The organism is Roseomonas sp. 18066 (assembly GCF_902706185.1).
In the GTDB taxonomy this organism is placed as follows: domain Bacteria; phylum Pseudomonadota; class Alphaproteobacteria; order Acetobacterales; family Acetobacteraceae; genus Pseudoroseomonas.
The window spans coordinates 1-49,175 of sequence record NZ_CACSJM010000025.1 but is presented as its reverse complement, the minus strand read 5'-3'; the positions used below and the strand labels follow the sequence as shown (position 1 = coordinate 49,175).

At 71.5% G+C, this 49,175-nt stretch carries 43 protein-coding genes, 2 other RNA genes and 1 pseudogene; 23 read left to right on the top strand and 23 right to left on the bottom strand.

Translation table 11 applies throughout. The features are described from left to right. The 4 genes from mrdA to GVN67_RS07645 all read right to left on the bottom strand — a co-directional run. The coding region (gene mrdA, locus GVN67_RS07660) for a penicillin-binding protein 2 (RefSeq protein ID WP_235035098.1) at positions 1-1,992 on the bottom strand (1,992 nt) is incomplete at its 3' end. Positions 1,993-2,113: 121 nt separating this feature from the next. Then, the gene (locus GVN67_RS07655; RefSeq protein ID WP_235035092.1) at positions 2,114-2,665 is read right to left on the bottom strand and encodes a rod shape-determining protein MreD; all 552 of its coding nucleotides are present in this window, start codon (positions 2,663-2,665) and stop codon (positions 2,114-2,116) included. Positions 2,666-2,675: 10 nt separating this feature from the next. Then, positions 2,676-3,539, bottom strand: coding sequence for a rod shape-determining protein MreC (gene mreC, locus GVN67_RS07650; protein WP_159994437.1), 864 nt, complete (start codon positions 3,537-3,539; stop codon positions 2,676-2,678). A 39-nt stretch (positions 3,540-3,578) separates the two neighbouring features. Beyond that, positions 3,579-4,622: a rod shape-determining protein gene (locus GVN67_RS07645; RefSeq protein ID WP_159994435.1), complete on the bottom strand. Its 1,044-nt coding sequence runs from the start codon at positions 4,620-4,622 to the stop codon at positions 3,579-3,581. Positions 4,623-4,922: 300 nt separating this feature from the next. Between GVN67_RS07645 and GVN67_RS07640 the strand changes: the two genes are divergently transcribed. Continuing rightward, a complete protein-coding gene (locus GVN67_RS07640; RefSeq protein ID WP_159994433.1) occupies positions 4,923-5,162 on the top strand; it encodes a YMGG-like glycine zipper-containing protein in 240 nt (79 codons plus the stop codon). A 100-nt stretch (positions 5,163-5,262) separates the two neighbouring features. Here GVN67_RS07640 and GVN67_RS07635 read toward each other — a convergent pair whose 3' ends face one another. Beyond that, complete coding sequence (locus GVN67_RS07635; protein WP_159994431.1) at positions 5,263-6,837, bottom strand: ABC transporter substrate-binding protein; 1,575 nt, start codon at positions 6,835-6,837, stop codon at positions 5,263-5,265. 368 nt (positions 6,838-7,205) lie between these two features. Next, positions 7,206-7,988, bottom strand: coding sequence for an enoyl-CoA hydratase-related protein (locus GVN67_RS07630; RefSeq protein WP_159994429.1), 783 nt, complete (start codon positions 7,986-7,988; stop codon positions 7,206-7,208). A gap of 87 nt (positions 7,989-8,075) precedes the next feature. On the opposite strand from GVN67_RS07630, the gene GVN67_RS07625 reads away from it, so the two are divergent. After that, complete coding sequence (locus tag GVN67_RS07625) at positions 8,076-8,507, top strand: Lrp/AsnC family transcriptional regulator (RefSeq protein WP_159994427.1); 432 nt, start codon at positions 8,076-8,078, stop codon at positions 8,505-8,507. A gap of 174 nt (positions 8,508-8,681) precedes the next feature. Beyond that, entirely contained in the window at positions 8,682-9,590 is a 909-nt protein-coding gene (locus tag GVN67_RS07620) for an arginase (RefSeq protein ID WP_159994425.1), read from the top strand. 53 nt (positions 9,591-9,643) lie between these two features. Here GVN67_RS07620 and GVN67_RS07615 read toward each other — a convergent pair whose 3' ends face one another. From GVN67_RS07615 to miaA, 7 genes are all read right to left on the bottom strand, one after another. Continuing rightward, positions 9,644-11,224, bottom strand: coding sequence for a 2-isopropylmalate synthase (locus GVN67_RS07615; protein WP_159994423.1), 1,581 nt, complete (start codon positions 11,222-11,224; stop codon positions 9,644-9,646). A gap of 496 nt (positions 11,225-11,720) precedes the next feature. Continuing rightward, positions 11,721-12,650: an allantoinase PuuE gene (gene puuE, locus GVN67_RS07610; RefSeq protein WP_159994421.1), complete on the bottom strand. Its 930-nt coding sequence runs from the start codon at positions 12,648-12,650 to the stop codon at positions 11,721-11,723. Positions 12,651-12,683: 33 nt separating this feature from the next. Next, positions 12,684-13,865 (bottom strand): putative zinc-binding metallopeptidase, encoded by a 1,182-nt coding sequence (locus tag GVN67_RS07605; protein ID WP_159994419.1) that lies wholly within the window; start codon positions 13,863-13,865, stop codon positions 12,684-12,686. Positions 13,866-14,024: 159 nt separating this feature from the next. After that, entirely contained in the window at positions 14,025-15,041 is a 1,017-nt protein-coding gene (gene ilvC / locus GVN67_RS07600; RefSeq protein ID WP_159994417.1) for a ketol-acid reductoisomerase, read from the bottom strand. A gap of 64 nt (positions 15,042-15,105) precedes the next feature. Continuing rightward, positions 15,106-15,630: an acetolactate synthase small subunit gene (ilvN, locus tag GVN67_RS07595; protein WP_159994415.1), complete on the bottom strand. Its 525-nt coding sequence runs from the start codon at positions 15,628-15,630 to the stop codon at positions 15,106-15,108. 59 nt (positions 15,631-15,689) lie between these two features. Then, positions 15,690-17,486: an acetolactate synthase 3 large subunit gene (locus GVN67_RS07590; RefSeq protein ID WP_159994413.1), complete on the bottom strand. Its 1,797-nt coding sequence runs from the start codon at positions 17,484-17,486 to the stop codon at positions 15,690-15,692. 93 nt (positions 17,487-17,579) lie between these two features. Next, positions 17,580-18,575 carry a tRNA (adenosine(37)-N6)-dimethylallyltransferase MiaA gene (gene miaA / locus GVN67_RS07585; protein ID WP_159994411.1) on the bottom strand — a complete coding sequence of 332 codons (996 nt, stop codon included), beginning with the start codon at positions 18,573-18,575 and terminating at the stop codon, positions 17,580-17,582. 26 nt (positions 18,576-18,601) lie between these two features. Between miaA and serB the strand changes: the two genes are divergently transcribed. Next, the gene (serB, locus tag GVN67_RS07580) at positions 18,602-19,492 is read left to right on the top strand and encodes a phosphoserine phosphatase SerB (protein ID WP_159994409.1); all 891 of its coding nucleotides are present in this window, start codon (positions 18,602-18,604) and stop codon (positions 19,490-19,492) included. Between the two features lie 61 nt (positions 19,493-19,553). Here the strand turns inward: serB and GVN67_RS07575 are convergent, their stop codons facing one another. The 4 genes from GVN67_RS07575 to hflK all read right to left on the bottom strand — a co-directional run bounded on the left by GVN67_RS07575 (position 19,554) and on the right by hflK (position 23,798). Next, on the bottom strand, positions 19,554-21,149 hold the full coding sequence (locus GVN67_RS07575; protein ID WP_159994407.1) for a DegQ family serine endoprotease: 1,596 nt from the start codon (positions 21,147-21,149) through the stop codon (positions 19,554-19,556). Positions 21,150-21,407: 258 nt separating this feature from the next. Then, positions 21,408-21,599 carry a DUF2065 domain-containing protein gene (locus GVN67_RS07570; protein WP_159994405.1) on the bottom strand — a complete coding sequence of 64 codons (192 nt, stop codon included), beginning with the start codon at positions 21,597-21,599 and terminating at the stop codon, positions 21,408-21,410. Positions 21,600-21,645: 46 nt separating this feature from the next. Then, positions 21,646-22,590, bottom strand: coding sequence for a protease modulator HflC (gene hflC / locus GVN67_RS07565; RefSeq protein ID WP_159994403.1), 945 nt, complete (start codon positions 22,588-22,590; stop codon positions 21,646-21,648). Then, entirely contained in the window at positions 22,587-23,798 is a 1,212-nt protein-coding gene (gene hflK / locus GVN67_RS07560; RefSeq protein ID WP_159994401.1) for an FtsH protease activity modulator HflK, read from the bottom strand. Before hflK ends, hflC begins: the two co-directional genes overlap by 4 nt. Before the next feature lie 179 nt (positions 23,799-23,977). Here hflK and GVN67_RS07555 point away from each other — a divergent pair, with 179 nt between their 5' ends. The 4 genes from GVN67_RS07555 to GVN67_RS07540 all read left to right on the top strand — a co-directional run bounded on the left by GVN67_RS07555 (position 23,978) and on the right by GVN67_RS07540 (position 28,214). Then, on the top strand, positions 23,978-25,129 hold the full coding sequence (locus tag GVN67_RS07555; RefSeq protein WP_159994399.1) for an Mrp/NBP35 family ATP-binding protein: 1,152 nt from the start codon (positions 23,978-23,980) through the stop codon (positions 25,127-25,129). 97 nt (positions 25,130-25,226) lie between these two features. Continuing rightward, positions 25,227-25,826: a hypothetical protein gene (locus tag GVN67_RS07550; RefSeq protein WP_159994397.1), complete on the top strand. Its 600-nt coding sequence runs from the start codon at positions 25,227-25,229 to the stop codon at positions 25,824-25,826. An 85-nt stretch (positions 25,827-25,911) separates the two neighbouring features. Further along, complete coding sequence (locus GVN67_RS07545; RefSeq protein WP_235035090.1) at positions 25,912-27,306, top strand: cytochrome P450; 1,395 nt, start codon at positions 25,912-25,914, stop codon at positions 27,304-27,306. Continuing rightward, positions 27,303-28,214 (top strand): lysophospholipid acyltransferase family protein, encoded by a 912-nt coding sequence (locus tag GVN67_RS07540; RefSeq protein WP_159994395.1) that lies wholly within the window; start codon positions 27,303-27,305, stop codon positions 28,212-28,214. Before GVN67_RS07545 ends, GVN67_RS07540 begins: the two co-directional genes overlap by 4 nt. A 7-nt stretch (positions 28,215-28,221) precedes the next feature. On the opposite strand, the gene GVN67_RS07535 is transcribed toward GVN67_RS07540, so the two are convergent. The 3 genes from GVN67_RS07535 to thyX are packed head-to-tail and all read right to left on the bottom strand — an operon-like array spanning position 28,222 to position 29,736. Beyond that, positions 28,222-28,467, bottom strand: a complete 246-nt coding sequence (locus GVN67_RS07535; RefSeq protein ID WP_159994393.1) for a hypothetical protein — start codon at positions 28,465-28,467, stop codon at positions 28,222-28,224. A 3-nt stretch (positions 28,468-28,470) separates the two neighbouring features. After that, a complete protein-coding gene (locus GVN67_RS07530; protein WP_159994391.1) occupies positions 28,471-28,776 on the bottom strand; it encodes a hypothetical protein in 306 nt (101 codons plus the stop codon). A 21-nt stretch (positions 28,777-28,797) separates the two neighbouring features. Next, positions 28,798-29,736 carry an FAD-dependent thymidylate synthase gene (thyX, locus tag GVN67_RS07525; RefSeq protein ID WP_159994389.1) on the bottom strand — a complete coding sequence of 313 codons (939 nt, stop codon included), beginning with the start codon at positions 29,734-29,736 and terminating at the stop codon, positions 28,798-28,800. Between the two features lie 273 nt (positions 29,737-30,009). Here thyX and GVN67_RS07520 point away from each other — a divergent pair, with 273 nt between their 5' ends. The 8 genes from GVN67_RS07520 (at position 30,010) to GVN67_RS07485 (ending at position 35,846) form a co-directional block, all read left to right on the top strand. Further along, positions 30,010-31,089: a glycerol dehydrogenase gene (locus tag GVN67_RS07520; RefSeq protein ID WP_159994387.1), complete on the top strand. Its 1,080-nt coding sequence runs from the start codon at positions 30,010-30,012 to the stop codon at positions 31,087-31,089. Positions 31,090-31,092: 3 nt separating this feature from the next. Beyond that, positions 31,093-31,425: a transfer-messenger RNA gene (gene ssrA, locus GVN67_RS07515) on the top strand. Between the two features lie 166 nt (positions 31,426-31,591). Next, complete coding sequence (locus GVN67_RS07510; RefSeq protein WP_159994385.1) at positions 31,592-32,122, top strand: SspB family protein; 531 nt, start codon at positions 31,592-31,594, stop codon at positions 32,120-32,122. Between the two features lie 284 nt (positions 32,123-32,406). Next, positions 32,407-34,050 carry a fumarate hydratase gene (locus tag GVN67_RS07505; RefSeq protein WP_159994443.1) on the top strand — a complete coding sequence of 548 codons (1,644 nt, stop codon included), beginning with the start codon at positions 32,407-32,409 and terminating at the stop codon, positions 34,048-34,050. 5 nt (positions 34,051-34,055) lie between these two features. Next, positions 34,056-34,466, top strand: coding sequence for a RidA family protein (locus GVN67_RS07500; RefSeq protein WP_159994383.1), 411 nt, complete (start codon positions 34,056-34,058; stop codon positions 34,464-34,466). Then, complete coding sequence (locus tag GVN67_RS07495) at positions 34,466-34,870, top strand: VOC family protein (RefSeq protein ID WP_159994381.1); 405 nt, start codon at positions 34,466-34,468, stop codon at positions 34,868-34,870. Before GVN67_RS07500 ends, GVN67_RS07495 begins: the two co-directional genes overlap by 1 nt. Before the next feature lie 177 nt (positions 34,871-35,047). Continuing rightward, on the top strand, positions 35,048-35,407 hold the full coding sequence (locus tag GVN67_RS07490; RefSeq protein WP_159994379.1) for a hypothetical protein: 360 nt from the start codon (positions 35,048-35,050) through the stop codon (positions 35,405-35,407). Between the two features lie 217 nt (positions 35,408-35,624). Continuing rightward, positions 35,625-35,846, top strand: a complete 222-nt coding sequence (locus GVN67_RS07485) for a ribbon-helix-helix domain-containing protein (protein ID WP_159994377.1) — start codon at positions 35,625-35,627, stop codon at positions 35,844-35,846. 17 nt (positions 35,847-35,863) lie between these two features. Here the strand turns inward: GVN67_RS07485 and GVN67_RS07480 are convergent, their stop codons facing one another. Together GVN67_RS07480 and GVN67_RS07475 are read right to left on the bottom strand one after the other, a co-directional pair. Further along, positions 35,864-38,854, bottom strand: coding sequence for an AsmA family protein (locus GVN67_RS07480; RefSeq protein ID WP_159994375.1), 2,991 nt, complete (start codon positions 38,852-38,854; stop codon positions 35,864-35,866). Between the two features lie 23 nt (positions 38,855-38,877). Next, positions 38,878-42,510, bottom strand: a complete 3,633-nt coding sequence (locus GVN67_RS07475; RefSeq protein WP_159994373.1) for a hydantoinase B/oxoprolinase family protein — start codon at positions 42,508-42,510, stop codon at positions 38,878-38,880. A 72-nt stretch (positions 42,511-42,582) separates the two neighbouring features. Between GVN67_RS07475 and GVN67_RS07470 the strand changes: the two genes are divergently transcribed. Then, positions 42,583-43,086: a winged helix DNA-binding protein gene (locus GVN67_RS07470; protein WP_159994371.1), complete on the top strand. Its 504-nt coding sequence runs from the start codon at positions 42,583-42,585 to the stop codon at positions 43,084-43,086. Here GVN67_RS07470 and GVN67_RS07465 read toward each other — a convergent pair. Then, positions 43,083-44,231, bottom strand: coding sequence for a hypothetical protein (locus GVN67_RS07465; protein WP_159994369.1), 1,149 nt, complete (start codon positions 44,229-44,231; stop codon positions 43,083-43,085). The two genes, GVN67_RS07470 and GVN67_RS07465, sit on opposite strands and share 4 nt — an antisense overlap. A 244-nt stretch (positions 44,232-44,475) precedes the next feature. On the opposite strand from GVN67_RS07465, the gene GVN67_RS07460 reads away from it, so the two are divergent. The 6 genes and pseudogenes from GVN67_RS07460 to GVN67_RS07435 form a co-directional block, all read left to right on the top strand. Continuing rightward, positions 44,476-45,237, top strand: a complete 762-nt coding sequence (locus GVN67_RS07460; RefSeq protein ID WP_159994367.1) for a TerB family tellurite resistance protein — start codon at positions 44,476-44,478, stop codon at positions 45,235-45,237. Further along, the gene (locus tag GVN67_RS07455) at positions 45,234-45,989 is read left to right on the top strand and encodes an N-acetylmuramoyl-L-alanine amidase (RefSeq protein WP_235035083.1); all 756 of its coding nucleotides are present in this window, start codon (positions 45,234-45,236) and stop codon (positions 45,987-45,989) included. The genes GVN67_RS07460 and GVN67_RS07455 overlap by 4 nt, the downstream gene beginning before the upstream one ends. A 316-nt stretch (positions 45,990-46,305) precedes the next feature. Beyond that, positions 46,306-46,719, top strand: an RNA gene (rnpB, locus tag GVN67_RS07450) — RNase P RNA component class A. 287 nt (positions 46,720-47,006) lie between these two features. After that, positions 47,007-47,477 (top strand): division/cell wall cluster transcriptional repressor MraZ, encoded by a 471-nt coding sequence (mraZ, locus tag GVN67_RS07445; RefSeq protein ID WP_159994365.1) that lies wholly within the window; start codon positions 47,007-47,009, stop codon positions 47,475-47,477. Further along, positions 47,474-48,454, top strand: a complete 981-nt coding sequence (gene rsmH, locus GVN67_RS07440; protein WP_235035082.1) for a 16S rRNA (cytosine(1402)-N(4))-methyltransferase RsmH — start codon at positions 47,474-47,476, stop codon at positions 48,452-48,454. Before mraZ ends, rsmH begins: the two co-directional genes overlap by 4 nt. Next, positions 48,454-49,175 (top strand): annotated as a pseudogene (locus GVN67_RS07435) (hypothetical protein); the annotation flags it as partial. The gene rsmH and the pseudogene GVN67_RS07435, both read left to right, overlap by 1 nt.

Here is a 49,175-nt window from a genome sequence, read left to right as displayed (position 1 = left end):
GCTGGGCGGGCGTGGCGGGGCGCCGGCGCCCTCGGCCAGCTGCTGCGGGCTGCGTGGCGCCTCGGCGGCGCGGGCGGGCCCTGGCGCCGCCGCCGGGGGCGCCCCGGGCGGCACCCCCGAAGGCACGCCCGCCTGGGGCGAGGCCGGCGCCGGGGCGGCCGGCGGCACCGGCTGCGGCCGCAGCCGGTTCATCACCTCAACCATGATGTCGCGCGCCAGCGGCGCCGCGGCGCCGGAGCCGCTGGTGCCGTGCTCGACCACCACCGAGATGGCGTATTGCGGGTTGTCATAGGGCGCGAAGGCCACGAACAGCGCATGCGGGCGCCATTCGCGCGGCTGGTTCTCCACCCGGAAACCGCGCTCGCGCTGCTCGCGGCTGACGCGGCGCACCTGCACCGAGCCGGTCTTGCCCGCCAGCACGCCCAGATTGCCCGGCAGCTTGGCGACCTTGCCGGTGCCGCCCTCCTCGTTGACCACGGCCCACATGCCTTCGCGCACCAGCCGCAGGTCACGCTCGGGGATGCCGAGGCTCGGCCAGTCCTCGGCGCGGATGCCGCGCTGCGCCTTGCCGTCCAGGCTGCGGGTCAGATGTGGCTGCACCGCACGCCCGGTGGCCAGCCGCGCGGTCATGGTGGCCAGCGACAGCGGGGTCAGCTGATAAAAACCCTGGCCGATGCCGTGGACCACGGTGTCGCCCAGGTTCCAGGGCTTGCCCTGGTCGATGCGCCATTGCCTTGTGGGGACGAAGCCGCGGCGGGTGCCGGGCAGTTCGATCTCCAGGTCGACGCCCATGCCGAAGCGGCGCGCCATGGCGGAGATGCGGTCGATGCCGGTGCGCTTGGCGATCTCGTAGAAATAGACGTCGCAGGAATGCTTCAGCGCGCCGCGCAGGTCCTGGCTGCCATGGCCATAGCGGCTCCAGCAATGGAAGCGGCTGTCGCCCAGGTCGTAATGGCCGGGGCAGAAGACGCGCTCGCCGGGGGTGACGGTCTTCGCCTCCAGCGCGGCCAGGCCGACGATCATCTTGAAGGTCGAGCCGGGCGCGTAGAGCCCGTTGGTGGTCTTGTTGATCAGCGGCGTCGCGCGGTTGCGGGTCCATTCGCGCCACTGCGCGTTGGAAATGCCGGAGCTGAACAGGTTGGGGTCGAAGCCCGGCTGGCTGGCCATGACCAGCACCTCGCCGTTGCGCGCATCCATGATGACGACGCTGGTGCCTTCCTCGATCTTCTCCCGCACCACCTTCTGCAGCTCGGCATCGATCGAGATCTGCAGGTCCTGGCCGCGGATGCCCTCGCGCCGGTCGAGCTCGCGGATGACGCGGCCGACGGCATTGACCTCCATCTGCACGGTGCCGGCGCGGCCGCGCAGCAGCTTGTCGTGGTGGCGCTCGATGCCGGCGCGGCCGACGCGGATGCCGGGCAGCGCCAGCAGCGGGTCGCCGTCGATGTCGCGCTCGGCCGGCGGCGCGACATAGCCGACCACATGCGCCAGGTGCTCGACATAGGGGTAGAAGCGGGTGGTGCCGACATCGACGCTGATGCCCGGCAGGTCGGGGGCGTTGACCTCGATCTTCGCCATCTCCTCCCAGGAGAGGAATTCCCGCACCACGATGGGGACGAAGCGGCGGCGGCGGCGGATGTCGCGCTCGATGCGGGCGCGCTCGGCCTCCGACAGCGGCAGCACGCGGCCCAGCGTCTCCAGCGTGGCGGAGACATCCTGGGTCTGCTCGGCGGTCAGCAGCACGCGCCAGTTCAGGTCGTTGGCGGCGATGACGCGGCCGGCCCGGTCCAGCACCCGGCCGCGCGGCGGCGCCAGCAGCCGGGTGGAGACGCGGTTCTCCTCGGCGAGCGTCGCGTAGCGCTCGCCCTCCTCCAGCTGCAGCTTCTGCAGCCGGAAGCCCAGGAAGCCGAACATCCCGAGCTGTGCCGCGCCCAGCAGCAGGGCGCGCCGCGTGAAGATGGTCGAGCGCCGCTCCTCGTCCCGCTTGCTCACCCCTGCCCCCTGCTGGCCATCGGCCCGGTCCACCGCAATGGTCTTGTCCGCCCAGATCGGGGCAAACACCTAAAAAACAAGCTGTTATCTGAAACGAGCGGCTTCTGCCGGCGGAAAAGAGCTAGGCGAGATCCTCGGCCCGCCGCATCGCCCGGTGCAGCCGGGTCAGCAGCGCGGCGATCGCCGGATAGAAGCCGGCGCTGAGCGCGAATTGCGCCATCGCCGGGGCGAAGGAAGGCAGCCGCAGGTTGAGCAGCGCATAGAGCAGGAAGCCCAGCGCCGCGGTGCCGGCGGCGAAGCCCGAGAAGATCAGCCAGACCACCAGGAAGGACTGGCGGACCAGGAAGCGGCGGAAGCGCAGCGCCAGGCCATGCACCAGCAGCAGCGTCAGGATACCGGTGCCGAGCGGCGCGAAGCCCAGCAGATCCTGCAACAGCCCCATGCCGAAGCAGATGGGCGGCGACATGGCGGCGGGGCGGAACACCGACCAGAAGAAGACGCAGCCCAGCGCCACCGCCGGCAGCGCCGAGGGCAGGCCGACCGGCGTCGAGGTCAGCACCATCAGCAGCGCCGTGGTCACCGCCGGGAAGGCGGCCCGCGCGATGGCGTCCAGCCGCCGCAGCAGCCCCATCGGCGGTTGCGGCCGCCCCTTCATCGCGCGCTGGTCCTGCATGGCGGCGGCTTCAGCGGCGCGGCCGCGGCTCCGGCCGGGCCACCGCCTCGGGCGGCAGGATGCCGGTCAGGCCGAAATCGAAGATGCGCAGCAGGTCGAGCCGGTCGAGCCGGGCATAGAGCTCCACCTCCGGCGCGCCGCCCTCGCTCCAGCGCACCACGCCCACCGGCAGGCCGGCCGGGAAGACGCCGGCCTCGGCGCTGGTGACGACGCGCTCGCCATTCTGCGGCGGCTGGCCCTCCGGCCAGTGCTGCAGCCGCGGCCGCTGGCCGTTGGTGCCGGCCAGCATGGCGCGCGACCGGCTGCCCTCCAGCACCACGGGGATGCGGCTGTTCATGTCGGTGACCAGCAGCACGCGGGCGGAGCGGTTGCCGACCTCGGTGACGCGGCCGGCCAGGCCCCGCTCGTCCAGCGCCACCTGGCCCTTGCGCAGGGTGACGCCCGGATTGACCGAGAGCAGCACGGCGCGGGCATAGGTGCCGCCGGCATCGGCCACGACGCGGGCGGTGTGGAAGCTGGCCTGGGCCTCGGGCATGTAGTGCAGCTGGCGGCGCAGCAGGCCGTTCTCGGCCTCCATCGCCAGGGCCGCGGCCTGCCAGCGGTGCAGCCGCTCGTTCTCGTCGCGCAGCCGCTCGTTCTCGGCCCGCATCGCGGCGAGGTAGCGCAGGTCCTGCACGGCGTCGCGCAGCGCGCCCATCGGCTCGGAGACCACGGCGTAGATCGGCGCCAGGGTATCGGCCAGCACCATGCGGCCGCGCTCGACCAGCACCGTGTCGGCCTTGCCCAGCAGCATGGTGCCGAAGGCCGCGGCGATGAGCACGGGCATGGTCAGACGCGACAGCGCCTGCCGCAAGGGGATGCTGAGACGGATCACGCAGCCTCCATCCGCCCGGACTGGTCCGGGCGAGGGCCCTTAATACATCGACGAGAGGACGTGGCGAAGCCGCTTCATCTCGTCCAGGGCGCGCCCGGTGCCGAGCGCCACGCAGGCGAGCGCGTCCTCTGCCACGGAAACAGGCAGGCCTGTCGCTTCGCGCAGCACCTGGTCGAGGCGCTGCAGCAGGGCGCCGCCGCCGGTCAGCACGATGCCCTTGTCGACGATGTCGGCGGCGAGCTCCGGCGGGGTGTTTTCCAGCGCCACCTTCACCGCCTCGACGATCTGGATCACCGGCTCGGCCAGCGACTCGGCGATCTGGCGCTGGCTGACGACGACCTCGCGCGGCACGCCGTTCATCAGGTCGCGGCCCTTGACCTCGGTCAGCGGGCCTTCCTCGCCGTAGTCCGGCATGGCGGCGGCGCCGATCTCCATCTTGATGCGCTCGGCCGTGCTCTCGCCGATCAGCAGGTTAAACTGCCGGCGGATGTAGCTGATGATCGCCTCGTCCAACTTGTCGCCGCCGACGCGCACCGAGCGCGCATAGACGATGCCGCCGAGCGAGATGACCGCCACTTCCGTGGTGCCGCCGCCGATATCGACGATCATGCTGCCCGAGGGCTCGGTCACCGGCAGGCCGGCGCCGATGGCGGCCGCCATCGGCTCCTCGATCAGCAGCACCTTGCGGGCGCCGGCCGATTCGGCCGATTCCTGGATGGCGCGCCGCTCCACCGCCGTCGAGCCCGAGGGCACGCAGACGATGATCATCGGCGAGGCGAAGCTGCGCCGGTTGTGCACCTTGCGGATGAAATGCTTGATCATTTCCTCCGCCACCTCGAAATCGGCGATGACGCCGTCGCGCAGCGGACGGATGGCGGCGATGTTCCCGGGCGTGCGGCCCAGCATCAGCTTGGCCTCCTCGCCCACCGCCAGCACCTGCTTGCGGCCGCGGATATCCGCGATGGCGACGACCGAAGGCTCGTTCAGCACGATGCCACGACCCTTGACATAGACCAGCGTGTTGGCCGTGCCGAGGTCGATGGCCATGTCGGCGGAGAGGAAGCCGAACAGGCGAGAGAACATGCAGCGAACCTTCCAGAGGTCATCAGCCAATGACGCAATCGATCAGCGAGACAGTCAGCCATAGCGGCAATCGACCGTAGAGGCACGCCGCCCTGGGGCGCCCGGCCCCGCGGAACGGAACCTGGCCACAGAGGCACCACCGCGCGCCCATGGCCAGGGCGAAGCGAAGGCGCCGTGGATTACCTTCCCCGGCCCTCCCGCTCAAGCGCCAATCAGGCACAGGGTGCGGGCGGCGACGCAACCTTCACGCCGCGGCCGCGTTGCAGGTCCACGAAGCTTTCGAACCCGAGGACATCACCCATGCGCAAGACCTCTCTTGCCCTTCTGGCCCTGGCGAGCATCGGCCTGGGCGCCTGCGGCTACTCCACCGGCGACCGTGCGGCCTCCGGCGGCCTGCTCGGCGCGGGCGCCGGCGCGGCCGTGGGCTCCTTCTCCGGCAATGCCGGCGCGGGCGCGCTGATCGGTGGCGCGGCCGGCGCGCTCGGCGGCGCCGTCACCAGCCCGAATTCCGTGAACCTGGGCCGCCCCGCCTGGCGCTGAGCGCCAGGCCCGGCTCTACGGGGAGACAACGCGGCCGGCAGGACATCGTCCTGCCGGGCGCAAAAGAAAGCCGGGACGCGAGTCCCGGCTTTTTTCGTGGTCAGGCCGGCTTCACGTTCCAGAAGGTGGAGAAGCCCGGCAGCACGCCGGTCACGCTGGCGCGATAGGCCGTCGGCTGGATGTAGTTGCCCAGCGGGTAGTAGGGCACCTCCTCCATGCTCAGCTTCTGGATGTCGCGGCAGATCGCCTGCTGCGCCGCCAGGTCGGGGGCCTCGAACCACTGCTGGCGCAGCGCCTCGGTGCGCGGGCTGACCGACCAACCGGGATAGGAGGTGCCGTTGCCGCGCAGCGACAGGTGAACCGCCGGGTTCAGCCAGTCCGCCCCGGTCCAGGAACTGACGAAGGCGCTCCAGCCGCCGGCCTCCGGCGCGTCGCGGCGGTTGCGGCGGGCCAGCAGCGTGCCCCAGTCGGTCGCCAGGTAGTCCACGTTCAGCCCGGCCCGCGTCATCATGTCGGCCGCGACATCGCCCTGGGCCTTCAGCCCGACCGAATCGGCCGGCACCAGCAGCACCACCTTTTCGCCCTTGTAGCCGGCGGCGAGGATTTCCTTCTTGACCTTGTCGTAGTCGCGCGGGCCCTGCAGCGGGCCCAGCCCCTCGGTCGTCGCCATGGGCGTGCCGGGGGCGAAGAAGCCCAGCGGCGTGCGGTACATCGAGGTGTCGTTGCCGACGACCGCCTCCATGAAGCTGCGCTGGTCGACGGCGCCGAACAGCGCGCGGCGGATGGCCGGATTGTCGAAGGGCGGCTGCAGGTGGTTGACGCGCAGCATCGTGACGAAGCCGGTCGGGTCCTCGACCGTGACGCGGATCTGCCGGTTGCGCTTCAGCAGCGGCAGCACGTCATGATAGGCGTATTCCATCCAGTCCTGCTCGCCGGTCAGCAGCGCATTCGCCGCGGTGCCGGCATCGGGCTGGGTGGTCCAGACCAGGCGGTCGTAATGGGCGACCTTCGGCCCCGCGGTCCAGCCCAGCGGGCCGTCGGCGCGCGGCTGGTAACGGTCGAACTTGGCGTAGGAATTGCGCGCGCCTGGCACCCGCTCGTCGGCCAGGTAGCGGAAGGGGCCGGAGCCCACCATCTCGGTGACCTGCTTGAAGGGGTCGGTCTCGGCCAGGCGCTGCGGCATCATGGCCGGCATCGGCGAGCCCGGCTTGCCCAGCGCCAGCGGCAGCAACGGGAAAGGCTTCTTCAGGCGGAACTGGATGGTGCGGTCGTCGGGGGCCGAGAGCTCCTCGGTCGCCGCCATCAGCGCCTCGCCGAAGCTGTCGCGCTTGGCGAAGCGGCGGATCGAGGCGACGCAATCGCGCGCCAGGACGCGCTCGCCGTCATGGAAGGTCAGCCCGTCGCGCAGCGTCAGCTTCCACAACAGGCCGTCATTCTCGATGACATGGCCAGCGACCATCTGCGGATGGGCGTTGAACCCGCCATCGACGCCATAAAGCGTGTCGAAGACCAGGTAGCCGTGGTTGCGGCTGACATAGGCGGTGGAAAAGACCGGGTCGAGATAGGCCAGGTCCAGCTGGGGAATGAAGCGCAGCGTGGTGGCCGACTGGGCCCGAACCACCGCCGGCGCCAGGGCAGCGGCACCGATGCCCTGCAAAAGGCTGCGTCGCAGCATGGGAATGCTCCTTCTGATAGCAGGGACCGGCTTTTTTCTCCCAGGCGCGTCTATGCCTGCGTCACGGGGGCGTGACAAGGATTTGGTTTGGGCAGGCAGAATATCGCAGTGCGATAAGCAAAGTAATTTACTGAAGACCAGGGGAATGAATTCCCCTGGACCCCTTCTTTTTTCTTTCAGACTGCCGTGTCCACGTGAAGACAGTACCCAAAACGGCCAATCCTCAGCACGACCTGCGAAGTCGCGCCGTTATCATGACGGCGTCCCGCCTCGATGCCCTGGTGTCGCCCGTGTCGAAGCGCAGGTCACGTCAAGGCCAATGAACAGAAAAAAGATGGGGGTTCGGGGGAATTCATTCCCCCGACCTTTCAAATAACCCAGCTTGCCTTCCTCTTCTCCAGGAAGGCTCCAATCCCTTCCCTACCCTCTTCCGAGGCGCGGCGCTCGGCGATGCGCCGGCTGGTCTCCGCGGAGAGCGCCGCGTCGACGGGTCGGCCTTCGGCGAGGAAGACCAGGTCCTTGGCGGCCGCGATGGCGCCGGGGGCGTTGCGCAGCAGGCTGGCGACGACGGCCTCGCCGGTCGCGGCCAGCTCGGGCTCGGGGACCACCTGGTGCAGAAGGCCGATGTTCTGGGCGGTCTCGGCGGAGAAGACCTCGGCGGTCAGGAACAGCCGGCGGGCCTGGCGGGGGCCGATGGCGGCGATGACGTAGGGGCTGATGGTGGCCGGCGTCAGGCCGAGCTTCACCTCGCTCAGGCAGAAGCGCGCGGCCGGGGTGCCGATGGCGATGTCGCAGCAGGCCACCAGCCCGACGCCGCCGCCATAGGCATTGCCCTGGACCAGCGCGACAGTCGGCTTGGGCAGGCGGTCGAGCGCGTGCATCAGCTTCGCCATCTGCGCGGCATCGGCCTCGTTCGCGGCCTGGCTTTGCGTCGCCATGCGCTTCATCCAGCCGAGATCGGCGCCGGCGGAGAAGCTGCCGCCGGTGCTGGCCAGCACCACGACGCGCACCTTGGGGTCCACGGCCAGGCGGGCCAGGGTCGCGTTGAGCTCGGCGATCAGCGCGTCGTCGAAGGCGTTGTGCCGATCCGGGCGGTTCAGCGTCAGGGTGGCGACGCCGCGGGCATCGATCGCCTCGAGCAGCAGGGTCATTTTTCTTCGGTCTCCCTCGGTCGGGGCGGAGCCTATGGCGGGGCCGGGCTTCCGCCAAGCTGGGGGCGGCCGCTATCCTGGCGCGGCATGACCGTCCTCGACGAGACCGACCGCGCCCTGCTCTCCCTGCTGCGGGCCGATGCCCGGCAACCGCTGACCAGCCTGGCCGCGGCGCTGGACCTGTCGCGCGCGACGGTGAAGGCGCGCATCGACAAGCTGCTGGAGCGCGGGGTGATCCAGGGCTTCACCGTGGTGCTGCGGCCGGAGGCGGAGATCGCGCCGATCCGCGCCATCACCATGGTGGAGATCGACGGCAATGCCACCGACCGCATCACCCGGCGGCTGCAGGGCCTGCCCTCGGTGACGGCGATCCATGCCACCAACGGCCGCTGGGACCTGGTGCTGGAGCTGGAGGTGGCCAGCCTCGAGGCCTTCGACGCCGCGCTGCGCGAGATCCGCCAGATCGAGGGCGTGGCGAACAGCGAGAGCAACCTGCTGCTGGCCCGCCGCAAGGGTTGACGATTCGCACATTGTGACACTGCGCTTTGCGCGGTCGACCGCCCGCATTGCGCAAAATACCGTCTGCCAATTGAACACCCCGTCCATCATATTCCCGCTCCCCCGGGATCGGGCTGGATGGAGGACGAAATGCTGCAGATTGTTCGGACCCCTGGCTCTCAGGCTTCGCTGCCGATGACCTATGGCGCGACGATGGATCTCGGCGCCAGCCGCCGGGGTGCCGCCGGCGGGCCGCTGGCGCTGCGCGGCGCCGGCATCCTGGGCGCGCTGGGCGCGGGCGCCGCCGACCGCGGCGACGTCATGCCGGCCGAGAGCCTGGCGGTGGCCGGCGCCGATGCCGGGCATGCCGCGCATGCGCTGCCGCGGATCGCCGGCTGGGTGCAGGCGGTGCGCGCCCAGGCGGCGGCGATCCTGGCCGAGGGCGGGCTGCCGGTGCTGCTGGGCGGCGACCACAGCCTGCCGATGGGCTCGGTCGCGGCCAGCGCCGACCATGCCGCGCTGCTGGGCCGGCCGCTCTTCGTGCTGTGGATGGACGCGCATGGCGACTTCAACACGCCGGCGACCAGCGGCACCGGCAATGTGCACGGGATGAGCCTGGCCGCCCTTTGCGGCGAGACGGGCCTCGGCGCCGTCTGGGGCGAGGATGCGCCGGCGGTGGTCGACCCGACCCGCGTCATGGTGCTGGGCGCGCGCGACCTGGATGCCGGCGAGGCGGCGCTGATGGCGGCGCGCGGCGTGCAGGCGGTGTCGGTGGCGGCGCTGCGGCGCGACGGGATGGCGGCGCTGGCCGGCTTCCTGGACCGCCTGGCGGCCGAGGACGGGCTGCTGCATGTCAGCTTCGACATCGACGTGGTCGACCCGGCCCATGCGCCGGGGACGGGCACGCCGGTGGCCGGCGGGCTGGAGCCCGCCGAGGCGGCCGAGGCGCTGTCGATGCTGGGGGGCAGCGGGCGGCTGGTCGGCCTCGACATCGTCGAGGTCAATCCGGCGCTGGACCAGCAGCACCGCACGGCGCGGCTGGCGGTCGGGCTGATGCGCTACCTGTTCGGCACCAGCATGGACTGGCTGCGCCAGGCGGCCTGACGCAGCGTTCCGGCCGGGGCCGCCCCATCGAGGGCGGCCCCAACCGGAAAAAATCAGGCGCGCATGATTTCCGGGGGCGCGGTGCGGGCGCGCTTGGCCAGCAGCTTGTTCAGCGCATGCACATAGGCGCGCGCCGAGGCGATGATGGTGTCGGTGTCGGCGCCCTGCCCGTCCACCAGCTTGCCATTCTCCTCCAGCCGCACGGTGACGCGGGCCTGGGCATCGGTGCCGCCGGTGACCGACTGCACCGCGTAGAGCTTCAGCACCGCGCTGTGCGGCACCACCTGCTGCAGCGCGTTGAAGGTGGCGTCCACGGCGCCGTCGCCGCCGGCCACCGCCTCGACCTTCTCGCCGTCGATCTCGACCGCCAGCGACGCGGTCGGGCGAGTGCCCATGCCGGTGGCGACGGTCAAGGCCAGCAGCTTCATGCGGTCCTGGGCGCGGACCACCTCGTCATCGACCAGCGCGACGATGTCCTCGTCGAAGACGGTCTTCTTGCGGTCGGCCAGGTCCTTGAAGCGGCGGAAGGCGTCGTTCAGCTGGTTGTCGCCCAGGCTGTAGCCCAGCGTCGACAGCTTGTCGCGGAAGGCGGCGCGGCCGGAATGCTTGCCCAGCACCAGCGAGTTGGTCGCCCAGCCCACCGATTCCGGCGTCATGATCTCGTAGGTGGTCTTGTCCTTCAGCACGCCATCCTGGTGGATGCCCGATTCATGCGCGAAGGCGTTGCGGCCGACGATCGCCTTGTTCGGCTGCACGTCGAAGCCGGTGATGGTGGCCAGCAGGCGGCTGGTCTTCAGGATGTTCGTGGTGACGATGCCGGTGGTGTAGGGCATGACATCGGCGCGGGTGCGCAGCGCCATGGCCACCTCTTCCAGGCTGGCATTGCCGGCACGCTCGCCGATGCCGTTGATCGTGGCCTCCACCTGGCGGGCGCCGGCATCCAGCGCGGCCAGGGTGTTGGCGACCGCCAGGCCCAGGTCATCGTGGTTGTGGGTGGAGAAGATCACGTCGTCGGCGCCCGGCACGCGCTCCCGCAGCATGGCGAAGATGCGCGCCATGTCGGCCGGCACGGCATAGCCCACGGTGTCGGGGACGTTGATGGTGGTCGCCCCCGCCTTGATCGCGGTCTCGACGCAGCGGCACAGGAAGTCAGGATCGGTGCGGCTGCCATCCTCGGCCGACCATTCGACGTCGGCGACATGGTTGCGGGCCAGCTCCACCGACTTCTGGATCGCCTCCAGCACCTCCTCCGGGCTCATGCGCAGCTTGACGCGCATGTGCAGGTCGGAGGTCGACAGGAAGATGTGGATGCGCTGGCGGGCGGCGGCCTTCACCGCCTCGACCGCGCGCAGGATGTCGCCGGGGGCCGAGCGCGACAGGCCGCAGACCACCGGGCCGTCCTTGGCGAAGCGCTGGGCGATGGACTGCACGCTCTCGAAATCGCCCTGGCTGGCGATCGGGAAGCCAGCCTCCATGACGTCGATGCCCAGCTCGTGCAGGGCCTCGGCCATGCGCAGCTTCTCCTCCAGGTTCATGGAGAAGCCGGGGGACTGCTCGCCATCGCGCAGCGTGGTGTCGAAGACGATGACGCGCTTATCGTCGATGGTGCCGAAGCTGGGGTGAATGATGGCCATGAGGGGCGTTCCTTCGTTCTGACTTTACCGTTTCCGTCACAAGCGCGCGCGGCGCCAGGGGGTCCCCCTGAGCGATGCCGGCCTGGTCAGCCGGGCGTCACGCCCAGGGGCGGGTAAGTCGAAGGAGAAGGAGGCCGGTAAGCGCGCGCAGGCCGGCAGCGGCGGAGCCGTTCTGCAGGTCAGCGGTGCGCGCGGGGGCGTTCATGGGCCGAGGTTAGGCGTGTTGCGTTGCAAGAAGCAAGGGGGCAGAGGCAGGCCAGGGGAATGAATTCCCCTGGACCCCTTCTTTTTTCTGTCTGGCTGCCGCGCCCAGGTGGCGAGGCGGGCCGCGACAGCCACGCAACAGCGCGACCTGTCAGTGCGTGATTAAATTATAAAAATATGCCCCGCCTGGACAGATTCGCGACGCAGGTGGTGCGGCGCTGGTCTCGCAATGGCCGGTGATCAGAAAAAAGATGGGGGCTTGGGGGAATTCATTCCCCCAACCTTCGTCTGCCTAGCCTTGCTCAGGCGGATGCGTCTTCCACCAATGCTTCGCGATCTCTTCCCGCGTCGCGACCCAGACGTCGCTGCGCTTCGCGACGTGGTCCATGAACCGCGCCAGGGCGGCGGCGCGGGCGGGGCGGCCGACCAGGCGGCAGTGCAGGCCCACGCTCATCATCTTGGGGGACGTCTCGCCTTCCTTCACCAGGAAGTCGAAGGCGTCGGTCAGGTGCTGCTCGAAGCCGTCATTGCTGGTGAAGCCCGGCGGCACCGCGAACTTCATGTCGTTGTTGTCGAGCGTATAGGGGATCACCAGCATCGGCTTGCCGTCGACCGGGACATAGTAAGGAAGATCGTCGTCATAGGCGTCGCTGTCATAGAGGAAGCCGCCATGCTCGGCGACCAGGCGGCGGGTCTGCTCGCTGATGCGGCCGGTGTACCAGCCGACCGGCGGGCGGCCGGTCAGGCGGTCGATGGTGGCCACGGTCTCGGCGATATGGGCGCGCTCGGTGGCCTCGTCGACATGCTGGTAGTTGATCCAGCGCCAGCCATGGCTGGCCACCTCGTGCCCGGCGTCCACGAAGGCGCGGGCGGCGGTGGGGTTGAGCTCGAGGGCGCGGCCGACGCCATAGACGGTCAGCTTCATCCGGCGCTCGGCGAAGAGGCGCAGGATCCGCCAGACGCCGGCGCGGGCGCCGTAGTCGAACTGGCTTTCCTTGCCGATGTCGCGCATCCCCAGGACGGGGCTCCCCCCTGGGGTCTCGTTCAAAAAGATCTCGCTGCCGGCGTCGCCGTTGAGGACGGTGTTCTCGCCGCCCTCCTCGTAGTTCAGCACGAAGGACAGGGCGAGCTTCGCACCCCCCGGCCATTGCGCGTCGGGCGGGGTCGGGCCGTAGCCCAGGAAGTCGCGCGGATAGCCGCTGTCGGGGGCGAGCTTGCTCATGACCCTGAGCCTGCCGCGCCCCCGGCGGCCCGGTCAATCGCCGCTGTCGGGGGCCGCGGCGGGCTTGGGCGGATGCACCAGCGACTGGATGAAGCCCAGCTTCGCCACCACCGCCGGCGAGATGACGAAGGGATACAGGTCCGGCGTGCCCATGCAGCGGTTCAGGCTGTTCACCGCGGCGGTCAGCGGCACCCAGGCCTCCATCACCGGCTCGATCTCGGTGGCGCGATAGGGGTCGAAATCGACCTCGCTGGTCAGCTCGCCGCTGCGGTCGGCGCGGGGGTCGATGCCCAGGCCGAAGGCGCGCGCCATCTCCAGCGTGTCGACGATGTGCAGGTAATGCGCCCAGGTCTCGGCGAAATCCTCCCACGGATGGGCGGTGGCATAGGTGCTGACGAAATGCTCCTGCCAGTCCGGGGCGGCGCCCTGCTCGTAATGGCGCTGCAGGGCGGCGCCGTAATCCTGGCTGTCATCGCCGAAGACCGCGCGGCATTCCTCCAGCCGGCCGCCATCGCGCACCAGCCGGTCCCAGAAGTAATGCCCGGCCTCGTGCCGGAAATGGCCCAACAGGGTGCGATACGGCTCGCCCATGGCGGTGCGGCGGCGGGTGCGCTCGGCATCGTCGGCCTCGACCAGCGCCAGGGTGATCAGCCCGTTGTCATGGCCGGTCATCACCTTCCCGCTGCCATCCGGCGCATCGGCCAGGAAGTCGAAGGCCAGGCCGTTCTCCGGGTCGTCGACCCGGTCGGACATCGGCAGGCCGAGGCGCAGGAAGCCGTAGAAGGCGCGGCGCTTGGCCACCTCGATCTTGCGCCACTGCGCCAGGTGCTGCGGGTCGGACAGGTCGGGGATGGTGCGGTTGTAGCGGCAGGCGGGGCAGAACCCCTCCCCGCCCTCCGGCACCAGCCAGTTGCAGGCATCGTGCCGGGCATTGTCGCAGAAGCGGTACAGCGCCTCCGGCTCGGCCCGCGGGTGCCACAGCTGCGGCGCGGCGGCGGCGGTGCCGGCCTGGGCCGCCGCATCGTCGCCCATCGCCTGCTGCTGCGCGCCCGCCTCGGCCGTGGCCTGGACCACGCCGCCATCCGGCTCCACTGGGTCCAGCGCGGTCAGGCGGTTGCGGCCGGGCAGATAGCCCACCGTCGCCCCGCAGCGCATGCACTGGGTGTTCTCGAAATACAGGAGCTGGCCGCAAACCTCGCAATTGAACAACCGCATGCCAAAACTCCCTCCGCCTGCGCCCTGCACCAACGGGGGATGCATGGCGCAGTTGCAGAGGGCCAGAAAAAGCGAAGGCCGGGGGAATGAATTCCCCCGGACCCCCATCTTTTTCCTGGCTGTTGGCGCCTCAGGCCAGAGGCGGGGCGCCGGGCAGGCTCAGTTCTTGGCCTTGTCGACCAGCGCGCCCTTGGTGATCCAGGGCATCATCGACCGCAGCTTGGTGCCGACCTCCTCGATCGGATGCTCGGCCAGGCGGCGACGGGTCGCCTTGAAGCTCGCCTGGTTGACCTTGTTCTCCAGCATCCAGTCGCGGGTGAACTTGCCCGACTGGATGTCGGTCAGCACGCGCTTCATCTCGGCCTTGGTCTCCGAGGTGATGATGCGCGGGCCCGTCACATACTCGCCGTACTCGGCGGTGTTGCTGATCGAGTAGTTCATGTTGGCGATGCCGCCCTCATAGATGAGGTCGACGATCAGCTTCACCTCGTGCAGGCACTCGAAATAGGCCATCTCGGGGGCATAGCCCGCCTCGACCAGCGTCTCGAAGCCGGCCTTGATCAGCTCGACCAGGCCGCCGCAGAGCACGACCTGCTCGCCGAACAGGTCGGTCTCGCACTCTTCCTTGAAGGTCGTCTCGATGATGCCCGAGCGCCCGCCGCCGACGGCCGAGGCATAGGACAGCGCGATCTCCAGCGCATTGCCCGACGGGTTCTGGTGCACGGCCACCAGGCAGGGCACGCCGCCGCCCTTCTGGTACTCGCCGCGCACGGTATGGCCCGGGCCCTTCGGCGCGATCATGAAGACGTCGATGTCCGACCGCGGCTCGATCAGGTTGAAATGCACGTTCAGGCCATGCGCGAAGGCCAGCGCGGCGCCTTCCTTCATGTTGGCGTGCAGCTGGTCGCGATAGAGGTCGCCCTGGCCCTCGTCGGGGGTCAGCACCATCACCAGGTCGGCCCACTTGGCGGCCTCGGCCGGGGACAGCACCTTGAAGCCGGCGGCCTCGGCCTTCTTCTGGGACGGGCCGGGACGCAGGCCGATCACGACATCGGTCACGCCGGAATCGCGCATGTTCATGGCATGGGCGTGGCCCTGGCTGCCGAAGCCAATCACCGCAACCTTCTTGCCCTTGATCAGGCCGACATCGGCATCGCGGTCGTAATAAACGCGCATCTGGCGCACTCCCCTAGGGTTTGGAAATCATGGCGCGACGGAGGGGGCGGCCCCCCTCGCCGCTTCAGCCGGTCAGGCTCGAGGTGCCGCGGGCGATCGCCACGGCACCGGTGCGGGACACTTCGGCCAGGCCGATCGGGCGCATCAGGTTGATGAAGGCATCCAGCTTCTCGCCGCTGCCGGTCATCTCGAAGACGAAGCTCTCGGTGGTGGCGTCCACCACCCGGGCGCGGAAGGCGTCGGCCAGGCGCAGCGCCTCCTGCCGGGCGGAGCCGGAGCCCACCACCTTGATCAGCGCCAGCTCGCGGTTCAGGTGCGGGCCTTCCAGGGTCAGGTCGGCGACCTTGTGCACCGGCACCAGACGGTCGAGCTGCGCCTTGATCTGCTCGATCACCATCTCGGTGCCCGAGGTGACGACGGTGATGCGCGACAGCCGGCCCTCGGCATCGACGGGGGCCACGGTCAGGCTGTCGATGTTGTAGCCGCGGCCGGAGAACAGGCCGATGACGCGGGCGAGGACGCCGGCCTCGTTCTCCACCAGCACCGCGATGGTCGCGGCGCGCTGCGTCATGTCGGAAGCGTCGGGCATGGAAAGTCCTGCGGAAAGGTCTCGGTCGGGGCGAAGGCGAGGCGGAACGGCGCGGCCGGTCAGACCAGCGCGGTGCCCTCGTCGGTGACGCCCCGGCCGCCGGAGATCTGGTTGGAGGCCAGCAGCATCTCGTTATGCGCCGCCCCCGACGGGATCATCGGGAAGACATTCTCCTTCTCGTCGACGGAGACATCGACGATCACCGGGCGGTCGATGGCGATCATCTCGCGGATCACCCGGTCCAGGTCATCGGCCTTCTCGGCCCGCATGCCAACGCCGTGGAAGCTTTCCGCCAGCTTGACGAAGTCGGGCAGCGCCTCGGAGTAGCTCTCGGAATAGCGGCCGCCATGCAGCAGCTCCTGCCACTGCCGCACCATGCCCATGTACTGGTTGTTCAGGATGAACACCTTCACCGGCAGGCGGTACTGGGCCAGCGTCGCCATCTCCTGGATGTTCATCAGGATCGAGGCCTCGCCGGCGATGTCGATGCACAGCGCCTGCGGATGCGCGACTTGCACGCCCATCGCCGCCGGCAGGCCATAGCCCATGGTGCCGAGCCCGCCCGAGGTCATCCAACGGTTCGGCTTGTCGAAGCCGAAATACTGCGCGGCCCACATCTGGTGCTGGCCGACCTCGGTGGAGATGAAGGTCTCCCGCCCGCTTTCCTGGGTCAGCTCGAACAGCCGCTTCACCGCATGCTGCGGCTTGATGATGCTGCCTTCCTGGACATAGGCCAGGCACTTCTTGCCGCGCCATTCGTCGATCTGGCGCCACCACTCGGCCAGCGCCGGGCGGTCCTGCTCGGCCGGGCTCGCCTCCCAGGCGGCGATCAGCGCGCGCAGGGTGGCGGCGGCGTCGCCGACGATGGGCACCTCCACCTTGACGTTCTTATTGATCGAGGACGGGTCGATATCGGCGTGGATCTTCAGCGAGGTCGGCGCGAAGGCGTTCAGCCGCCCGGTCACCCGGTCGTCGAAGCGGGCGCCGATGTTGAACATCACGTCGCACCCATGCATGGCGAGATTCGCCTCATAGGTGCCGTGCATGCCCAGCATGCCGAGGAATTGCGGGTCGCTGGCCGGATAGCAGCCGAGGCCCATCAGCGTGTTGGTGATCGGCAGCCCGGCCATCCGGGTGAACTTGGTCAGCAGCGCCGAGGCCTCGGGCCCGGCATTGATCACGCCGCCGCCGGCATAGACCACCGGGCGCCTGGCGCCCTTCAGCAGGGCGACGGCCTTGGCGATCTGCGCCGCCTCCGGCTCCACCTGCGGGCGGTAGGAGCGGTGCTCGGTCTCGGGCGCCGGGGTGTAGCGGCCCTTGCCGATCAGGATGTCCTTCGGCAGGTCGATCACCACCGGCCCGGGCCGGCCGGAGCGCGCCACGTAGAAGGCCTCGTGCACCGTCTCGGCCAGCTTCTCGATCTGCTTGACCAGGTAGTTGTGCTTGGTCGCCGGCCGGGTGATGCCGGTGGTGTCGGCTTCCTGGAAGGCGTCGTTGCCGATCAGATGGGTCGGCACCTGGCCGGTCAGGCAGACGATGGGGATGCTGTCCAGCAGCGCATCGACCAGGCCGGTCACCGCATTGGTGGCGCCGGGGCCGGAGGTGACCAGCACGCAGCCCACCTTGCCGGTGGAGCGGGCATAGCCTTCCGCCGCATGCACCGCCGCCTGCTCGTGGCGGACCAGGATGTGGCGGATGGCGTTCTGGTTGAAGATGGCGTCGTAGATCGGCAGGACGGCGCCGCCCGGATAGCCGAAGATAACCTCGACGCCCTGTTCCTTCAGCGCGCGCAGGACGATCTCGGCACCCGTCAGGGACTGGGTGTCGGATGCGGCGGGAAGGGTGGCGGAGGACATGATGCTGCCTGGCTTTCCTGTGATGGGCTGGCCGCCGCGATCTGCCGCATGCTGCCATGCGTCGCTTGCGTCCAGCGTTTCCGGGACCCCGATCTACGCTCGCTCTCCCGCCGCGTCAACGCGCGAACAAACAAAAGCGAAAATTTCCTGCCTTTGACTTTCTGAAAATTGCTTCAGATCCCTGACTCGCGCATGGATCGTATGCGTCTGCCGGGGGGCATCCTCACCGGGCACCAGGGTCTGGTGGCGGAACCAGGTCGCCTGCCGCTTGGTGTACTGGCCGGTGACCAGGCAGGCGCGGCGCCCGGCCTCCGCCATGTCGATGGCGCCGTCCAGCATCGCCGAGAGCTCCGGCACGCCATGCGCCCGCATCGCCGGCAAGGCGGGGTCGAGCCGCCTCGCCCGCAGCGCCTCGACCTCGGCCACCGCGCCGCCGGCGATCATGCCGGCCCAACGTTGCGCAATCGCTTCCCGCAGGGCGTCGCGCGGCGGGTCCAGGCGGATCGCGGCAAACCGCCAGGGCGCCGGGGCGCCGCCCGATTCCGCCTGCCAGGCCGCCAGCCCCTTCCCCGTGCCGCGCCAGACCTCGAAGGCGCGGGCCAGGCGCTGGCTGTCGGAGGGGCGCAGCCGCGCTGACGTCACGGGGTCCACCTCGGCCAGCCGGGCATGCAGCGCCGCCGGGCCTTCCTCGGCCAGCAGCCCCCGCGCCTCGGCCCGGGCCTCGGCCGGGATCGGCGGCACTTCCGCCAGCCCTTCGGCGAGAATGCGGAAATACATCCCCGTGCCGCCGCAGAGGATCGGCAGCTTGCCCGCCGCCCTGGCCGCGTCCATTTCCGCCAAAGCCCGGCCGCGCCACCAGGCGGCGCTGGCGGCAGCACCCGGGTCGCGCTCGCCATAAAGCCGGTGCGGGACAGCCGCCTGCTCGGCCGCCATTGGCTGCGCCGTCAGCACCTCGAGCCCGGCATAGACCTGCATGCTGTCGGTGTTGATCACCACGCCGCCGCAGCGCTCGGCCAGGCCCAAGGCGAGGGCCGACTTGCCGCTGGCGGTGGGACCCGCGACGAACAGGGCGAAAGGTTGATCCGTCATGCGGCCGCGGGCATCTTCCGCCCCGCATGCAGCACCTGCTCACCCTGATCGCGCCCGCCGGCACCCTGCCGGCGACCCTGGCCAGCCGCGTCCGCGACGCGCTGGCCGCCCTCGGCGCCACGACCGGCGCCCCCGACTGGCTGGCCGAGGCCGAGGCCGTGGACCTGCCCTTCGACGGCCTGGCCCCGGAGCAGGCCGAGGCCGCCGCCCGCCAGGCGCTGGACGGCGCGGCGGTCGACACCGTCGCCCAGGCGGTGGAAGGCCGCCGCAAGCGGCTGCTGATCGCCGACATGGACAGCACCATCGTCACCAGCGAGACGCTGGACGAGCTGGCCGCCTATGCCGGCTTCGGCGAACAGGTCGCCGCCATCACCCGCCGCAGCATGAATGGCGAGATCGATTTTGCCACCGCGCTGCGCGAGCGGGTGGCCATGCTGAAGGGTCTTTCCCTGGATGCCCTCAAGGCGACCTGGGCGCAGACCCATCCGATGCCGGGCGCGGCCGAGCTGGTCCGCACCATGCGCGCCAACGGCGCCCATTGCGCGCTGGCCAGCGGCGGCTTCACCTGGTTCACCGGCCGGGTCGCGGAAAAGCTCGGATTCAGCAGCCACCACGCCAATGTGCTGGAGGATGACGGCACGGTCCTGCTCGGCACGGTGACCGAGCCGGTCTTCGACCGCGACGCCAAGCTGACCACGCTGAAGCGGCTCTGCGCCGAGCTCGGCCTGCCGCTCTCGGCCGCGGTCGCGGTGGGCGACGGCGCCAACGACCTGGCGATGATCGGCGCGGCCGGCCTCGGCGTCGCCTATCACGCCAAGCCGATCGTGGCGGCGACCGCCAGGGTGCGGGTGGATCATAACGACCTTCGGGCCCTTCTCTTCGCCCAGGGGTATCGCCGCGCCGAGTTCGTCTCGTAAAGCCGCGGCCACGAAAAAGGGGGCCGCGAGGCCCCCTTCCCTGTTCGAACTGACGAAAAAATCAGCCCGGGCTGTTGCCGCGCTCCGGCGCGATGCGCAGCGGCACGAAGCGCTGGCCCTGGCCATTCTCGATCAGCATCAGCGCGCTGGGGCGGTTCTGCCGGCGCAGCCGGGTCAGCTGCTCCTGCACTTCCTGCGGGTTGGTGACGCGGTTCTGCTGCACCTCGACGATCATGTCGCCGGCGGTGATGCCGCGCTCCGCCGCATTGCTGCCCGGGGTGACCTCGGTCACCACCACGCCGCGGGCGTCGTCGCGCAGGCTGAAGCGCTCCTTCACCTCGGCCGACAGCGCCGCGACCTTCAGCCCCAGGCCCGACAGCTCCACCACCGCGCCGGGGCGCGAGGGGGTGGCGGCCGGGGCGGAAGCCTGCTGCGGCTCGTTCGGCAGCTCGGCGACGGTGATCTCCAGCTGGTGCTCGCGGCCGCCGCGCCAGACGGTGACCGGCGCCTTGGTGCCGACCGGCGTCTCGGCGACAATGCGCGGCAGGTTGCGCATCTCCCGCACATCCTGGTTGTTGAAGCGCAGCACGACGTCGCCGTTCTGGATGCCGGCCTTGGCCGCCGGGCCGTCCTCCTGGGCGCGGGCGACCAGGGCGCCGCGGGTGCCGCCCTGCAGGCCCAGGCTCTCGGCGATCTCGTCGGTGACCTGCTGGATGTTCACGCCGACCCAGCCGCGCCGCACCCGGCCGCCGTCGCGCAGCTGCGCCACGACATTCTTCGCCAGGTTCGACGGAATGGCGAAGCCGATGCCGATCGAGCCGCCCGAGGGCGAGACGATGGCGGTGTTGATGCCGATCACCTCGCCGCGGACATTGAACAGCGGGCCGCCGGAATTGCCGCGGTTGATGGCGGCATCCGTCTGGATGAAGTCGTCATAGGGGCCGGCATTGATGTTGCGGCCGCGCGCCGAGACGATGCCAGAGGTGACCGAGCCGCCGAAGCCGAGCGGATTGCCGATGGCCAGCACCCAGTCGCCGACCTCGGCATGGTCGGAATCACCGAACGGCACCACCGGCAGCGGCTTCTCCGACTTGACCCGCAGCACGGCGAGGTCCGTGCGCGGGTCGACGCCCACCAGCTCGGCCCGCAGCGTGGTGTTGTCCTGCAGCACCACGTTGATCTCGTCGGCGCCGTCGATGACGTGGTTGTTCGTCACGATGATGCCGGAGGCGTCGATGATGAAGCCCGAGCCCTGGCTCTGCTGCCGGCGCGGCGGCTGGCCGGGGCGGGCATTGCCGCCGCCGGGCGGGCGGTTGCGGTCGAAGAAGTCGCGGAACAGCTCCTCGAAGGGGCTGCCCGGCGGCGCCTGCGGCATTTCCGGCGCATCCGGCCGGCCGGCGCGGGCCTGCAGCGTCTGGCTGGTCTGGATATTGACCACCGAGGGCAGCAGCCGGCGCGCCAGCGGCGCGAAGCTCTCCGGCGTCGCCGCGACCGGGGCCGGCGCGGCGTTGGGCGCCGGCGTCGGCGGCTGCGCCGGGGTGGCGGCCGGCGGCGCGGCCGGGGAGGACTGGGCCGAGGACTGCGCCAGGGCCGCGCCAGAAACGGCGAGCGGCGCCGTCAGCACGGTGGCGCTCAGGAGGAGGGTGGCGAGACGCATCGGGCAAACCTCGCTTGCAGCGAACAGGATCCGGGCGGGAAGCCGCACGGCGATGAAACCGACATAAGGCCGCCCCGGCATCACAGGAAGGGGACGGGCGGCAGCATGGCGGGGAAAAGCTGCGGCAAAAAGCCTCCCTGCAGCTTTCGTGACCCAAGATGGAGGCCCTGCCATGTGGCCGGGGGCATGCCCAGGGCCATCCCGGGCGGCGCGGGCATGCTGCCACGCCATCCCTTGAGGGACCGCGAAGGCTTTCGCTCAGCGCGTCAGCAGGGTGGCCACGCCGATGCCGAAGGCGGCGACCACCAGCCCGACCAGCCGCAGCCGTTCGGGCGCCAGGGCCAGGGTCGAGGCCAGCATGCGCCGCATCGCCTCGGGGAAGGCGGCGTAGAGCAGGCCCTCCAGCGCCAGGAAGGCGCAGGCGCCGGCAAGAAGCTGCAAAAGAGTCATGCGTGAAGGCGGCCCGGGCGGCGTGGCGCCGCCCGGGCCTTCTCTCTCAGTTGGCCGGGGCCGGGGCCGGGGTCACCGGTGCCGGAACCACCGGCGCCGGCGTGACCGTCAGCCCGGGCAGCGGCGTGCCCGGCTGGCTCTGCCGGAAATACCGGAAGAACTCCGAATCCGGGGTCAGCACCAGCCGCGTCTCACCCTCCGAGAAGGCCGCGCGATAGGCCTGCATCGAGCGGTAGAAGCTGTAGAACTCCGGATCCCGCTGGAAGGCGTCGGCGAAGAGGCGGATAGCCTCCTGCTCGCCCTGGCCGCGCAGCGTGTCGGCCTGGGCCTGGCTTTCGGCCAGGATGACCGTGCGCTCGCGCTCGGCGCCGGCGCGGACGCGGGCGGCCACCTCGGCGCCCTCGGCGCGCGCCTCGCGGGCGACCCGCTCACGCTCCGACTGCATCCGCTGCAGGATCGCCTGGGTGTTCTCCTCCGGCAGGTCGGCGCGGCGGATGCGGACATCCTCCACGGCCACGCCGAAGCGCAGCGCCTCGTCGTTCACCTGGCGGCGGATCTCCGTCATGATCCGCGAGCGGTCGGCCGAGAGCACCGCCAGCAGGCTCTCGCTGCCCAGCACGCGGCGCAGCGACGAGACCACGATCGAGGACAGCCGGGCGCGGATCCCCGCCTCCTGCGCGCCGACCGTCTGGAAGAACAGCAGCGGGTCGGTGATGCGGAAGCGGGTGAAGCTGTCCATGATCAGCCGGCGCTGGTCGCCGAGGATGACCTCCTCGCCGCCGGCGTCGAAGTCGAGCAGCCGGCGGTCGAAGCTGATCACCGTGTCGACGAAGGGCAGCTTCACATGCAGGCCCGGGTCGTTGATCACCCGCACCGGCTGGCCGAAGCGCGTCACCAGCACCTGCTCGGTCTGGTAGACGGTGAACAGCGAGGAGGCGGCGGCCAGCAGCGCGATGGCGGCAGCGCCCCCCAGCAGCATCAGGCGGTTCATCGGGCGCCTCCCTGCGGCTGGGCGCGCGGTGTCGGCGGGTTCAGCACCTGCGGCGGCACCGGGGCGCGGGCGGCGGGCGCCGCGCCGGACGGGCGGCCACCGTCAAGCGGCAGATACGGCACCACGCCCTGCAGCCGGTCGTCGATCACCAGCTTCGGGTTGTGCCGCAGGATCTCCTCCATGGTCTCCAGGTAGAGGCGGCGGACGGTGACGTCCTTCGCCACCTGGTAGGCCGCCAGCACGCTGGTGAAGCGCGCCGCCTCACCACGGGCGCGGGCGACCTGGCTTTCCTTGAAGCCCTCGGCCTCCTGGATCATCCGCTGGCCCTCGCCGCGGGCGCGCGGGATGATGTCGTTGCGATGCGCTTCCGCCTCGTTGCGCATGCGCTCGCGATCGGCATTGGCGCGCTGCACGTCGCGGAAGGTGTCGATGACCTCGGCCGGCGGGTCGACCTTCAGCAGCTGCACCTGGGTCAGCTCGATGCCGGACTTGTACTGGTCCAGGATGAACTGCACGCCGGTGCGCACCCGCTGCTCGATATCGGCGCGCGCCTCGGTCAGCGCCGGCTGGATCGGCGTCTGGCCGACCACCTCGCGCATCACGCTCTCGGCCGCCGACTTGACCGTCTGGTCCGGGTTGCGGGTGTTGAACAGGTATTCGCCGGCATCGCGGATCTGCCAGAAGACGGCGAAATCGATGTCGATGATATTCTCGTCGCCGGTCAGCATCAGGCTTTCCTCCAGCACGTCCCGGGCGGAGACGGGGCGGGTCAGCGGCGTGTCGTTCGCCGCGCGGAAGCCGATGTCGATGCGGTTGATGCGGGTCACCCGCGGCGTCGTGACGCTTTCCACCGGCCAGGGCAGCCGGTAGCGCAGGCCCGAGGGCTCGGTGCGGTGGAAGGCGCCGAAGCGCATCACCACGCCCTGCTCGTCCGGCTGCACGCGGTAGATGCCGCTGGCCGCCCAGGCCAGCAGCAGGGCGCCGAGGCCCAGCCCGATCCAGCGGCCGCTGCCGCCGCCGGGGGCGAATTGCCGCCACATCTCCTGCGCGCGGCGCATCGCCTCGTCCAGGTCAGGCCCGCCCGAGCCGCCGCCGGGTCCACGGCCACCGCCGCCACCCTGAGGCGGCTGACCCCAAGGCCCGCCGGGACGTGGATTGCCCCATGGGCTGCCTCCCTGGCCAGATCCGCCATTCGAATTCCACGGCATCGTCTCGGTGCGCTCCCCTGTGCTCGTGCTTCCGGCCGAGGGCGCTTGCGCACGAAGCGTGCATGGGCGAACAGGGCCGGACCATATGTCGCCCTGTCCGGGCCGGACGCAATGCATGGGCAAAGCGTAACCAGCGGGGGCGGGGCCGATATTGTCCGGCTGAAGGGGGTTTTCAAGCGATGTCCGACACTCTGGCGGCCACCGTGCGCCAAGCCCTGGCCTCGGTGCGCGATCCGGCGACCGGCCAGGACGTGGTCGCCAACGGCATGCTGCAGGGGCTCTCGGCCCGCGACGGGCTGGTGCAATTCGCCCTCGCCGTGCCGCGCGAGCGCGCCCGCGCCCTGGAACCGCTGCGCGCGGCCGCCGAAAAAGCCGCCGGCAGCGTCCCCGGCGTGCTCTCGGCCACCTGCGTCCTGACCGCCCATCGCGACATCCAGACCGGGCCGGCGGCCGGGGCCCCGCCGGCGCCCCATTCGCACGGCCCCGCCCCGGGGACCGCCCGAGCCACCCGCCCGACCCCCGGCCAGGGCCAGATGCTGCTGCCCGATATCGGCGCCATCCTGGCCGTCGCCTCCGGCAAGGGCGGCGTCGGCAAGTCGACCACCGCGGTCAACCTGGCGGTGGCCATGGCGGCCTCGGGCCTCGCCGTCGGCCTGCTGGACGCCGATATCTACGGCCCCTCCCTGCCGCAGATGCTGGGCACCAGCGCCCGCCCACGCTCCGCCGAGGGCCGCATCCAGCCGATCGAGGCCTGGGGCCTGAAGGCCATGTCGATCGGCTTCCTGGTCGAGCAGGAGACGCCGATGATCTGGCGCGGCCCGATGGTGATGGGCGCGCTGGAGCAGATGCTGGGCCAGGTCGACTGGGGGAAGCTGGACGTGCTGGTGGTCGACATGCCGCCCGGCACCGGCGACGCCCAGCTGACCATGAGCCAGCGCGTGCCGCTGGCCGGCGCCGTCATCGTCTCGACGCCGCAGGACGTGGCGCTGATCGATGCCCGCCGCGGCATCCGCATGTTCGAGAAGGTCCAGGTCCCGGTGCTGGGGCTGATTGAGAACATGTCGTTCTACTGCTGCCCGCAATGCGGCCATCGCAGCGAGCCCTTCGGCCATGGCGGGGCGCGGGCCGAGGCCGAGCGCATGGGGGTGGAATTCCTCGGCGAGCTGCCGCTGAAGCTGGAGATCCGCGAATTGTCGGATGCCGGCACCCCCGTCGTCGGCGCCCGCCCCGACAGCCACGAGGCTGCGACCTACCGCCAGATCGCCGCGCGCCTGCGCGAGAAGCTGGGCCAGCGCCGCCCCGCCGCCGCGCCCCGCTTCGTCGTGGAGTGACCGCCGTCTCGCAAGCGTGACGGTCCCGGGCCTTCCCGGGGACGGAGGGCGCGGCCAGCTTGCCGCGGCCAAAGCCCCCAGAGGAACCGCGCCCGCCATGCTGCGCCGCCTGCTGCTGCCCGCCCTGCTGCTTCTCGCGGCCCTGCCCGCCCGCGCCGACGACGCCGTGGAGGCCATCGACCGCGCCCGCCAGCTCTACGCCACCGGCGACCTGAAGGGCGCCGCCACCGAGCTCACCTACGCGCTGCGCGAGGTCGATTCCCGCCGCCGGGCGCAGTTCCTGGCCTTCTTCCCGGCCGCCCCCGCCGGCTGGACGCTGGAGCCGGCCGAGGCCGACAATGCCGGCGCCGCCCTGGCCAGCCAGATGATGGGCGGCGGCGTCATGGTCGAGCGCCGCTACGCCAGCGCCACCGGCGAGGCCGGCATCAAGGCGCAGATCATGGCCGATTCGCCGATGGTCCAGGGCCTGTCGGTCATGGTCACCAACCCGATGATGATGCAGCCCGGCGACCGGCGCATCCGCATCGGCGGCGAGAACGCCCTGCTCCGCTTCGACGCCGAGCAGAAATCGGGGGAGATCACCCTGGTCAGCGGCGGCAGCCTGATCAAGCTGGAGGGCGAGGGGCTGGCGAATGCCGATCAGCTGACCGAGCTGCTGAAGCGCTTCGATCTGGGCCGGATCAGGGCCGCGAGATAGGGCCACGGCGGCCCGCGGCCCTGGCGCGGCGCGACCGTTGTGCAGCGCGACATCCCTCTGGCAGCATGCTAGTGCGGAGGCCGGCATGACGGGTCGGGAGTTGCTGATGGATGCTGGCTATGTTCCGCCCTACCCGCCCCGCCCCTCCGGCGCGCTGTCGACGCTGAGGATCGTGCGCGAGGCCTCGCGCAACCTGCTGGCGGTCTGGCCGGACCGGGCCTTCGAGTGGAAGCTGTTCTCCTACACCGTGCTGCGGCGGCAGATCGTGGTCTGCAACAGCCCCGAATCCGTGCAGCACGCCTTCATCGAGCATGCGGCCAACTACCACCCGAAATCGATCGAGCAGAAGCGCGCGCTGGCGCCGCTGCTGGGCGACGGGCTGTTCATCAGCGAAGGCAAGCTGTGGAAGGAGCGCCGCCGGGTGGTGGCGCCGGTCACCCATGCCTCGCGCATGGCGGGGCTGGCGGTGGTGATGTCGGAGGCGGCGCAGGAGCAGCGGGAGGCCTGGGCCGCGCTGCCGGATGGCGGCAGCGTCGACGCGCTGGAAGCCATGGCGGCGCTGACCGCCAAGATCATCTGCCTGGCGCTGTTCGGCCGCGACCTCGGCGCCCGCAACGCCCAGACGGTGGTCGAGGCCTTCACCGAGTACCAGGCCTCGATCGAGACCATCAGCCTGCTGTCGATGCTGGGCTTCGGCCAGCTGCTGCCCAACCTGCGCTGGCTGCGGGCGCGGCGCGCCACGGCGCGGATCCATGCGGTGGTCGACCGCCTGATCGCCGACATCATGCAGGGCGGCAGCGGCGGCGAGGCCTCGCTGATCCGCGCCATGGCCGAGGGGGTCGACACCGCCACCGGCGAGGGCATGGGGCCCGTCGCCTTCCGCAACGAGGCCGCCACCCTGTTCATGGCGGGGCATGAGACCACCGCCAACACCCTGGCCTGGGCCTGGTTCCTGCTGTCCCAGGCGCCGGAGGTCGAGGCGCGGCTGCATGCCGAGCTGGACGCCGTGCTGCCCGCCGACCGCCCGGCGCAATGGGGCGACCTGCGCAACCTGCCCTACACCAAGGCGGTGATCGAGGAGACGCTGCGGCTGTATCCGCCGGTGCCGCTGCAGGCCCGCACCGCGGTCGCGGCCGACCAGATCGGCACCCGGCCGGTCGCCGCCGGCGCCACCGTCATGGTGGTGCCCTGGCTGCTGCACCGCCACCGGCGGCTGTGGGACCGGCCGGACCATTTCCTGCCGGAACGCTGGCTGCCCGGCGGCGGCGCGCCGCCCTCGAAATACGCCTATGTGCCCTTCAGCATCGGGCCACGCATCTGCCCCGGCCTGTCCTTCGGCCTGACCGAGGCCATCCTGTGCCTGGCGACCCTGGCCCGGCATGTCCGGCTGCGGCTGCAGCCCGGCGTCGACGTGCAGCCGGTCTGCCGGCTGACGCTGCGGCCCGGCGACAGCCTGCCGATGCAGATCTTCCGGCGGTGACGCCGCGCAGGGCCGTGCCGCCGCCGATCCCCGGCGGCTGGCGCGACTGGCTGCGCGACGCGCCGCTCGGCCTGGTCAACGTCGCGGTGCATGGCGCGCTGCGGCTGCTGCCGGTCGAGGCGGTCACCGCAGTGGGGTCCTGGCTCGGGCGCCGCCTGGTGCCGCGGCTGCAGGCGATGCGCCTGGCCCGAGCCGGCGAGCATCTCCGCGTTCTGCGCCCCGACCTAGTGGATAATCCGGCGGCGCTGCGGCGGATGGCCGGCAGCCTGGGCGCCGTGCATGCCGAATTCGCCATGCTGGAGCGGCTGGGCCCCGCCGGCCGCGTCGAGGTGGAGGGTGCGGCGGCGCTGCAGGCCGCGCGGGCCGCCGGCCGGCCGATCCTGATCGCCGGGCTGCATGTCACCAACTGGGAGGTGCTGCCGGCGGCCCTGGCGCGGCTGGGCCTGCCCTGCGCGATGATCTACGCCCCGCCGCGCAACCGCTTCACCCATCGCCTGGCCATCCGGGTGCGCAGCCGGCTGGGCACGCGCTGCGTCCCGCCGGACCGCCTCGCCGCGCGCGAGGCGCTGCGCGTGCTGCGCGCCGGCGAGGAATGCATGCTGATCTTCGTCGATGAATTCTCGGGCGGCCGGGTGCAGGCGCCGCGGCTCGGGCGCACAGCGACGCAGACCGGCAATATCGGGCTGGCCTGCCGCCTGGCGGCGATGACCGGTGCCCTGGTCTTCCCTGGCCATGTCGAGAGGCTGCCGGCGGGCCGCTTCCGCGTGGTGCTGGCGCCGCCGCTGGAATTTTCCGACGCCGCGCCGCTGGAGGCCCGGGTGGCAGCACTCGAGGCCCGGCTGGCGCCGGTCATCCTGCGCTTCCTGCCCGACTGGTATTTTTTACTGTTGCTCCGCCGCGACCGGTAGCGGCGTCTCAGGGGATGCGGCGCTGCCCAGCCTGGCGCTGCTCTACCTGGCGTTTTTGGCCCATGCGGTAGCCGAGATAGAGCGCGGCCACGACCAGCAGCGCGATGGCGGCGTCATGCAGCAGGAAGGTCAGCACCGCCCAGACCAGGCCCAGCACGGCGCCCACCAGCCACAGGCTGACCGACAGCGCGGCAAACAGCAGCATCATCGGAAAGCCAAGGACCAGCAGCACGATCAACAGCAGCCAGAGCATCGCTCAACCCTTCCCCTTGCGTCGCGGCGGCGGCGGCACGGGACGCGGCGCCGTGGCCCGGCCGAGCGCGAAACCGCCCACCCCCACCAGCAGCAGCAACGCCCCCAGGTCGCCCACCAGCGCCACCGCCAGCGGCACCCCCACCAGCAGCACCGCCACGCAGATGAGGACGGCAAGCCACCGGCGCCAGGGGAATTCGACCAGGATTTGTCGAAGGCTGCGCCGGCCGCCGCCCTTGCCGCGCGCAGCCGCCGCCCGCGCCGGGGCGGGACGCGACGCCTTCTGGCGCGGGACAGGCGGCACGGCCATGGCGGGGCCCGGCGCGGCGGCTCAGGCCTCGCGGCCGAGCATCTCCATCAGCTCGCGCCATTCCCGCTTCGACAGCCCGCTGCCGCCCTGCTCGACGGCCTCGCCAGCCAGCATCCGCCGGGTCACCTCCAGCATCTGCGACGACAGGGTGACCGCGCCCAGGCGGTAGTCGCGGAACGCCTCGGCGACGGTCGGCACCCAGGCTTCCAGCACCTGCATCATCGCCTCGGCATAGACGCGGATCTCGTACTGCGCATGCGCATCCGCCCGCAGCCGCAGGAAATGCAGCAGGTTGTGCAGGTCGGTCTTCCAGTACCACTGGGTATAGGTGTTCAGCGTCAGGTTCATCCGCGCCAGCTCGCGCGCCAGGCCCTGGCGGGAGGGATCGGCCGGCTGCCCGTCCTCGCCCTCGTTCAGCATCTGGGCGTAGTGGTCGTAGGTCTGGCTGGCGTCGCGCCGCAGCAGCGCCATCACCTCCTCGGCCTCGGCGCCCTGCAGCACCTCGCCGCGGCCCTGGCGGTTGCTGGCCGACTGCGCCGCCAGCTGCTCCGGCGCCGGGATATAGAACTCGCGGTCCATGATCGAATAGCGCGCCGAGTATTCGTTGACGTTGGCGGTCCGGTGCCGGATCCACTGCCGCGCCACGAAGATCGGCAATTTGACGTGGAACTTGACCTCGCACATCTCGAAGGGGGTCGAATGCCAATGCCGCATCAGATAGCGGATCAGGCCGCGATCCTCGTTGGCGGCGCGGGTGCCGCGGCCATAGGAGACGCGGGCGGCCTGCACCACCGCGGCGTCGTCGCCCATATAGTCGATCACCCGGACGAAGCCGTGGTCGAGCACCGGCAGCGCCTCGAACAGCATCTTTTCCAGCGCCGGCACGGTCGGGCGGCGGGTCTCGGCACGGGCCGACTGCGCCTCTGCAAGTTCCTGAAGCTGTGCCGTCGTGAGCGCCATGCGAATCCCCGGGGAGTAAGAAAACGGGCCGCCGGAGCGGGCCGGCGGCGCGGGCGCGCTTGTAGCTTGTCAAGCAACACCGCGCCACAGCCGCGGCGCTGCGTCATGGCTGCACGACATCACAGCGTCACGCCAGCACGTCTTGCCAAACGCCAATAGTATCCCCTCACCGCCCCGTGATCCGGAAATCCCCCCCAGCATGATCTGCCGCAAGGCCGGCCTCGCGCGCCCGGCGCATGAAGGACTGGTCATGGATTGAATGGACGAAAAGCAATGATCACCACCTCGATCTTCCCGGGCCGCTATGTCCAGGGTGCCGGCGCCCTCGGCCTGCTGGGCGAGGAAGCCGCCCGCCTCGGCAAGGCGCCCCTGGCCCTGGTCGACCGCGCCGTCGCCGGGCTGGTGGCGCCGCAGCTGGACGCCATCGATGACCTGCCCCTCGCGCGGGAAGCCTTCGGCGGCGAATGCTCGGACCCCGAGATCGCCCGGCTGCGGGCCATCGCCGCGGCCAAGGGCAGCGACCTGATCATCGGCATCGGCGGCGGCAAGGCGCTGGACACCGCCAAGGCCCTGGCCCATGCGCTGCGCGTTCCCGTCATCGTGGTGCCGACGCTGGCCTCGACGGATGCGCCCTGCAGCGCGCTGTCGGTGATCTACACCCCCGAGGGCGCCTTCCTGCGCTACCTCTTCCTGCCGCAGAACCCGCAAGCGGTGCTGGTCGACAGCGCGCTGATCGCCGCCGCCCCGCCGCGCTTCCTGGTCGCCGGCATGGGCGACGCGCTGTCCACCTGGTTCGAGGCCGAGGATGCCCGGGTCAAGGGCGCCGGCAACATGACCGGCCGTCCCGGGGGTGCTGCCGCCCATGCGCTGGCCCGGCTCTGCTACGACACCCTGCTGGAATATGGCGAGCAGGCGCTGCGGGCCTGCGAGCGCCAGGTCGTCACCCCGGCGCTGGAGCGCATCATCGAGGCCAATACCCTGCTCTCCGGCCTGGGCTTCGAGAGCGGCGGGCTGTCGGCGGCGCATGCCATCCACAACGGCCTGACCCGGCTGCACGGCACCCACGCCTTCTGGCATGGCGAGAAGGTCGCCATCGGCACCCAGGCGCTGACCATCCTGGGCGGCCGCCCGCCGGCCCTGGTCGAGGAGGTCTATGGCTTCTGCGCCGCGATCGGCCTGCCCACGACGCTGGCCGGCATCGGCCTGGGCGAGGCCAGCGACGCCGAGCTGCTGCAGGCCGCCACCGCCGCCTGCGCCCCTGGCGAGACCATCCACAACGCCCCCTACCCGGTCAGCCCGGCCGCCGTGGTCGCGGCGCTGAAGGCCGGCGACGCCATCGGCCAGCGCCTCTGACAGCCCCTGGATTTCCGCGGCGCGCCGGCCTATATCGGTCATGCCATCCTCGGATGGCTATGGTGATAAACGGCATGTGGAATAAGCGTTGCGGACCCGGGGGCAGTGCCCGGCGTCTCCACCAGCATCTTCCGACCCTGGATCGTGGGGCGGCGCTTGCGGGGACGAAACAGGCTCGACGCGCGTGGTAAAGCCATGTCTTTTGCCCGGCATTGTACCGCCGTCATCGGGCTATTTCACAAGTGCCAACGATAACGGTCGCGAGACCGTGGCGCTCGCTGCCTAACACTAGGTAAGCGCGGTCCGGGGGGAACCGGGCAACAGAATCCCCCCATTTCTCCTTTTTTCGACACGCATCGCGTATCGACGGCGCCATATTTTATCGGCTGGCCACTTTCCGTCCGGGGGCCGCATCCGGTATTGCTCTGCGGTGCTGTGCGGGCTCCGCTGACGCCCGCCAATCGGGACGCCCCACCTGGCGGCGTCCGGCCGGGGTAATCTGATGACCGAAGACACCAAGCAGGTCGAGAGCCTGCTGCCCTACGACCGCTGGACCGAGGAGGCGATGCGCGAGGTCGCCCTCCGCGCCCTCGAGCATGCCGGCGAGCATGGCCTGCCTGGCGAGCACCATTTCTACGTCACCTTCCGCACCGACCGCCCCGGCGTCGCGATTCCGAACCACCTCAAGGTGCGCTACCCGGAAGAGATGACCATCGTCCTGCAGCACCAGTTCTGGGACCTGAAGGTCAATCGCGAGAAGGACTTCATCACCGCCGGCCTGTCCTTCGGCGGCGTGCCCGCGACGCTGGTGATCCCGATCTCGGCCATCACCGCCTTCTGGGATCCTTATGTGCGGGTCGGGCTGCGCTTCCCCTCGGCCGAGGCCGAGCCGCTGGCCGCCGTCGACGAATCCGACCAGGCTGCCACCCCCCTGCCCCTCCCCGCCGAGGCGGAGGCCGAGCGCGCCGAGCCCGAGGGCCCGGCCCAGGTGGTCAGCCTCGACGCCTTCCGCCGCCGCCCCGCCCGCGATTGATTCTGTCGGTTGTCGAGGCCCTCGATGGGGCCTCGACGGCGTTGCGTCGGCGGCACCCTGGCGGGCGGTGCGCCACGCAACCCGGCATGGCGCAGCCAGCCGGTTGGTTTGCCCCGATCTCTGCGCTACCACTGCTGGCAGCATCGCCGGCCCTGCTCCCCTGCAGCCGCCCGGCGAGATGACAAGAAACCCCCTGCGGTTCCCGCTGCCCTGCCCGGAGCGTCACCATGTCCCCTGCCGATCACTCCACGACCGTCCCGCCGGATGCCGAAGCCGATGCCGGCATGCCGGTGTCGCAGCGTCCGGAGAGCTTCCGCTACAGCCCGATGCTGCCGCTGGGGCCGGAGAAGACCGTCTATCGCAAGCTGGAGATCGACGGCGTCAAGGTGATCGAGGTCGAGGGCAAGAAGGTCCTCAAGGTCTCGCCGAAGGCGCTCGAGGAGCTCGCCTTCACCGCCTGCAAGGAAGTGTCCCACTTCCTCCGCCCCGGCCACCTCGAGCAGCTGGCAAAGATCCTCAAGGATCCCGAGGCCAGCGCCAATGACCGCTTCGTCGCGCTCGACCTGCTGAAGAACGCCTCGATCGCCGCCGGCGGCGTGCTGCCCATGTGCCAGGACACCGGCACCGCCATCGTCTTCGGCAAGAAGGGCCAGCGCGTCTGGATCGAGGGCGACGAGGAGGAGGCCCTCTCCTACGGCGTCCACCGCACCTATACCGAGACCAACCTGCGCTATTCCCAGATGGCGCCGCTCTCGATGTATGACGAGGTCAACACCGGCAACAACCTGCCGGTGCAGTTCGACATCTATGCCTCGCCCGGCGAGTACAAGGCCGACGAGTTCCACATGATGTTCGTCCTGAAGGGCGGCGGATCGGCCAACAAGACTTTTCTTTTTCAGCAGACCCGCGCGGTGCTGAACAAGGACAAGCTGCTGAAGTTCCTCGAGGAAAAGATCAAGACGCTGGGCACCAGCGCCTGCCCGCCCTACCATCTGGCCATCGTCATCGGCGGCACCTCGGCCGAGACCACGCTGAAGACCGTCAAGCTGGCCTCGACCCGCTACCTGGACGAGCTGCCGGCGACCGGCGACCGCTCCGGCCATGGCTTGCGCGACCGCGAGCTGGAGCAGGAGGTGCACAAGCTGACCCAGCAGCTCGGCATCGGCGCCCAGTTCGGCGGCAAGTACTTCTGCCATGATGTCCGGGTCATCCGCCTGCCCCGGCATGGCGCCAGCTTGCCGATCGGCATCGGCGTCTCCTGCTCGGCCGACCGCCAGGTGAAGGCCAAGATCACGCCGGAGGGCATCTTCCTCGAGGCGCTGGAGCATGACCCGGCCCGCTTCCTGCCCGAGACCACCGACGAGATCCTGGGCGGCGAGGTCGTCAAGCTCGACCTCAACCGGCCCATGGAAGAAATCCGCGCCGAGCTGTCGAAGCATCCGGTGAAGACCCGCGTCTCGCTGAACGGCACCATCGTCGTCGCCCGCGACATCGCGCACGCCAAGCTGCAGGAGCGCATCGACCGCGGCGAGGGCCTGCCGCAATACCTGAAGGACCATCCGGTCTATTACGCGGGCCCGGCCAAGACGCCCGCGGGCCTGCCCACCGGCAGCTTCGGCCCCACCACCGCCGGGCGCATGGACAGCTATGTCGCGGCCTTCCAGGCGGCCGGCGGCAGCCTGGTGATGCTGGCCAAGGGCAACCGCTCCAAGGCGGTGACCAACGCCTGCAAGGCGCATGGCGGCTTCTATCTCGGCTCGGTCGGCGGCCCGGCGGCGCGGCTGGCGCAGGACTGCATCCGCAAGGTCGAGGTGCTGGAATATCCGGAGCTCGGCATGGAGGCGGTCTGGAAGATCGAGGTCGAGGATTTCCCCGCCTTCATCGTCGTCGACGACAAGGGCAACGACTTCTACGACGGGTTGGAGTGAGCCGCGTGCAGAAGCGCCTGATATCTTCCGGCAGCCGCTTCGAGGCGGAGATCGGCTATTCCCGCGCGGTGCTGGCGGGCGACACCGTCTATGTCGCCGGCACCACCGGCTATGACTACGCCACCATGGCCATCGCCGACGACGTCGCCGCGCAATGCGACCAGGCCTTCCGCAACATCCAGGCGGCGCTGGCGCAGGCCGGCGCCAGCATGGACGACGTGGTGCGCGTCACCTACATCGTGCCGCGGCGCGAGGACTGGGAGCCCTGCTGGCCGGTGACCCGCCGCTGGCTGGGCAATGCCCGCCCGGCATCGACGCTGATGCATGCCGGGCTGCAGACCGACGCCATGCGGATCGAGATCGAGGTCACCGCGCGCATCGGCGCGGGGGCCGATTTTTCCGGGAGACAGGACTGATGCGCTTCGCGGTAGACCGGCTGGACCACCTCGTGATCACCTGCCGGGACGTGGAGATCACCGCCTCCTGGTTCCAGCGCGTGCTGGGGATGGACCGCGACACCTTCGGCGAGGGCCGCCGCACCGCGCTGAAATTCGGCGGCCAGAAGATCAACCTGCGGCCGCTGACCGCGACGCAGGAGGACTGGTTCACCGGCCCCGCCGCCGCGCCCGGCTGCCAGGACCTGTGCTTCGTCGTCGCCGTCACCGCCCAGGACGTCGTCGCCCATCTGCATGAATGCGGCGTCACCATCGAGCAGGGCCCGGTCGCCAAGGCCGGCGCGCTCGGCCCGATCACCTCGGTCTATTGCCGCGACCCTGACGGAAATCTGATCGAGCTCGCCACCTACGGCGCCCGCGCCTGACGCCGGGGCCGGGCGGCGCGGGACGGTATCCTGCGCCGCCAGCGCTTGTTTTACCCCGATATATCATTGTCTGATCGGGACGATGGGCCAGGGTTTCGGCCACGATCTGACCCTGCCTCCGCCATAATCTGGCGCGCTTCGGTGCTATACTCCCTGGCATCAAGCCCGGAGGGCGACATGAAAAACTCGATCCGCACTCTGATTCTGGCCGGCGCCGCCGTCATGACGCTGAGCCTCGCAGCCCCCTCGGCCGAGGCCGGGGACTGGCACCGCCGCGGCGGTGGTGGCGGCGGCGCGGTCGCGGCCGGAATCATCGGCGGCCTGGCGGTCGGCGCCCTGGTCGGCGGCGCCATCGCCTCGCAGCCGCCCGCCTATTACGCGCCGCCGCCGCCGCCCGTCGCCTATTACGCGCCGCCGCCGCCGGTGGCCTATTACGCCCCGCCGCCGCCGCCCCCGGTCGCCTATTACGCGCCGCCGCCGGTGGCCTATTACGCGCCGCCCTACGCCCCGCCGCCGCGCCACTATTACGGCTGGTAAGCCGGCCCGGACCGGGACGCTAGCGAGTCGTGCAGGCCGGGGAAGCTGCTTCCCCGGCCTTTTTCATGCCCGCTGCATCCTGCCCGGCCCGCGCTTCCGGCGGCCGAGGCACCATTGCCCCCGCCACCGTGAAGCCTTGTCGTTACCAAAGCTGCGCCATGATTGTCCGGCAAACTGCCTGATGGTCACGGGCGACCACCAACCAAAGGGGGGTTGGATGACGGGACGACATCTGCTGAAGCGCTCCTTCACCCTGGCGGGGCACCGCACCAGCGTCGCGCTGGAGGCACCCTTCTGGACCGCGCTGGAACGGCTGTCCCAGGCGGACGGGCTGACATTGTCGGCGCTGGTGCAGCGCATCGATGCCGGCCGCGCCGAGCCCGACCTGCCGCTGGCCAGCGCCCTGCGCGTCGAGGCGCTGCGCCGCAGCCAGGGCTGAGGCCCCGGCGCCAGGCCTTACCGCGCCGCCCGCCAGCGCAGCCAGTCGGCCAGCTCCACCACCCGGCGCGGATCGCGCAGCGGCCCGCTGAGCCGCAGCCCGATCGAGGGCGCCTGCGGATCGGCCTCGGCCAGCGCCAGGCGCAGGTCCAGCCCGCCGCGCGCCAGGTCGAGCTCGCCGCTCAGGCTGGCGCCGGGCGTCTCCGCCATGGCCATCCGCCCTTCCTCCAGCACCGCGCGCCCGGCCTGCAGCCGCAGCGTCACATCCGCCGCCTCGAAGCCGGTGGCCCCGCCCAGCAGCGCCGCCCGCAGCGCCGCCTCGGCCGCCGGCGAGACCTCGCGCTCGGCCGCCGCATAGGCGCCGCGCAGGTCGACGCCGGCCAGCACCCCGTCGCGCAGCGCGATCCGCCCCTGCCCCGCCAGCGTCGCCCGCAGCGCCGCCGTGCTGTGGCCGCTGGCGCGCAGGCTGGCCTCGGCCTCCAGCCTTCCGGCGGTCAGGTCCAGCGGCAGACCGGCCAGCGGCGCGTTCACGCCGACGCCGGTCATCCTGGTCTCCAGCGCCAGGGCCGGCGGGCTGGCGGCGCCGTCGAGCCGCAGCGAGGCTTGCAGCCGGCCGCCGGCCAGTTGCGCCTCCAGCCCCTCCAGCTCCAGCACCCGGTTGCGCAGCCGCAGCGTCGCCGCCGCCTGGGTCAGCTCGGGCAGGCCGGCGGGCTCCAGGTGCTGCGCCGCCAGCGCCAGCTCGGCCTCCAGCGCGCCGAGCCAGTCGAGCCGCAGCGGCTCGCGCGAGCCGAGGTCGAGCAGAGGCAGCGGCAGCCGCTCGGCCGCGAGCCTGCCCGCCAGCCGCGGCAGCCCGTCCAGCCGGGTCAGCGCCAATTGCCCGCCCAGCCGCAGGCCTGCCGCCACCAGGTCGAAGCTGTCGGCGGACAGCTCCTGCGGGGTCAACGCCAGCGTGCTGATCAGTGACAGCGAACCCTCGCCCAGCCAGGGCGGCGGGGTCAGGCCGCTGGCCTCGGTCAGCAGCCGCGGCGCGCCGGGATGGCGCAGCGTGACGCTGCCGGCATAGCGCGGCAGGCCGAGGTCGAGGGCGCCGTTCAGCTCGCCCTTCAGGTCGCCGAGATCGAAGCCGCCGCGCAGCGCCACGGCATTGGCCGGCCCGCTGCCCGACAGCCGCAGCGAGACGGCGGCATTGGCCAGCGGCAGGTTGCCCGGCCAGCCGCCGCCATTGCCGGGCAGCAGCGCCAGCAGCGGCGCCGCGCTCGGCGCGGCGAGCTCCAGCGCCAGGTCGGTCAGCCGCGGGGTGGCGCCGAGCTGGGCGACGCCCGACAGCGCGATCTCGCTGCCGGCGACGCGGCCCGACAGGCGGCGCGCGGTCAGCCGGCCATTCTCCAGCGCGGCATCGGCCGACAGGCCTTGGATCGCCAGCCCCTGCCAGCTGGCCTGCTCGGCCGAAAGGCGCAGATTGGCGTCCATCCCGGCCAGGCGCTGGGCGAGGCCGGCCCAGCCCAGCTGCGCCAGCGTCCCCGGCGGCATCCAGCCATCCAACGGCAGCTTCTCGACATTCAGCCCGAGGCCGAGCGCCGGGCGCGCGCCGAAGCGCAGCACGCCGGCGCCGGAGACGCGGCCGCCATCGATGATGCCGGTGAATTCCGGCACCGCCAGCTGGTTGTCGTCCAGCGTCAGCCGCAGCCGGCCCTCGGCCTCGCGCAGCCGGGTCGGCTCGATGCCTTCCATCGGCAGGCCCAGCGCCTGCAGCGTGGCGCGCAGCGTGGCGCCGCGGAAGCGCAGCGCCGCCTCCAGCCGCCCGCCCGGGGCGGTCGTGGCGGCCGGCGCCGGGGTGGCGGGCGCGCTGGCGGCCGGGGCCGCGCCATTGGCCGCGGCGGCGGGGCGGATGGTGGTGGTGGTGCCCGACAGCTCGATCTCGGTCTCGCCCGGCAGCACGGCGCCGATATCGGTCAGCGTCAGCCGGTCGCCTTCCAGGAAGGCGGCGCCGCGCAGCCGGCGCAGCGTCATGCCGCGGAAGCCCGCCGCCTCGGCCGAGAGGTCCAGGCCGAAGGGCAGCGGCAGCGACCCCGCCCCGCGCAGCGCCGCGACCCAGGGGTCGAGCTCCATCTTGCCGGTGACCAGCGACAGGTCCAGCCGCGGCGCCGGCACCAGCCGCAGGGTCGCCGCCCCGCGCGCCGGGCTGCCGGCGAGATCCAGCGTCAGCTCGTCGGCGGTCAGCAGGTCGGCGGTGACGGACAGCCGCCCGCGCAGCCGGAAGCTGCCCGTCGGCGCCGGCAGCAGGGCGGCCAGATCGCTGCCGCCGCCCTGCACCGTGCCCTCGAAGCCGCCTTCCGGCAGCAGCACGCCGCTGGCCGAGGCGGAGGCGCGGGCGGCCGACAGGGTCAGCGCCAGCGGCGCGATGCCGTCCCAGCCGGCGCGGCCCAGGGTGGTGTCGAAATTGACGTCGGTCGAGCGCCAGCGGAAGCGGCCCTGGATGCGCAGCGCCTCGCTGGCGGTGACGGCGGCCAGGTCGGCATCGACCCGCTCCAGCACCACCTGGCCGATGATGATGCGCGAATCCTGGATGCGGCCCTGCAGCCCGGTCAGCCAGGGCGGCGGGCGGAAGGGCTGGCCGCCGGCCGGCACCGGCGGCCAGGGCAGCCGCACCTCGGCGCCGACCAGCGCCACCTCGCGCGGTTCCAGCCGGAAGCCCAGCAGCGCCGGCAGGTCGAGCCGCAGCCGCAGCGCCCGCGCGGTGACCGAGATATCGTCGTCGGGGCCGCCGATGGTGACGCCGCCGGCCTCCAGCATCGGCTGCGGCAGCAGGGTCAGCTGCACCGGCCCGGCCAGCGTCACCCGCTGGCCCAGCCGCCCGGCCGCCAGGATCGCCAGCCGGTCGCGATGCTCGTTCCAGTCGGTGAAGCGCGGCCCGTACCAGAGGGCGGCCAGCAGCAGCACCGGCAGCAGCAGCAGCGCGCCGACGCCGACGCGCAGCAGGCGCGACGGCCGGCGGGCTTCGGCGGGCAAGGACGATCCGGCGGGCGTCGGGCTCAAGCTGCGCGATGCTCCGGCTCACCACAGGGGATACCCCAGCCGCCACCGCCCGGGGTCTCGAGGCCGAGCACCTCGCCGGCGGCGAGCTCGGCGCGGTCGCGGCCGCCCATCGGCGCGATGCTGCCGTCCAGCTTCTCCACCCATTGTCGGCCGGGCGCGCCATCGGCGCCGCCATGCAGCCCATGCGGCGCGACCTCGCGGCGCGAGGCGACGACGATCGCCTGCATCGGCGCCAGGAAGCGGATGCGCCGGCGCGCCCCGTCGCCGCCGCGCCACTGTCCCGCGCCGCCCGAGCCGCGGCGGATGGCGAATTCCTCCAGCCGCACCGGGTAGCGCAGCTCGAGGATCTCCGGGTCGGTCATGCGGGTGTTGGTCATGTGGGTCTGCACCGCCGATGCGCCGTCGAAGCCGGGCCCGGCGCCGACGCCGCCGCAGACCGTCTCGTAATACTGATAGCGCGCATCGCCGAAGAGCAGGTTGTTCATCGTGGCCTGCGCCCCGGCGCAGGCGTCGAGCGCCGCCAGCAGCGCGTTGGCCGTCGCCTGGCTGACCTCGGTGTTGCCGGCCACCACCGCCGCCCCCGGCCGGGGCGACAGGAAGGAGCCATCGGGAAGAATGATGTCGAGCGGGACCAGGCAGCCATCGTTGAGCGGAATATCGCCGCCGACCAGGCAGCGGAAGCAGTACAGCACCACGGCCCGCGTCACCGCCGGCGGCGCGTTGAAATTGCCTGTGCTCTGCGCGCCGGTGCCGGTGAAGTCGATGGTCGCCCGGCGCGCTTCACGGTCGACGCGCACCGCGACCACCAGCGGCGCGCCGTCATCCATGCGGTAGTCGAAGCGGCCATCCTCCAGCCGGTCCAGCACCTGGCGCACCGCCTCCTCGGCATTGTCCATCACGTGGCGCATATAGGCCTGCACGGTCTCCAGGCCGAATTGCGCCACCGCGCGGGTCAGCTCCTGCACGCCGGTCTCGTTGGCGGCGATCTGCGCCTTGATATCGGCCACGTTCACATCCGGGCTGCGCGCCGGATATGTCGCATCCCTCAGCAGGGCGCGGAAGCCCGCTTCCTGAAGCTCGCCGCCATCGACCAGCAGAAAATCGTCGATGACCACGCCTTCCTCCTCCAGCACCGCCGATTCGGGCGGCGTCGAGCCCGGGGTCAGCCCGCCGATATCGGCGTGGTGCCCGCGCGAGCCGACGAAGAACAGGATTTCCTGTCCGGCCGCGTCGAAGACCGGGGTGATGACGGTGATGTCCGGCAGATGCGTGCCGCCGTTATAGGGGTTGTTCAGCGCCACCACGTCGCCGGGCTTCAGGCTGGCGCCGCGGCTGTCGATCACCGTGCGCACGCTCTGCCCCATGGCGCCCAGATGCACCGGCACATGCGGGGCGTTGGCCACCAGCCGCCCTTCCGCGTCGAACAGCGCGCAGGAGAAGTCGAGCCGCTCCTTGATGTTCACACTAAGAGAAGTGTTCTGCAGCACGGTGCCGGTCTGCTCGGCGATGCTCATGAACAGGTTGTTGAACAGCTCCAGCATCACCGGGTCGGGGCGGCTGGCATCGCTGGCATCGACCCGGCCGGGCCGCGCCTCGGTGCGGCGCAGGATCATGTGGTTCAGCGGGGTGACCTCGGCGGTCCAGCCGGGCTCGACCACGGTGGTCGCCGTGCTCTCGCGGATCAGCGCCGGGCCGGGGATGCGGTCGCCGGCGCGCAGGGCGTCGCGGTCCAGCACCGGGGCCTCGACGGCCGCGCCGCCGGTGAAAAGGGCCACGCGGGCCAGCGCCGCCAGCGTCTCGCCGGCGCCGCGCGGGGCCAGCGCCGGCTCGGCCACCGCCTCGCCGGCGAAAATGCTCTCGACGATGCAGGCCTCGACCAGCACCGGGCGGTCGGGGGTGGCGAAGCCGAAGCGGCGGCGATGCGCCGCGGTGAACGCCGCCAGCAGCGTCGCGTGGTCGCCGAAGGGAATGGCGAGGAAGGAATCGGTGCCGGCATAGCGCAGATGCAGCCGCGGCGCGGCGCTCAGCCGCGAGGCCTCCGCCCCCTGGGCCAGCAGCGCGGCGCGGCCGGCCTCGGTCAGCTCGGCGACTTTCTGCGCCAGCGCGGGCATGCCTTCGGCGGCCAGCGGCGCCTCGATGGCGGCTTCCTGGATGACGCTCTGATCCGCCAGCCCCATGCCATAGGCGGAGAGCACCCCGGCGAAGGGATGAATGAAGACCGTCTCCATGCCCAGCGCATCGGCGACCAGGCAGGCATGCTGGCCGCCGGCGCCGCCGAAGCAGGCCAGCGCATGGCCGGCCGGGTCATGGCCCTTCTGGATCGAGACCTGCTTGATCGCCTGGGCCATGTTCGCCACCGCGATGCGCAGGAAGCCTTCGGCGACGGCGCGCGGATCCTGCGCGGGCTGGCCGGTGGCCGCGGCGATCTCCGCCGCCAGGACCTCGAATTTCGCGCGCACCACCGCATCGTCCAGCGGCGCGTCGCCGCCAGCCCCGAAGATCGGCGGGAAATGCGCCGGCTGGATCTTGCCGACCATGACATTGGCGTCGGTCACCGTCAGCGGGCCGCCGCGGCGATAGCAGGCCGGGCCCGGCACCGCGCCGGCGCTTTCCGGCCCCACGCGGAAGCGGGCGCCGTCGAAGCTGAGGATCGAGCCGCCGCCCGCCGCCACCGTGTTGATCGCCATCATCGGCGCGCGCATCCGCACCCCGGCCACCACCGTCTCGAAGGCGCGCTCGAACTGGCCGGCATAGAGGGCGACATCGGTGCTCGTCCCCCCCATGTCGAACCCGATTATCTTGTCGATTCCCGCCATGGCGGCGGTGCGCGCCGCGCCGACGATGCCGCCGGCGGGGCCTGACAGGATCGCGTCCTTGCCCTGGAAGGTCTCGGCCAGCGTCAGCCCGCCGGAGCTCTGCATGAAATACAGCGGCACGCCGGGCAGCTGCGCCGCCACCTGTTCCACATAGCGGCGCAGGATCGGCGACAGATAGGCATCCACCACCGTGGTGTCGCCGCGCGGGATGATGCGCGGCAGCGGGCTGGCCTGGTGGCTGAGGCTGACCTGGGTGAAGCCGGCCTCCCGCGCGATCTCGCCGAGGCGGCGTTCATGCGCCGGCTCCAGCCAGGCATGCATCAGCACGATGGCGACCGCCCGGAAGCCGTCGTCGAAGCCGGCCCGCAGCGCGGCGCGGGCGGCGTCCTCGTCCAGCGCCGCGACCTCGGCGCCATCGGCGGCCAGGCGCCCGCCGATCTCGACGGCGCGCGCATGCAGCAGCGACGGCAGCCGGACATCGAGGTCGAAGAGCCGCGGCCGCGCCTGGTTGCCGATGCGCAGGGCATCGGCGAAGCCCGGATTGACCAGCAGCAGCACCCGCTCGCCCTTGCGCTCCAGCAGGGCGTTGGTGGCGACCGTGGTGCCCATCTTCACCGCCTCGATGGTGCCGGGCGGGATCGCCTCGCCCTCCCCCAGCCCGAGGCACGCGCGGATGCCGGCCACCGCCGCGTCGCTGTAGCGGTCGGGATTCTCGGACAGCAGCTTGGACGTCGACAGCCGCCCCGCGGGATCGCGGGCGACGATGTCGGTGAAGGTGCCGCCGCGATCGACCCAGAACTGCCAGCCCGCCATGATCCCTCGACCCTTCGCAACCGTTGCCGATCGACATTGACGATTTGTCGATAAAGCGTCAATGTCGGGGCCATGCGCGCGCCCCTCGTCTCCGCCGCCCACCTGGCCGCCGGTGCCTCCCCTGCCTTGTCCGAGGTGGAGTATGGGCTGAACATCCTGGGCGCGGCTTATCACCGCTGGATGACCGGCTGCGCAACCGCGGCCGGCCAGCCCGGCCTTTCGGCGCTGGAGGTGGTGGTGCTGAACACCACCCGCCACCGCGACCGGCCGAAGCGCCAGGCGGAGATCGCGCTGGCGCTGGCCATCGACGACATGCACCTGCTGACCTATGCGCTGCGCAAGCTGGAAAAGCTGGGCCTGGTCGCCGCCGGCCGCGCCGGCAAGGAGAAGGTGGTGGCCATCACCGAGGCCGGCCGCGCCTTCTGCGACCGCTACGCCGCGATCCGCGAGGAATTGCTGGCCGGCACCGTCGCCACCCACGGGCCAGAGGCGCAGAAGCTGTCGGAGCTGGCCGCCGTGCTGCGCAGCCTCTCTGGCTTCTACGAGCAGGCGGCGCGGACCTCGGCGACGCTTTAGGACGCCGCCTCCAGCTGGCGCAGCAACCGCTGCAGCCGGCCCTGCCCCGGCTGCGCGGCGAAGGCGGATCGCGCCAGTTCCCGCGCCGCCGCCACCTCGCCCAGCGCGACATGCAGCCGCGCCGCCGCCAGCACCAGCGGCACATGCCGCGGGAAGCGCGCCAGCGCCGCCAGCGCCAGGTCGCGCGCCGCGGCCGGCCGCGCCTGCCGCTCCAGCGCTTCCACCAGCCGGTCGATCAGCTCGCGCAGATCCGGCCGCAGCGCCAGGCCCTGGCGTGCCGCCGCCTCGGCCGCCACCGCGTCGCCCACCGCCAGCGAGGCCTCCGCGCGCAGCAGCAGCGCCTCGGCGCTGGCCGGCTCGATCGCCTCCAGCCGCGCCAGGCAGGCGAATTTCACCGCCGGCGCGCGCGCCCTCTGGCCGAAATGCAGCCAGTGCCCGGCCAGGCCCCGCCGCCCCCGCGCCAGCCGGGCGAAGCCCTGCCCGGTCAGCGTGCCGTCCAGGAAGCCGCGCCAGACCGGGCGCAGCTGGCCGAAGCCCTGCAGCGCCGCGGCCGGCAGGTGGCTGCAGAAGGGCAGCGGCAGCGCCAGCAAGTTGGCGGTGCCCAGCCGCGCCACATGCCGCGCGTCGCTGCGCTCGAAAGGATCGAAGACCACCGCCACCCGCGCCGCGCCGGCGGCCGCCACCGCCGCGTCGCTCAGCGGGTCCGACCAGTCCTCGGCGCTGCCGACCGGATAGCGCGTGTCCCAGGGCACCCGCCGCCGGTCCAGCGTGGTCTGCGGCGCATAGGCCAGCACCAGCGCGCCCGGCGCCAGCGCCGAGAAGGCCAGCGCGCCATAGCCGCCCATGCTCGACCCGTGGAACACCACCCGGTCGAAGCCGGCGAAGAACCCCGCCGCCGCCAGGTCCCGCATCGCCTGCCACAGCGCCGCGCCCCGGAACCAGTCGCGCCGCAGCGTCTTCACCGCCAGCACCGAATGCCCCTCGCGCCGCAGGAAGCGGGCGCCGGGCACGTCGCGCAGCGGATCGGGCTTCAGCACCGGGCCGCGGGCATCCTCGAAGACCACCACCAGGCAGGGCCCGCCGGCGAAGAAATCCAGCACATGGTCGGGCAGGCGGCGCTGCCGGCAGGCCAGGCCGTCGACCACCGCGGCGGTGTCGAGCAGGCCGGCCGCGGGCCGCGTCGCGTCAGGCGCGGCGGCCAGGATGGCCTGCCTGAACCGGGGTGGCGGCCAGGGTGGGGGCAGCGCGCATGATGGTCATTGTATCGCCAGGGTCCGCCGCCTATCAATCGCCCGGCCGCGAGGCTGGCGCGCGACAAGCACCCCGCCATCTGCCATGCTGGACATCATGCCTTCCGCCATGGCGCGGGGCCGGGAAGACGGAGCGCCTTTGAGCATCTGGGGCAAGATTCTGGGCGGCATGACGGGCTTCGCCATGGGCGGGCCCTTCGGCGCCGTGGTGGGGGCCGCCCTCGGCCATGCCGCCGACGAAGGCAACACCCAGACGCCGGAGATCGACGCCCGGCCCGAGGCGCTGGCGCGCATCACCAACAAGGACCAGCTGTTCTCGATCGGCGTCATCGTGCTCTCCGCCAAGCTGGCCAAGTGCGACGGCCCGGTGAAGCGCGAGGAGATCGACGCCTTCAAGCGCGCCTTCCGCATCCCGGTCGAGAACCAGCGCGAGGTCGGGCTGCTGTTCGACAAGGCGCGCGAGGATTCGGGCGGCTACGAGCCCTTCGCCGCCCGCATGGGCGAGGCCTTCAACGACAACAAGCCGATGCTGGAGGAGGTGCTGTCCGCCCTCCACCACATCGCCCGCGCCGACGGGCCGATGACCCGCGGCGAGGCCATCTTCCTGGCCAAGACCCGCCAGGCCTTCCGCCTGGACGAGGCCAGCGGCGAGCGCGCCAGCGCCGGCCGCGCCGCGCCGCCGCCGCAGCCGGCAAGCCCCGACGCCTATGCCGTGCTCGGCGTCGCCCCGGGCTCGACCGACGAGGAGGTGCGGCTGGCCTGGCGCAAGCTGATGCGCGAGCACCACCCCGACAGCCTGGCCGCCCGCGGCGTGCCGGAGGCGCTGATGCGCCGCGCCTCCACCCGGGTCGCCGAGATCAACGCCGCCTGGGACCGCATCAAGCGGGAGCGGGGGCTGTGACGGCAGCCGCCGGCGACCGTCCCGACGCGCTGCCCGCCCTGCCCTGCCGCGACCGCCCCAGCCCGAACCACGACGCCCGGCCCGAGGGCACGCCGGTCGACACGCTGGTGCTGCATTATACCGGCATGCAATCGGCCGCCGCGGCGCTCGACCGGCTGTGCGACCCGGCCCCGCCCGCGCCGCTGCGCCCGGTCTCCTGCCACTACCTGGTGGAGGAGGACGGGCTGGTCTGGCGCCTGGTGCCGGAGGAACGCCGCGCCTGGCATGCCGGCGCCTCCTTCTGGCGCGGCCACAGCCTGCTGAACGCCCGCAGCATCGGCATCGAGATCGTCAATCCCGGCCATGAATGGGGCTACCGCCCCTTCCCCGCGCTGCAGATGGCCGCCGTCGCCGAGCTCTGCCTGGAGATCCTCGGCCGCCACCCGATTCCACCGCGCAACGTGGTCGGCCACAGCGACGTCGCCCCGGACCGCAAGGAAGACCCGGGCGAGCTGTTCGACTGGCAGGGCCTAGCCGGCCTCGGGATCGGGCTGTGGCCCGAGGTGGACGGCCGCGACCTGTCCGCCGCCGCCGACGCCGAGGCGCAAGCGAGGCAATTGCTGGGGCGAATCGGCTTTCCGTTGGACGGCCTGGCCCTGGGCACGGTGCTGACCGCCTTCCAGCGCCACTGGCGCCAGGAAGCCATCACCGGCCGCGCCGATGCGGGGACGCTGCGGCGACTCGCGGCGGTGGCGGAGATGGTCGGGAAGTAAGAGCCCTGCAGAGAAGACAGGGGCAGGCCAGGGGAATGAATTCCCCTGGACCCCTTCTTCTTTCTGTCAGTGCTGCCGCGCCCAAGCCTTCGACGCGGGACGCAGCACTCAGCCGCCAAAATACGTCCCGCCGGGATGCCCTGGCGACGGCTCCGGCGAGGCGCTGGCCGGCCAACCGCCGTTAACAAAAAAAGAATGATGGGGGCTTGGGGGAAGAATTCATTCTTCCCCCAACCGTCCAATTCTTCTCTTCCCTGAAATCCTTGATGCTTTCCCATTGACGCCACCCGCGTGACAGCGCACATGCCGCCCCGCGTCAGATGGCTGGGCGGCCGCTGGCTCTGGACAGGTTCCAGGGTTGGAGGAAAGTCCGGGCTCCACGGGAATACGGTGCTGGTCAACGGCCAGCGAGGGCGACCTCAGGGAAAGTGCCACAGAAATCAGACCGCCAGCCCGGCTTGCCGCGCTGGTAAGGGTGAAACGGTGCGGTAAGAGCGCACCGCGCCCCTGGCAACAGGGGCGGCACGGTAAACCCCACCGGGAGCAAGGCCGAATAGGGGTGGCCAGCGGAAGTCCTGCGAGGGACTCGACCGCAGGGACGTTTCCCGTCCTGCCGCCCGGGTTGGCCGCGAGAGGCATGCCGCGAGGCATGTCCCAGAGGAATGGTCGCCTCATCCTGACGGCTTGCCGGAGGGATGGACAGAACCCGGCTTACAGGCCGTCTGACGCAATTTCCCGAATCCCTCACAAACCGAGCAGTGATGACACCGTCGTGGCACTCCACGCGCTAGATTCCTGTTTTCTCAGCTTTTGAGCCTGGGCTTACATCGGGTTTTACCCTTGCTGCCCAGAGAGAACCCATGATATCCCATGGCATCCCATGAACGATCCGTAGCTCGGGGGGGCGAAAGGTCGGTTTAGGGGATGGTCGGGTGAGCTGGCGGGGTCGGGGGGCCCCGCCGGCCGCTTCCCTGATCGCTGACGTTGATCACCGCCGCAGGGGGACAGGGCGGCTCGATGACCCGGTTCATGGGAACTCACACCAATCGGCTGGATCGCAAGGGACGGGTCTCCGTCCCTGCACCCTTCCGCGCGGAGCTGACCCGGCTGGGCACCGAGGAAGTGGTGCTGCGGCCGTCGCATCGCATGGCCTGCATCGAGGCCTGGCCGCTGCCGGCTTTCGAGGCGATGAGCGGCGGCCTCGACAATTACGACATTTTCTCTGACGCGCAGGACGACATGGCGGCGGCTCTCTTCGCCGATGCCTGGCCGATGCGTCCCGATGGTGAAGGCCGGATCATGCTGCCCGAGGAGCTCATCGCCCATGCAGGGCTGGGCGAGACGATCGCTTTCGTGGGCCTAGGCCGCATCTTCCAGCTGTGGGAGCCGGCCGCGGCCAAGCGTCGAACCGACGAGGCGCGGGCCCGCGCCCGCGAGCGCGGCCTGACCCTGCCGGGTGTCGCCGCCCGTCCGGGCGCCGCCGAATGACCGACCCCATGACCCAGGCCCTGCCCGCCGATCCCGGCCCGAATCCGGGCCATGTGCCGGTGATGCTGGCCGAGGTGCTGCAGGCCCTGGCCCCGCGCGACGGCGCCACCTATCTGGACGGCACCTTCGGCGGCGGCGGCTATGCCCGCGCCATCCTGCAGGCGGCCGGCTGCACCCTCTACGCCACCGACCGCGACCCCGACGCCATCGCCCGCGGCGCCCCGCTGGCCGCCGCCTACGCGCCGCGGCTGCAGCTGGTCGAGGGTCGCTTCGGCGAGATGGCCGAGCTGCTGGCCGAGCGCGGCGTGACGCAGCTCGACGGCGTGGTGCTCGACCTTGGCGTCTCCTCCTTCCAGATCGACCAGGCCGAGCGCGGCTTCTCCTTCCGCTTCGACGGGCCGCTCGACATGCGGATGGAGAAGGCCGGCCCTTCGGCCGCCGACCTGGTCAACCGCCTGCCGGAAGCCGAGATCGCCACCATCCTTTGGGAGCTGGGCGAGGAGCGGCAGTCGCGCCGCATCGCCCGCGCCATCGTCGCCGCCCGCAAGGCGGAGCCGATCGAGAGCACCGGCCGGCTGCGCTCCATCATCCATTCGGTGATGCCGCGCGACCCTTCCGGCATCGACAGCGCCACCCGCTCCTTCCAGGCGCTGCGGCTGAAGGTCAATGACGAGCTGGGCGAGGTCGAGCGCGGCCTGGCCGCCGCCGCCGCGCTGCTCGCCCCGGGCGGGCGGCTGGTGGTGGTGGCCTTCCATTCGCTGGAAGACCGCCTCGTCAAGCGCTTCATGCAGAACGCCGCCGGCCGCGCCCCCGGCACCTCGCGCCACGACCCTTCCGCGCTGCTCGGCACCACGCGCCAGGCCGGCTTCCGCCTCGTGACCAACAATGCGCAGCGTCCCGGGGAGGCCGAGCTCTCGGTCAATCCGCGCGCCCGCTCTGCCCGGCTTCGGGCGCTTGAGAAACTGGAGACGGCCTGATGTTCCGCCCCCTGACCGTGCTCGCCATCGCCGCCTTCAGCCTGGTCGGCTGGCACGTCTACCGGGCCGAGGAGGTCGCGACCCAGCTGGACCGCGAGCTGCGTGACGTGAGCAAGCGCATCGAGGTGGCGCGCGAGCGCAGCCAGGTGCTGCGGGCCGAATGGGCGCTGCTGAACGAGCCGGAGCGGCTGCGCCAGGTGACGCAGCAGCACCTGGCGCTGGAGACCATGGCGCCGGCGCAGTTCCTGCGCATGGCCGATCTGGAGCGCCGGCTGCCGCAGGCGATGGCCTTCGCCGGGCCGGTCAGCCTGTTCGGCTCGGCGCCGAACACGGCGGTGGCCAATGCGACGCCGGGCGGCCGCGCGGTCGCCGCGGTGGTGGCCGGCGCTGCCGTCGCCGCCCCCACCGCCGTGGTCGCGGCCATGCCGGCGGCGCGCGCCGTCGCCGCCGCGGCGCCGGCCCCCGAATCGCGGCCCGAGCCGGTGCGCGTCGCCCGTGTCGAGCCGCGGGCCGAGCCCCGGGCCGAGCCGCGCCAGGAAGCCCGCCCCGAGCCGCGTGTCGTCCACGCCCCGGCGCCACCGCCGCGGATCGAGCCGCGGGCCGAGGCGCGCGTGGTGGAGCGCCCCGCGGAACGCCCCGTGGAGCGCCCCGAGCCGCGCGCCACCGTCTCGCTGGCCGCCAACCGCGCCGAGCCGCCGGTCCGCCGCGCGGCCCCCGCGCC

What these genes read in the sequence shown, in the direction of transcription:
- GVN67_RS07655 (WP_235035092.1), bottom strand. Translation starts at nt 2,665, where the DNA reads ATGCAGGACCAGCGCGCGATGAAGGGGCGGCCGCAACCGCCGATGGGG.
- GVN67_RS07645 (WP_159994435.1), bottom strand. Translation starts at nt 4,622, where the DNA reads ATGTTCTCTCGCCTGTTCGGCTTCCTCTCCGCCGACATGGCCATCGAC.
- GVN67_RS07640 (WP_159994433.1), top strand. Translation starts at nt 4,923, where the DNA reads ATGCGCAAGACCTCTCTTGCCCTTCTGGCCCTGGCGAGCATCGGCCTG.
- GVN67_RS07635 (WP_159994431.1), bottom strand. Translation starts at nt 6,837, where the DNA reads ATGCTGCGACGCAGCCTTTTGCAGGGCATCGGTGCCGCTGCCCTGGCG.
- GVN67_RS07630 (WP_159994429.1), bottom strand. Translation starts at nt 7,988, where the DNA reads ATGACCCTGCTGCTCGAGGCGATCGATGCCCGCGGCGTCGCCACCCTG.
- GVN67_RS07625 (WP_159994427.1), top strand. Translation starts at nt 8,076, where the DNA reads ATGACCGTCCTCGACGAGACCGACCGCGCCCTGCTCTCCCTGCTGCGG.
- GVN67_RS07620 (WP_159994425.1), top strand. Translation starts at nt 8,682, where the DNA reads ATGACCTATGGCGCGACGATGGATCTCGGCGCCAGCCGCCGGGGTGCC.
- GVN67_RS07615 (WP_159994423.1), bottom strand. Translation starts at nt 11,224, where the DNA reads ATGGCCATCATTCACCCCAGCTTCGGCACCATCGACGATAAGCGCGTC.
- puuE (WP_159994421.1), bottom strand. Translation starts at nt 12,650, where the DNA reads ATGAGCAAGCTCGCCCCCGACAGCGGCTATCCGCGCGACTTCCTGGGC.
- GVN67_RS07605 (WP_159994419.1), bottom strand. Translation starts at nt 13,865, where the DNA reads ATGCGGTTGTTCAATTGCGAGGTTTGCGGCCAGCTCCTGTATTTCGAG.
- ilvC (WP_159994417.1), bottom strand. Translation starts at nt 15,041, where the DNA reads ATGCGCGTTTATTACGACCGCGATGCCGATGTCGGCCTGATCAAGGGC.
- ilvN (WP_159994415.1), bottom strand. Translation starts at nt 15,630, where the DNA reads ATGCCCGACGCTTCCGACATGACGCAGCGCGCCGCGACCATCGCGGTG.
- GVN67_RS07590 (WP_159994413.1), bottom strand. Translation starts at nt 17,486, where the DNA reads ATGTCCTCCGCCACCCTTCCCGCCGCATCCGACACCCAGTCCCTGACG.
- miaA (WP_159994411.1), bottom strand. Translation starts at nt 18,575, where the DNA reads ATGACGGATCAACCTTTCGCCCTGTTCGTCGCGGGTCCCACCGCCAGC.
- serB (WP_159994409.1), top strand. Translation starts at nt 18,602, where the DNA reads ATGCAGCACCTGCTCACCCTGATCGCGCCCGCCGGCACCCTGCCGGCG.
- GVN67_RS07575 (WP_159994407.1), bottom strand. Translation starts at nt 21,149, where the DNA reads ATGCGTCTCGCCACCCTCCTCCTGAGCGCCACCGTGCTGACGGCGCCG.
- GVN67_RS07570 (WP_159994405.1), bottom strand. Translation starts at nt 21,599, where the DNA reads ATGACTCTTTTGCAGCTTCTTGCCGGCGCCTGCGCCTTCCTGGCGCTG.
- hflC (WP_159994403.1), bottom strand. Translation starts at nt 22,590, where the DNA reads ATGAACCGCCTGATGCTGCTGGGGGGCGCTGCCGCCATCGCGCTGCTG.
- hflK (WP_159994401.1), bottom strand. Translation starts at nt 23,798, where the DNA reads ATGCCGTGGAATTCGAATGGCGGATCTGGCCAGGGAGGCAGCCCATGG.
- GVN67_RS07555 (WP_159994399.1), top strand. Translation starts at nt 23,978, where the DNA reads ATGTCCGACACTCTGGCGGCCACCGTGCGCCAAGCCCTGGCCTCGGTG.
- GVN67_RS07550 (WP_159994397.1), top strand. Translation starts at nt 25,227, where the DNA reads ATGCTGCGCCGCCTGCTGCTGCCCGCCCTGCTGCTTCTCGCGGCCCTG.
- GVN67_RS07545 (WP_235035090.1), top strand. Translation starts at nt 25,912, where the DNA reads ATGACGGGTCGGGAGTTGCTGATGGATGCTGGCTATGTTCCGCCCTAC.
- GVN67_RS07535 (WP_159994393.1), bottom strand. Translation starts at nt 28,467, where the DNA reads ATGCTCTGGCTGCTGTTGATCGTGCTGCTGGTCCTTGGCTTTCCGATG.
- GVN67_RS07530 (WP_159994391.1), bottom strand. Translation starts at nt 28,776, where the DNA reads ATGGCCGTGCCGCCTGTCCCGCGCCAGAAGGCGTCGCGTCCCGCCCCG.
- thyX (WP_159994389.1), bottom strand. Translation starts at nt 29,736, where the DNA reads ATGGCGCTCACGACGGCACAGCTTCAGGAACTTGCAGAGGCGCAGTCG.
- GVN67_RS07520 (WP_159994387.1), top strand. Translation starts at nt 30,010, where the DNA reads ATGATCACCACCTCGATCTTCCCGGGCCGCTATGTCCAGGGTGCCGGC.
- GVN67_RS07510 (WP_159994385.1), top strand. Translation starts at nt 31,592, where the DNA reads ATGACCGAAGACACCAAGCAGGTCGAGAGCCTGCTGCCCTACGACCGC.
- GVN67_RS07505 (WP_159994443.1), top strand. Translation starts at nt 32,407, where the DNA reads ATGCCGGTGTCGCAGCGTCCGGAGAGCTTCCGCTACAGCCCGATGCTG.
- GVN67_RS07495 (WP_159994381.1), top strand. Translation starts at nt 34,466, where the DNA reads ATGCGCTTCGCGGTAGACCGGCTGGACCACCTCGTGATCACCTGCCGG.
- GVN67_RS07490 (WP_159994379.1), top strand. Translation starts at nt 35,048, where the DNA reads ATGAAAAACTCGATCCGCACTCTGATTCTGGCCGGCGCCGCCGTCATG.
- GVN67_RS07485 (WP_159994377.1), top strand. Translation starts at nt 35,625, where the DNA reads ATGACGGGACGACATCTGCTGAAGCGCTCCTTCACCCTGGCGGGGCAC.
- GVN67_RS07475 (WP_159994373.1), bottom strand. Translation starts at nt 42,510, where the DNA reads ATGGCGGGCTGGCAGTTCTGGGTCGATCGCGGCGGCACCTTCACCGAC.
- GVN67_RS07470 (WP_159994371.1), top strand. Translation starts at nt 42,583, where the DNA reads ATGCGCGCGCCCCTCGTCTCCGCCGCCCACCTGGCCGCCGGTGCCTCC.
- mraZ (WP_159994365.1), top strand. Translation starts at nt 47,007, where the DNA reads ATGACCCGGTTCATGGGAACTCACACCAATCGGCTGGATCGCAAGGGA.
- rsmH (WP_235035082.1), top strand. Translation starts at nt 47,474, where the DNA reads ATGACCGACCCCATGACCCAGGCCCTGCCCGCCGATCCCGGCCCGAAT.